General features: G+C 73.7%; 43 protein-coding genes (1 of these 43 cut by a window edge). 13 read left to right on the top strand and 30 right to left on the bottom strand.

Features of this window, described 5'->3' with window-relative positions; all coding sequences use genetic code 11:
- From EES43_RS22530 to eccD, 3 genes are all read right to left on the bottom strand, one after another.
- Window positions 1-254 carry the beginning of a polyribonucleotide nucleotidyltransferase gene (locus EES43_RS22530; protein ID WP_124272115.1) on the bottom strand. The gene continues 1,960 nt to the left of window position 1, outside the view, so 254 of the gene's 2,214 nt are visible here — the first part of the coding sequence; the start codon lies at window positions 252-254; the stop codon falls past the left edge of the window.
- A 281-nt stretch (window positions 255-535) separates the two neighbouring features.
- Window positions 536-826 carry a 30S ribosomal protein S15 gene (gene rpsO, locus EES43_RS22525; RefSeq protein WP_003965855.1) on the bottom strand — a complete coding sequence of 97 codons (291 nt, stop codon included), beginning with the start codon at window positions 824-826 and terminating at the stop codon, window positions 536-538.
- Window positions 827-1,035: 209 nt separating this feature from the next.
- A complete protein-coding gene (gene eccD / locus EES43_RS22520; protein ID WP_206430104.1) occupies window positions 1,036-2,544 on the bottom strand; it encodes a type VII secretion integral membrane protein EccD in 1,509 nt (502 codons plus the stop codon).
- A 229-nt stretch (window positions 2,545-2,773) separates the two neighbouring features.
- Between eccD and eccCa the strand changes: the two genes are divergently transcribed.
- Window positions 2,774-6,751: a type VII secretion protein EccCa gene (gene eccCa / locus EES43_RS22510; RefSeq protein ID WP_124270386.1), complete on the top strand. Its 3,978-nt coding sequence runs from the start codon at window positions 2,774-2,776 to the stop codon at window positions 6,749-6,751.
- A 192-nt stretch (window positions 6,752-6,943) separates the two neighbouring features.
- Here the strand turns inward: eccCa and EES43_RS22505 are convergent, their stop codons facing one another.
- The 7 genes from EES43_RS22505 to eccB form a co-directional block, all read right to left on the bottom strand.
- Window positions 6,944-7,240 carry a WXG100 family type VII secretion target gene (locus EES43_RS22505; protein WP_124270385.1) on the bottom strand — a complete coding sequence of 99 codons (297 nt, stop codon included), beginning with the start codon at window positions 7,238-7,240 and terminating at the stop codon, window positions 6,944-6,946.
- Between the two features lie 34 nt (window positions 7,241-7,274).
- Complete coding sequence (locus EES43_RS22500) at window positions 7,275-7,634, bottom strand: WXG100 family type VII secretion target (protein WP_124270384.1); 360 nt, start codon at window positions 7,632-7,634, stop codon at window positions 7,275-7,277.
- 116 nt (window positions 7,635-7,750) lie between these two features.
- Entirely contained in the window at window positions 7,751-8,998 is a 1,248-nt protein-coding gene (locus tag EES43_RS22495; protein WP_124270383.1) for a S8 family serine peptidase, read from the bottom strand.
- A 28-nt stretch (window positions 8,999-9,026) separates the two neighbouring features.
- Window positions 9,027-10,766, bottom strand: coding sequence for a WXG100 family type VII secretion target (locus tag EES43_RS22490; protein ID WP_124270382.1), 1,740 nt, complete (start codon window positions 10,764-10,766; stop codon window positions 9,027-9,029).
- A complete protein-coding gene (locus EES43_RS22485) occupies window positions 10,763-11,218 on the bottom strand; it encodes a hypothetical protein (protein WP_241192499.1) in 456 nt (151 codons plus the stop codon). Before EES43_RS22485 ends, EES43_RS22490 begins: the two co-directional genes overlap by 4 nt.
- Before the next feature lie 155 nt (window positions 11,219-11,373).
- Window positions 11,374-12,627, bottom strand: coding sequence for a type VII secretion-associated serine protease mycosin (gene mycP, locus EES43_RS22480; protein ID WP_124270381.1), 1,254 nt, complete (start codon window positions 12,625-12,627; stop codon window positions 11,374-11,376).
- 14 nt (window positions 12,628-12,641) lie between these two features.
- Window positions 12,642-14,168 carry a type VII secretion protein EccB gene (eccB, locus tag EES43_RS22475; protein ID WP_124270380.1) on the bottom strand — a complete coding sequence of 509 codons (1,527 nt, stop codon included), beginning with the start codon at window positions 14,166-14,168 and terminating at the stop codon, window positions 12,642-12,644.
- Between the two features lie 183 nt (window positions 14,169-14,351).
- Here eccB and eccE point away from each other — a divergent pair, with 183 nt between their 5' ends.
- The 9 genes from eccE to EES43_RS22430 all read left to right on the top strand — a co-directional run bounded on the left by eccE (window position 14,352) and on the right by EES43_RS22430 (window position 26,590).
- On the top strand, window positions 14,352-15,692 hold the full coding sequence (eccE, locus tag EES43_RS22470) for a type VII secretion protein EccE (RefSeq protein ID WP_124270379.1): 1,341 nt from the start codon (window positions 14,352-14,354) through the stop codon (window positions 15,690-15,692).
- 8 nt (window positions 15,693-15,700) lie between these two features.
- A complete protein-coding gene (locus EES43_RS22465; protein ID WP_124270378.1) occupies window positions 15,701-16,423 on the top strand; it encodes a hypothetical protein in 723 nt (240 codons plus the stop codon).
- 86 nt (window positions 16,424-16,509) lie between these two features.
- Window positions 16,510-16,743, top strand: a complete 234-nt coding sequence (locus EES43_RS22460; RefSeq protein WP_124270377.1) for a DUF397 domain-containing protein — start codon at window positions 16,510-16,512, stop codon at window positions 16,741-16,743.
- 362 nt (window positions 16,744-17,105) lie between these two features.
- Window positions 17,106-20,300, top strand: a complete 3,195-nt coding sequence (locus tag EES43_RS22455; protein WP_124270376.1) for an SCO5717 family growth-regulating ATPase — start codon at window positions 17,106-17,108, stop codon at window positions 20,298-20,300.
- 197 nt (window positions 20,301-20,497) lie between these two features.
- The gene (locus EES43_RS22450) at window positions 20,498-22,375 is read left to right on the top strand and encodes an ABC transporter substrate-binding protein (RefSeq protein ID WP_124270375.1); all 1,878 of its coding nucleotides are present in this window, start codon (window positions 20,498-20,500) and stop codon (window positions 22,373-22,375) included.
- Window positions 22,376-22,378: 3 nt separating this feature from the next.
- A complete protein-coding gene (locus tag EES43_RS22445) occupies window positions 22,379-23,467 on the top strand; it encodes an ABC transporter permease (protein ID WP_124270374.1) in 1,089 nt (362 codons plus the stop codon).
- Entirely contained in the window at window positions 23,464-24,474 is a 1,011-nt protein-coding gene (locus EES43_RS22440) for an ABC transporter permease (RefSeq protein WP_241192498.1), read from the top strand. Before EES43_RS22445 ends, EES43_RS22440 begins: the two co-directional genes overlap by 4 nt.
- Entirely contained in the window at window positions 24,471-25,586 is a 1,116-nt protein-coding gene (locus EES43_RS22435) for an ABC transporter ATP-binding protein (protein WP_164493224.1), read from the top strand. The genes EES43_RS22440 and EES43_RS22435 overlap by 4 nt, the downstream gene beginning before the upstream one ends.
- Complete coding sequence (locus tag EES43_RS22430; protein WP_124270373.1) at window positions 25,583-26,590, top strand: oligopeptide/dipeptide ABC transporter ATP-binding protein; 1,008 nt, start codon at window positions 25,583-25,585, stop codon at window positions 26,588-26,590. Before EES43_RS22435 ends, EES43_RS22430 begins: the two co-directional genes overlap by 4 nt.
- A 12-nt stretch (window positions 26,591-26,602) precedes the next feature.
- Here EES43_RS22430 and EES43_RS22425 read toward each other — a convergent pair whose 3' ends face one another.
- From EES43_RS22425 to rimP, 10 genes are all read right to left on the bottom strand, one after another.
- Window positions 26,603-27,799 carry an XdhC family protein gene (locus tag EES43_RS22425; RefSeq protein ID WP_124270372.1) on the bottom strand — a complete coding sequence of 399 codons (1,197 nt, stop codon included), beginning with the start codon at window positions 27,797-27,799 and terminating at the stop codon, window positions 26,603-26,605.
- A gap of 61 nt (window positions 27,800-27,860) precedes the next feature.
- Complete coding sequence (locus tag EES43_RS22420; protein WP_124270371.1) at window positions 27,861-28,817, bottom strand: bifunctional riboflavin kinase/FAD synthetase; 957 nt, start codon at window positions 28,815-28,817, stop codon at window positions 27,861-27,863.
- Between the two features lie 44 nt (window positions 28,818-28,861).
- Window positions 28,862-32,404, bottom strand: a complete 3,543-nt coding sequence (locus EES43_RS22415) for a trypsin-like peptidase domain-containing protein (protein ID WP_124270370.1) — start codon at window positions 32,402-32,404, stop codon at window positions 28,862-28,864.
- A 190-nt stretch (window positions 32,405-32,594) separates the two neighbouring features.
- Complete coding sequence (gene truB / locus EES43_RS22410; protein ID WP_124270369.1) at window positions 32,595-33,494, bottom strand: tRNA pseudouridine(55) synthase TruB; 900 nt, start codon at window positions 33,492-33,494, stop codon at window positions 32,595-32,597.
- Window positions 33,491-33,967, bottom strand: a complete 477-nt coding sequence (gene rbfA / locus EES43_RS22405; protein ID WP_124270368.1) for a 30S ribosome-binding factor RbfA — start codon at window positions 33,965-33,967, stop codon at window positions 33,491-33,493. Before rbfA ends, truB begins: the two co-directional genes overlap by 4 nt.
- Window positions 33,968-34,004: 37 nt before the next feature.
- Window positions 34,005-34,298, bottom strand: coding sequence for a DUF503 domain-containing protein (locus EES43_RS22400; protein ID WP_124270367.1), 294 nt, complete (start codon window positions 34,296-34,298; stop codon window positions 34,005-34,007).
- A gap of 162 nt (window positions 34,299-34,460) precedes the next feature.
- On the bottom strand, window positions 34,461-37,583 hold the full coding sequence (gene infB, locus EES43_RS22395; RefSeq protein ID WP_124270366.1) for a translation initiation factor IF-2: 3,123 nt from the start codon (window positions 37,581-37,583) through the stop codon (window positions 34,461-34,463).
- Window positions 37,584-37,749: 166 nt separating this feature from the next.
- A complete protein-coding gene (locus EES43_RS22390) occupies window positions 37,750-38,028 on the bottom strand; it encodes a YlxR family protein (RefSeq protein WP_124270365.1) in 279 nt (92 codons plus the stop codon).
- A 113-nt stretch (window positions 38,029-38,141) separates the two neighbouring features.
- Entirely contained in the window at window positions 38,142-39,182 is a 1,041-nt protein-coding gene (nusA, locus tag EES43_RS22385) for a transcription termination factor NusA (protein WP_124270364.1), read from the bottom strand.
- Between the two features lie 2 nt (window positions 39,183-39,184).
- Entirely contained in the window at window positions 39,185-39,688 is a 504-nt protein-coding gene (gene rimP, locus EES43_RS22380) for a ribosome maturation factor RimP (RefSeq protein WP_124270363.1), read from the bottom strand.
- Between the two features lie 177 nt (window positions 39,689-39,865).
- Between rimP and EES43_RS22375 the strand changes: the two genes are divergently transcribed.
- From EES43_RS22375 to EES43_RS22365, 3 genes are read left to right on the top strand one after another with little or no spacing between them, the layout of a single operon-like run.
- The gene (locus tag EES43_RS22375) at window positions 39,866-40,387 is read left to right on the top strand and encodes a hypothetical protein (protein ID WP_124270362.1); all 522 of its coding nucleotides are present in this window, start codon (window positions 39,866-39,868) and stop codon (window positions 40,385-40,387) included.
- A complete protein-coding gene (locus EES43_RS22370) occupies window positions 40,384-40,902 on the top strand; it encodes a ferritin-like domain-containing protein (RefSeq protein WP_124270361.1) in 519 nt (172 codons plus the stop codon). The genes EES43_RS22375 and EES43_RS22370 overlap by 4 nt, the downstream gene beginning before the upstream one ends.
- Window positions 40,903-40,933: 31 nt before the next feature.
- Entirely contained in the window at window positions 40,934-41,857 is a 924-nt protein-coding gene (locus tag EES43_RS22365) for an aminoglycoside phosphotransferase family protein (protein WP_124270360.1), read from the top strand.
- A gap of 125 nt (window positions 41,858-41,982) precedes the next feature.
- Here EES43_RS22365 and EES43_RS22360 read toward each other — a convergent pair whose 3' ends face one another.
- From EES43_RS22360 to EES43_RS22315, 10 genes are all read right to left on the bottom strand, one after another.
- A complete protein-coding gene (locus tag EES43_RS22360; protein ID WP_124270359.1) occupies window positions 41,983-43,686 on the bottom strand; it encodes a proline--tRNA ligase in 1,704 nt (567 codons plus the stop codon).
- Window positions 43,687-43,755: 69 nt separating this feature from the next.
- Window positions 43,756-44,325, bottom strand: a complete 570-nt coding sequence (locus EES43_RS22355; RefSeq protein ID WP_124270358.1) for a GNAT family N-acetyltransferase — start codon at window positions 44,323-44,325, stop codon at window positions 43,756-43,758.
- A gap of 200 nt (window positions 44,326-44,525) precedes the next feature.
- Entirely contained in the window at window positions 44,526-45,368 is an 843-nt protein-coding gene (locus EES43_RS22350) for a GNAT family N-acetyltransferase (RefSeq protein WP_124272110.1), read from the bottom strand.
- A gap of 240 nt (window positions 45,369-45,608) precedes the next feature.
- The gene (gene ispG / locus EES43_RS22345; protein ID WP_124270357.1) at window positions 45,609-46,763 is read right to left on the bottom strand and encodes a flavodoxin-dependent (E)-4-hydroxy-3-methylbut-2-enyl-diphosphate synthase; all 1,155 of its coding nucleotides are present in this window, start codon (window positions 46,761-46,763) and stop codon (window positions 45,609-45,611) included.
- A gap of 171 nt (window positions 46,764-46,934) precedes the next feature.
- On the bottom strand, window positions 46,935-48,245 hold the full coding sequence (locus EES43_RS22340) for a M50 family metallopeptidase (RefSeq protein ID WP_124270356.1): 1,311 nt from the start codon (window positions 48,243-48,245) through the stop codon (window positions 46,935-46,937).
- Window positions 48,242-49,495, bottom strand: coding sequence for a 1-deoxy-D-xylulose-5-phosphate reductoisomerase (dxr, locus tag EES43_RS22335; RefSeq protein ID WP_124270355.1), 1,254 nt, complete (start codon window positions 49,493-49,495; stop codon window positions 48,242-48,244). The genes EES43_RS22340 and dxr overlap by 4 nt, the downstream gene beginning before the upstream one ends.
- Window positions 49,496-49,639: 144 nt before the next feature.
- On the bottom strand, window positions 49,640-51,586 hold the full coding sequence (locus tag EES43_RS22330) for an acyl-CoA dehydrogenase family protein (RefSeq protein ID WP_124270354.1): 1,947 nt from the start codon (window positions 51,584-51,586) through the stop codon (window positions 49,640-49,642).
- Between the two features lie 233 nt (window positions 51,587-51,819).
- Entirely contained in the window at window positions 51,820-53,265 is a 1,446-nt protein-coding gene (locus tag EES43_RS22325; RefSeq protein WP_124270353.1) for an aldehyde dehydrogenase family protein, read from the bottom strand.
- 233 nt (window positions 53,266-53,498) lie between these two features.
- The gene (locus EES43_RS22320; protein ID WP_124270352.1) at window positions 53,499-55,076 is read right to left on the bottom strand and encodes a PucR family transcriptional regulator; all 1,578 of its coding nucleotides are present in this window, start codon (window positions 55,074-55,076) and stop codon (window positions 53,499-53,501) included.
- A 231-nt stretch (window positions 55,077-55,307) separates the two neighbouring features.
- A partial coding sequence (locus tag EES43_RS22315) for an ATP/GTP-binding protein (RefSeq protein ID WP_241192497.1) occupies window positions 55,308-57,671 on the bottom strand: 2,364 nt, incomplete at its 5' end.

The following is a 57,671-nucleotide window of genomic DNA, read 5'->3' as shown; positions in this document are numbered from 1 at the left end:
AAGAAGGAGCCGGGGATCTTGCCGGCCGCGTACTGCCGCTCCTCGACGTCCACCGTGAGCGGGAAGAAGTCGAGGTTGTCCTTGGGCCGCTTGGAGGCGGTGGTGGCCGACAGCACCATGGTGTCGTCGTCCAGGTACGCGACGGCGGAGCCGGCGGCCTGCTTGGCCAGGCGGCCCGTCTCGAAGCGGATGGTGCGGGTGCCGAAGGTTCCGTTGTCGATAACGGCCTCGGCGTAGTGGGTCTCGTTCTCCACTAGTGATTTCTCCATACTCGTCGTCTTTCGTCTTCCTGCCCGTATGGCGGAGGACGTACGGAGAAACGCGGGCTGGATGCGGGCCGGTCTTCGATCGAAGCTCCCGGGCGTTGTCCCGGGGGCCACTACCGAGGACCGGCGGGGGCGTCGCCGCGCCTCTCCGGGTGTTCGGTGTTCGGTTGTCCTACGCCCAGGTTACTGAGCTTGGCACCGGTCGTGCACGTACGGCAAAGGGAGCGGTCCCCTGAAACGCGGGAACCGCTCCCTTTTCCACAGCGTCCTTACTTGGCGCCGCCGGCCGCACCGCGGCGGATGCCGAGGCGGTCGACCAGCGCACGGAAGCGCTGGATGTCCTTCTTGGCCAGGTACTGCAGGAGGCGGCGACGCTGGCCGACCAGGATCAGCAGACCACGACGGGAGTGGTGGTCGTGCTTGTGCGTCTTGAGGTGCTCCGTCAGGTCCGAGATCCGGCGGGAGAGCATGGCGACCTGGACCTCGGGGGATCCGGTGTCACCCTCCTTCTGGGCGAACTCGGACATGATCTGCTTCTTCGTAGCGGCGTCGAGCGGCACGCGTACTCCTCTTGGTGTTCGAAGCGCCCACGAGTGCCCCTGGTCTTGATCTCAGGAGAGCTTCCGTGACTCGGAGGCGAAGGTCCGATGAGCGCAGTCCCCAGGATGATCCGGAGAGGCGTACACAAACGGCCACCAGTCAGAGTACCAGCCGTTCGGGTCGCCCCCGTACGGGCGGCGGCCCCGCCGGGGAGGGGGCGCGGTCCTCCTCAGCTCGTCAGGGCGCGGATCGCACGGTAGACGTCGAAGACGGCCAGGCAGAGGGGCAGCAGGGTGAGCAGGACGGCGGCCTCGGCGATCTCCAGGAAGCGCCCCCAGAAGGGGGTGACGCCCTTGCGCGGGACGATCAGGCCGATGGCCGTGATCAGGGCCGCGACGCCCGCGACGGCGGCGGTGAGCCATACCGTACGGATGTCCAGCGCGGCGGTGTCGCCCCGCAGCGCGTCGCGCACCAGGTCGAGCGGCTGGTTGAGGGACAGGCCGAGGCCCAGCAGCACGAGGGCGCCGAGCCCGGCGGCCAGGGTGCAGCCGACCTGCGCGGTGTAGCGGAAGAGGTGGGCGCGCATCAGCATGGCGACGCCGGTGGCGAGCGCGAGGAGCCGGCCCCAGACGCCGTCGGAGAAGCCGAGGACCGCGGCGGCGCCCACGGCCACGAGCGCGCAGCCGCCGACCAGGCCGAGGAGCAGTTCGTGGCCGCGGCGGGCCTGGGCGGCGAGGCGTACGGCGTCGACGGGGCCCTGCGGCGCGGATTCGGAGACGCCGTAGTCGCCGACGGTGGTGCGCGGCGGTTCGAAGCCGATGGGGAGGCGGGCGAAGCGGGTGGAGAGTCCGGGCAGGAAGGCCAGGACGCCGACGGCGAAGGGCGCGCAGACGGCGGCGGTCTCGGTCGGCTCCATCCCGGCCAGGATCGCGATGAAGGTGACCAGGAGGCCGGTGGCGCTCGCGAAGACGAACGCGACGAAGGGTCCGTCGCCGCCGGGCGAGGCGATCATCAGGATGACGGCCACCACGAGGACGGCGGCGCAGGCGAGCAGGAACTGGAGCCGTCCGACGCCCTGGCCGGCGCCGAGGGAGAGCAGTCCGGAGCCGGCGACGGCGGCGTTGGCCATCGCTCCGGCTCCCAGGGCGATCGCGGAGCCCCGGTCGTCGTAGACCCGGGCGCGTACGCAGGCGACGGCGAGCAGGAGGAGGGCGGCGACCGCCGCGAGGACGCCGGGCAGGCCGTGCATGTCGCGGCGGGGGTCGGCGGTCCAGAGCACGAAGCCGAGCAGGACCAGCAGGACGGAACCGCCGAAGAGGCCGGCGCCGCGCATGAGGGCGTCGCCCCACAGGGTGCGGTCCTTGGCGACCGCGGAGGCGACCGCGTCGGAGACGTCGTCGAAGACGGCCGGAGGCAGCGATTCGGCGAACGGGCGCAGGGAGAGGAGTTCGCCGTCGAGGATGCGGTGGCCGGCCAGGGTGCGGGCGCTGTCCAGGACGGTGCCGTCGCGGCGCACCAGGTGGTAGCCGACCGGGGCGCCCCGGTCGGGGCTCTGTCCGGACAGGCGGAGGATCTCGGGATAGAGATCGGCGACCGGGATGTCCTCGGGCAGCGCCACGTCGACGCGGCCGTCGGGCGCGACGACGGTGACCCGGCAGAATCCGGTGCCGTTGCCGGACGCCGTTCCGTGACTCGGCCTGCCCGCTCCGGTGGCCGCCGTTCGGGCCGTCGTTGTCACCTGATGCTCCCCCTCTTGACTGTCCTGGAATCGCACCCCGGGGCCGCGGATTTCGCCTCGCGTCCCGAATGACCGTCTTCTTGCGGTAGTTAGCGGATGCGTACACGCGTCGCGACACCCTACCGCCATGGGGTCGCCGTCACGCCAGTAGGATCCTCCCGCGGATGGAGCCCGTCGCCACGGGGGCGCCGATAGGAACACTTCCGTCCGGCAAGGGAATTGGTGAGCTGTGAGCCAGATCGTCGTCAAGCGCCCACCGCGGGTTCTCCCCTCCGAAGTGCCGGTCGAGCAGGTGCAGTTGCAACCTCCGCCGGAGCTGCCCCGCGGTCAGCAGGAGGGCGCGCTGATGCAGCTCCTGCCGATGCTGGGGATGGGCGGTTCGGTCGTCTTCTTCTTCATGACGCCGAACCCGATCATGCGGATCATGGGCATGATCATGATCGCGTCCACGGTGGCGATGGCGATCGCGATGCTGGTGCGCTACCGGCGGGGCACGCAGGGCCAGCTGGCGGACATGCGCCGCGACTACCTCAAGTACCTGACGCAGACCCGGCGGACCGTCCTGAAGACGGCCCGCGCGCAGCGCGACGCGCAGTTCTATCTGCATCCGTCCCCGGAGCAGCTGTGGGCACTGGTCGCCGAGGGGAGCCGGGTGTGGGAGCGGCGGGTCGGTGACGCGGACTTCGCGCAGGTGCGCATCGGCCTGGGCAGCCAGGAGCTGGCCACCTCGCTGGTCGCCCCCGAGACGGCTCCGGTCGACGAGCTGGAGCCGCTGACCGCCGGGGCGATGCAGCAGTTCCTGACGACGCACTCGACGCTGGACGGACTGCCCATGGCGGTGTCGCTGCGGGCGTTCTACCACCTGACGGTCAGCGGCCACGCGGATTCCGCGCGCGCCGCGACGCGGGCGATGGTCGCGGGGCTGGCGTCGCTGCACTCCCCCGAGGACCTGGTGATCGCGGTGGCGGCCGGGCCCGCCGCGGCCCCGCAGTGGGAGTGGGCGAAGTGGCTGCCGCACGCGCAGTCCGCCGACTCCGTCGACGGCGCGGGCAGCCGCCGCCTGATCACGACGGGCTCGGCTGCGCTGGAGGAGCTGCTGGCGGACCGGCTGGAGGGCCGCCCGCGCTTCCAGCCGGGCGGCGCGCCCCTGCTGGAGCAGCCGCACGTCGTCGTCGTGCTGGACGGCGAGTCGGTGCCGCCGATGTCGGTGCTGGCCTCGGCCGAGGGCCTTCAGGGCGTGACGGTCATCGAGGTCGTGCCGGGCGAGGTCCGCGGGGCGCGCGGCGGCCTGTCCGTCGTGGTGCAGCCGACGGCCCTCCAGCTGGAGTCGGGGCAGGGCCTGGTCTACGACGGGGTGCCCGACCTGCTGAGTCACGAGGCGGCGGAGGCGCTGGCCCGGCAGTTGGCGCCGCTGAGCGTGGCCACGGGCGGGGACGACGACGAACCGCTGCTGGCGAACCTGGAGTTCACCGATCTGCTCAATCTGGGCGACGCCGCCTCGGTCGAGGTGGCACGGACCTGGCGTCCCCGGTCCCAGGCCGAGCGGCTGCGGGTGCCGATCGGCGTCGGCGAGGACGGCGCGCCGGTGATGCTCGACCTGAAGGAGGCGGCGCAGGAGGGCATGGGGCCGCACGGGCTGTGCGTGGGCGCGACCGGTTCCGGGAAGTCGGAGCTGCTGCGCACGCTGGTGCTCGGTCTCGCGGTCACGCACACCTCGGAGACGCTCAACTTCGTCCTGGCGGACTTCAAGGGCGGCGCGACCTTCGCCGGTATGGCGCAGATGCCGCACGTCGCCGCGGTGATCACCAACCTGGCGGACGACCTGACGCTGGTCGACCGGATGGGCGACTCCATCCGCGGTGAGCTCAACCGCCGCCAGGAGATGCTGCGCGACGCGGGCAACTACGCCAACATCCACGACTACGAGAAGGCGCGCGCCGCGGGTGCGCCGCTTCAGCCGATCCCCTCGCTGGTCCTGGTGATCGACGAGTTCAGCGAACTCCTCACCGCCAAGCCCGACTTCATCGACATGTTCGTGCAGATCGGGCGTATCGGCCGGTCGCTGGGCGTGCATCTGCTGCTGGCCTCGCAGCGGCTGGAGGAGGGCCGGCTGCGCGGTCTGGAGACGTACCTGTCGTACCGCATCGGTCTGCGGACGTTCTCCGCGGCGGAGTCCCGGGCGGCGATCGGCGTTCCGGACGCCTACCACCTGCCCAACGTGCCCGGTTCCGGCCTGCTGAAGTTCGGTACGGAGGAGATGGTGCGGTTCAAGGCCGCGTACGTCTCCGGGGTGTACCGCTCGGGCGGCCGGCAGGCGGCGGCTCCGGGTGCTCCGCTGCCGGTGGACCGCAGGCCGGTGCCGTTCACGGCGGCGCCGGTGCCGGTGCACTACGTGCAGCCCGCGCCGCAGCCCGGTGCGGGGGTGCCGGAGCAGCGCGGCGCGGACGACGACGCGCTGGCGGACACGGTGCTCGACGTGATCGTGCGACGGCTGGAGGGCCGCGGCGCGTCCGCCCACCAGGTGTGGCTGCCGCCGCTGGACAACCCGCCGTCGCTGGACGAACTGCTGCCCGGCCTCTCGCCCGTCCAGGGGCGCGGGCTGACGCAGCCCGGGTTCGAGGGCGCGGGCCGCCTCGTCGCGCCGCTCGGTGTGATCGACAAGCCGTTCGAGCAGCGGCGCGACACCCTGTACCGGGACTTCTCCGGTGCGGCCGGCCACATGCAGATCACCGGCGGGCCGCAGTCCGGCAAGTCCACCCTGCTGCGCACACTGATCGCGGGATTCGCGCTCACCCACACGCCGGCGGAGGTGCAGTTCTACGGGCTCGACTTCGGCGGCGGTGGCATGTCGTCCATCGCGGGCCTGCCGCACGTCGGCGGGATCGCGTCGCGGCTCGACCCCGAAAAGGTGCGCCGGACGGTCGCCGAGGTGCACGGCATCCTGACGCGGCGCGAGGAGTACTTCCGCAGCGCGGGCATCGACTCCATCGCCACCTTCCGCCGGATGCGGGAGCGCGGGGAGATCTCGGTGGCGGACCAGCCGTGGGGCGACGTCTTCCTGGTCATCGACGGCTGGGGCAACTTCCGCGCGGACTACGAGGGCCTGGAGACGGCCGCGGTGGACATCGCGGCGCGGGGGCTCGGCTACGGCATCCACCTGATCGTGACCGCGTCGCGGTCCATGGAGGTCAGGGCCAGTCTGAAGGACCACCTCATGAACCGTCTGGAGCTGCGGCTCGGCGACGTCATGGACTCCGAACTGGACCGCAAGGTGGCGGCGAACGTCCCCGCCGGTGTGCCGGGCCGCGGTCTGACGCCGGAGAAGCTGCACTTCATGGCCGCGGTGCCGCGCATCGACGGCATCAACTCCGACAGCGACCTGTCGGAGGCGACCGCCGCGATGAACCAGGAGGTCGCCCGCCACTGGGCGGCGGCGCCCGCGCCCAAGGTGCGCCTGCTGCCGCGTTCACTGCCCGCGGGCGAACTGCCTCCGGGCCACGCCGTCCCGGAGCGCGGCATCGCCTTCGCGATCGACGAGAACAACCTCGCGCCGGTCTTCGTCGACTTCGAGCACGACCCGTTCTTCCTGGTGTTCGGCGAGAGCGAGTCCGGCAAGTCCAATCTGCTGCGCCTGATCATCAAGCAGCTGACCGAGCGCTACGACGGCGACTCCTGCAAGCTGTTCGTCATCGACAACCGGCGTTCGCTGCTGGACGTGACCCCGCCCTCGCACCTGGCGGAGTACATCCCGATGTCCAACAACATGGACCACCACATGGTCGCGCTGCACGACCTGATGAAGCGCCGCACGCCCTCCCCGGACGTCACGGCGCAGGAGCTGCGCGACCGCAGCTGGTGGCGCGGCCCGACGGTGTACGTGATCATCGACGATTTCGACCTGGTCTCCACGTCGAGCGGCAACCCGCTGTCGTCGCTGACCGAACTGCTGCCGTTCGCCCGGGACGTGGGCGTCAGGTTCATCCTCGCCCGCAACACCGCGGGCGCGAGCCGCGCCCTGTACGAGCCGTTCCTGCAGCGGATGACGGAGCTGGGCGCGCAGGGCGTCCTGCTGTCGGGCGACCCGGTGGAGGGCGACATCCTCGGCAACGTACGGCCGCGCCCGATGCCGGCGGGACGCGGCATCTTCGTGACGCGGCGCCGGGGAAACCCGCTGGTGCAGACGGGGCTGGTGGAGGAGGGGCGGTAGGGGTGCTCCGGGGCTCGTTTCGGGGGCCCCGGGGCTCGCTCCGGGGTGCCCTCGGGCCCGCTTCGGGGCCCGCTCTGGGAGCCCTTCGGGGGCAGGGCCTGGGAACACTTCGGGGTGGACATCTCCCGCGCATGTCCACCCCGAGGTACTGCTGCTGCTCCGCGCTACGGTCTGGGCCGCGCGCCGCCGGAACTAGAAGTTCGCCGCGGCCCGCTTGTCGCCACCGCGGTAGGCGGGGGCGGCGTCGCGCACGTGGCGCGCGATGTCCGCGAGGTTCTGGCGGATGGCGGTGGCGTCCTGGTCCCACTTGGCCTGGGACTGCTGGTACGCCTGCTTGGCCTCGCCTTCCCACAGCTCCGAGACCGAGGCGACCATGGACTTGATGGCGCTGAGGTCCTCGTCGAGCTGCTTGCCCTGGCGCTCGATCGCCGCGGCGGCGAGGTCGAGGCTGGCGTATGTGACAACGGTCGTACCGTCGTTGTTCGGCATGTGATCCTCCGCTTGTTCCGTTACGGGATGTGAATCAGAAGTTGTTGAGGTTCGAGGTCTTCGCGGTCGCCGCCGCGTCGCCCGAGTAACCCTCGACGACGTCCACGCCCTGGAGCGCCTGGCGGACCTCGTCCTCCGTGTTGCCGGTGATGGTGCGCGCGGCCTTGATGGCTTCCTGGAACCGCAGGAGCTGGTTGCCGAGGCTGATCATCCGGTTGTTGATCGCCTCCTGCTTGCTGTTGTAGGCGCCGGCGCCGATGCCCTTCCAGGCGCCCTCCAGGCTGTCGATGGTCGCCTGCAACTGCTTGAGCTGGCCCTTCACCGAGTCGAACCTGTTGGTCAGGTCACCCTCAAGCTTGATGAGAGTGGCATCTGAGACCTTCTGATCTGCCATGGATCTTTCCTTCCCGTTGCTTGTGCGGTCACCGGCGCGGCCCGCCGGTCGGTACTGGTGTGGCGGTGGGTACTGGTGTGGCGATCGGGTACTGGTGTAGCGGTCGGCCGTGGCGCTCAGGCGGCCCGGCGGCGCCGGAGCACGACGAAGGCCGTTCCGCCGAGGATGGCCACGACGGCGACTCCGCCGAGGATCAGCCCCGACTGGCCACCTCCGCCGCCGGACTCGGCCTCCCCCGCCGCGACGGCCTCGCCCTCGGCCTTCGACCCGTTCGCGGCGGGCTGCGGCGGCGCGGACCCCGCCGGGGAGGACGACTCGGCGCCGGAGGCCGTCTTCTCGTCGGTGAGCGGGCTGACGTCCGGTGCTCCGGGGTCGCCCTTGCCCTTGAGGATGTTCATCGAGGGGCGGATCAGGCCGTGGCCGAGGTACTTGCTGAGCGTGCCCGTCTCCCAGTCACGGCCGGCCGTGTCGAAGAGGACGTTGAGCACCTGGTTGGCGGTCCAGTCGGGGTGCGCGGACCATACGAGGGCGGCCGACGCCGAGGCGATGGCGGTGGCGGCGCTGGTGCCGCCGTCACCGTCGCAGTAGCGCTGGAACGAGTTGTCGCACCAGCGGGGGATGTCGTTCCCGGGGGACGCGATGTCGACGGTGGTCCCGTTCTGGGAGTACTCGGCCACCTTTCCCTGGCGGTCGGCCGAGGCGATTCCCACGACCTGCGGATACGCGGCTGGATACTCCTTCCTGTTGCGCCCCTTGCCATCGTTGCCCACGGCTGCGAAGAACAACTTCCCCTTGCTCTCCGCGTACTCGACGGCTTTGCGCTCACGCTCCATGGCGAAGGGGCTGCCGAAGGACATACTGATGATCTTGGCATCGCTGTCTGCGGCTGCTCGGATGGCGTCAGCCCAGTCATAGGCGTTGGAGGAGTTCCTCTTCTGGAACTCCACGTCACCGATGCGCATCGGGATGATCTTGGTCCCGGGCGCAAGCCCCTGGAGCCCTCCGCCCTCGCCCGTACCGGCGATCAGCTCAGCCATGGTCGTACCGTGACCGTCGTAATCGTCGGTCTCCTCGCCCGAAGCTTCAGTGGCGTCGAACCCCTTGAGGACCTGGCCCTTCAGCGAGGGGGTGGACGAGTTCACACCGGTGTCGATAACGGCGACTTTGACACCTTCACCTCTTGTGACCTTCCACATTTCCTCAGCCTGCATCGCGCCGAGATACCACTGCTTGGACTGCACGTCCGCAGCTGCGGCGGGCTGCGCGGTGCCCACGAGCGTCGCACTGCACGAGACGGCCAGAGCTAGCACTCCGAGCACACGCCGCCACGCCCGCTTCCGGTCCAGGACCATTCCTGCTGTCATCCCGACTTCCGAACCTTCCCTGGAACTGCTACTCGATCACCGGCGGCACGGCTCCCGGCCGACGGACCGCCCATGTCTCTTCGTCTTCTGTCAGGTAGTCCGGACGAGTCGATCCGGTCTCTTCCTCGTCGTCCCGATCGGAGTTCCGTCGCCCGGCCGGACCACGGACGAGCCCGGCTCCGCCCGACGTGAACCCCTGAGGGCCAGGGCCCTTGCCCGAGGCTCCCCGGGCCGCTCCGACCACGCCATGGGCTCCGGCGGCGGGAGCGGCACCACGTCCACCGGGACGAGCAGCCCCTGTGGTGCCTCCCGTACCCCCGATCACTCCCCGACCGGTCGCGCCGGAGACGCCCCTGGCCGGGGCCCCTCCCTGCCCGCCGATGACGGTTCCGCGCGCCACTCCACGCGCTCCCCCCGTACCGGAAGCCGCACGCTGAGGTGTTCCGCCCACGATGCCGTTGCCGCCGGCCGCCCGTGAGGTGCCCCCTGCGGGCGAGCCTCCAGGGGCCGCCGTCGGACGGCCGCCGGTCACACCGGACGCGCCCGCGGCAGGACCATGCACGCCTCCGCCGGAGCGCCCGGTCGCCGACGCTCCGCCGCCGGTCGTTCCCGGACGGCCCACGGCGCTTCCGGCGTTTCCGTGGGCCGTTGCAGGGCCGCCTGCGGACGGAGACGCCTTCCCCGGCCCTCCGCTGAACTGGCTGACGGGTCGGGACGAACCTGCGGGACCCGAGCCCCGCCCGGAACTCCCCTGGACGGGGTTGACGAAGCCGGGTGCCAACGGCGGCGTCGAAACTCCACTCGACCCCGTCGTACCGGTGGCCGAAGGGGCGGCCACTCTGTCCGGAGCCGTCGGCGGGGCGGGCGGGGCGGCGACGCTGTTGATCTCGGTCGTCGTGCCCTTGTCCAGCACCGGCGCGGGGCCGAGGTCGTCGGTCGGCGCGTGCCGGCTGCCACCGGTGACGGCACCTGGTCCTCCGGTGCTCTCCCGGGGTGGGACGTCCGGGGACTCACCACCGCCAGAACCGTCGGCGTGCGGGGACGAGGAGTGCGTCGGAGGAAGTGACCTTCCCCCTCCCTCCGGCCTCGGCATGTCGACGTTCAGCTTCTTCTCGAACCGCGGCGGCTCCTGGTTCGCCAGCGCCTCCTCCGACACCGAGTAGTACGAGGCCAGCCGGTTGACCTGGTTGATGGCCTCCTGGCGGTTCTTCTCCACCTTGAGCGCGGCCTCGTACTCCGGGTTGCCCTTGATCCGGGCCGGCAGCTCGATGTCCTCCGGGGACTTGCGCACCAGGCGGCTGTCGCGCGGCGGCATCGCGCTGCGTACCGACGCCAGGCCCGTGCCCGCCACCGTGATCTGCGTGCCCGCCGCGTCCGCGAAGTCGCTGAGCTTGGTGGCGTGCGCGACGAGGCCCTTGCCCCAGTCGCGGAAGGCGTTGCCCGACTCGCCCTGCCAGTCGACCCCTTCGATGTGGTCGGCCAGTTCCTGGGCCGCGCTCCGGATCGCGTCCCTGGCCTTCCACAGCTCCTCGCCCGCGCTTTCGAGGTGTTCCGGGTTGGAGTTCTCCACCATGTCGATCATGGCGTTGAGCTCGTGTCCCTCGAACGAGGTACGCCCCGCGGTACGCGGGTTCCCGAAGCCGATGGCGCCCATGACCCGGCCGACCGTCTCGGTCACGTCGGTGACGACCAGTTGGGCCCGGACGCGGCCCTCGTCCTGCTGGTGCTGCTCGGCAGGCGTCAGTTCCTGCTGGTTCTCGTCGCTCATTCCGCTGCCCACCCGGAGTCGGACTGGTCTTCGTTGTTGCGGGGCTCGGGGCTGCCTGCCCTGGGCCCGGTGCTCTTCGTGTCAACGGGGCCGATCCGCTCCTGGATCGTGTAGAAGCGACGCCGGATGTCGTCCTCCACGTTGTCGAACCCCACCGCCGCCGCGTGCACGCCCAGGCTCAGATACTCGATCTGCTCGCCCAGCGAGCGCGAGAGGGAGACCAGCGACTCGTGGACGCGGTCGTACTGCGTGTAAAGGCCGTCGGCCTCCGCGAAGCGTGCGTTCGGGCCGCTCAGCGAGGCGCGCGAGATCTTCTGCGCCGCCACGTTCGTCCGGCCGGCCGCCGAACCCTCGAAGTCCGCGAGCAGCGCGTCGACCCGCGTCTTGAACTTCTCCAGCGCGCCCACTCCGCGCCTGATGTCGCCAGTCCCGCCACCGTCTGGATCGGTCACAGTGCCGCTCCTCCCCCGTCGTGCATCCCCGTTTGCTCAGATCGCTCCGCGTTGCCTTCGCACTGACGCGATCTGATCCGAACTCATCCCGACAACTCTAGTCACTGCCCCGCTCACGGCCAATTGACTTGCCGGCCACGTGACTTCTCTCATGGTCAGCCGCTGCCCGCCGGCCTTCCGAGACGTCGCCGGCTGTCCCGTACGGCCACGGCCGCGCCCGCGATGACGGCCACCAGCACTCCGCCGCCCACCACGACGTAGGTCGCCAGGCGGGCGTTGCGCTCGTCCGCCGTCTCGCCCAGGTGGAGTTCGGCGGGGGTGGGCGCTACGCCCTTGCTCATGCCCTCGACGGCTACGGGGCGGTCGATGGGCTTGTCGTCCTCGGTGAGCGCGCGGACCGGGTCGACGACGCCCCAGCCGACCAGGCGGTCGTGGCCCGCGATCGAGCGCTCCGCCGTCTGCTGGATCTGCGCGACGACCTGCCTCTGCGTCCAGTCGGGGTGCTTGGCCCTGATCAGCGCGGCGACTCCGGCGACGTACGGGGCGGAGAAGCTGGTGCCGTTGTCCGCGCAGTGGCCGCCGCCGGGGACCGTGGAGATCATGTCCACGCCGGGGGCCGCGACGCCGACGAACTCTCCGGCCTGCGAGAAGGGCGCCCGTTCGTTGTTGCGGTCCGACGAGGCCACCGCCAGGACGCCCCGGTACGACGCCGGGTAGGTCGCCTTGACGTTGCCGCCCAGGCCGTCGTTGCCCGCGGAGGCGACGACCACCACGTCCTTGGCCAGGGCGTCGTCGACGGCCCGGCGGAGGGCGGGGGCCGGCTCCACGGCGTCGGTGGTGTCCTGGGAGATGTTGATGACGTCCGCCTTCGCCGTGTCGACGGCGTAGCGGATGGCGTCGGCCAGCGTCTCGGCGGTGCCGTTGCCCTCGGCGTCGTTCTGCTGGAGCGGGATGATCGTCGCGTCCGGGGCGAGGCCGGTGAAGCCGGTGCCCTTCATCTCGCGCGCGGCGATGATGCCGGCGACCTTGGTGCCGTGGCCGACCGTGTCGGTGGTGCCGTTCTCCTTGCCCCGTTCGAGCTTCGTGCCGTCCTCGGCCTTGGCGTTCCGCGGCAGGAGGTTGCGGCCGGCCCGGGTGTCGACCGCGCGGGTGAGCTGGGGGTTCTTGACGTCGACTCCGGTGTCGATGACCGCCACCCGGACGCCCTCGCCCGTGGACTGCTTCCACAGTTCGTCCATCAGGACGCGCTGGAGCGCCCAGGGGCGGCCCGGGTACTTCTTCGACGGGAAGGTGCACTGGGCCGAGCCTTCCGCCGCCGCGGGAAGGGCCGGCAGGGTGACGAGGAGGACCGCGGTGGCCGCCGACGCGGTCAGCAGCCGCCTGAGGGCCGGACGAGCGTGCGATGTCATGTCCGTGCGGCCCCTCACGAGCCCTGCGGCTGGCTGGCGGCGCCGGTGGAGAGCCGGGGCCCCGTCGGCAGGAAGGAGGACCAGACCGCCGGTACGGGCGTGGGGTCGACGCCCTTGTAGCCGAGCCGGCTCTGCGCCTGCTGCGCCTCCTGCCGGCGCTGCTCCCTCTCCCGCTTCGAGCCGGACTCGCCGATGCCGGAGTCGTCCTGGCCGCTGTCGCTGTTGGACTGCATCGCGTAGCGCAGCCCGGTGTCGGTGACGAGGAAGAGGAAGCCGACGTCGGTCCGGGAGCCCTTGAACTGGCGGAAGAACTCGCCCGATCCGGGCGTGACGTAGGCGCTGCTGGAGCCGGTGGGCAGCGCCGCCGGGAAGTCCGTGGCCGCCCAGGTGCTCAGCGTGGTGGCCCCGGTGTCGGCGTCGACGCCGCGCAGGACGTTGCACACGGTGTTGCGGCTTCCCTTGGTGACGCTCGGCGAGTTGACGGCTTCGGGTGCGCCGGCCGGCCAGTCGACGCCCGCGCCGAACGCCCTGCCCGGCCGGAATGCTCCGGCGCTGACGGGCGTCTCCCGTCCCGCCTGGCCCACGGTGGTCAAGTCCCGGCTGCTGAGGAGGAGTTTGGCGGTGAAGTCGGTGACGGGGGCCACCCTGCCGGGCAGGACGACGTAGCGCTGGGTCTTGGTTCCGGAGTTCGCGGCGAGGACCATGCCGACCCGGTTCGCCTCCCGCTCCAGGGTGCCGGGGACGCCCGCCGGGGAGCCCGGGACGCCGTCCAGCGCGGGGAAGGCGATCGGGTCCCCGGTGTGCAGCGTGGCCAGCCAGGCGGCGGAGACCCGCTGGGGCCGGCGGTCCTCGCCGACCAGGGTGCGCAGCAGCAGTTCGTCGTTCCCGACGGGGTACGCCTTGCCCTGGGCGTCCACGATGTAGCGGGCGCGGCCGGGCCCCTCGACGTACATCAGCTCACCGCCGCTCAGGCGGCGGGCGTCGTCGGTCTTCCCCTTCTCGCGCTCGGCGAACACGAAGGCCGCCTTCTGGATGGCCCGGCCGCCCTCACCGGGGCGCTCGCACACGGCCCACCGCTTGGCGGCCCCGGCGTCCTTCGGGTCGGGCAGGCGGTCGGGGGCGTAGGGGATGCCGAGGGTGGCGCCGTGCGGGATCTTCCCGCTGTCCAGGACCGACTCGTCGACGTTGACGACCTGGCCCCGGTCCGGGGTCAGCAGCAGCTTGGCGGACGACATGTTCAGTACGGGGTGGAGCTGCTTCCTGCCGTCGGTCTCCAGCACCACGTACCGGGTGGTGGACTTGCTGGCGATGATGACGTTCTTCCCGGGCTCGTCCCACTGCTTCGGGGCGACCGGTTTGAACATGCCCCAGGCGCCGAACACGGCGAGGACCACGACGCCCACGATCGCGCCCGGCACCACCGCGCGCAGCGGACGCGGCGCGCCTTCCTCGGAACCGGTGGGGTTGGGTTGCAGGAACTGTGCGATCAACCTCCGCTTCGCAAAGGTGTAGGCGTTGAGTTCATCCCGCCGTGATGCCATATGTCCGCTGCCCCTTCTCCCCAGTGGTCGACCAGGGTGCCACACACGCCGCCCGCCCCCGAGGTCGCACCGGGCCCCTACTATGCCTCTTGGAGCCCTGCGCACACTGCTCAGGTAGGGTGACGACCCGATCAACACCCGTGTAAAAAACGGTGAATACGGACACGAGGGGGCAACGCGGCGATGGGTGCAGCTACGCGTGAGCGTACTGGGCGGTCCGCCCGCCGGAGCCTCGGGCCTTCCCGGCGGCAACGCAGCAACGAACCCGCCGCGACCAGCCCCTCACCCGCACCGAGCGCCCCCGCCGCGACGACGCTGCACTCCATCTCGCGGACCGGCCGGGTGCGGCCCGTCCTGCGGCAGTTGGTCATCGTCGAGGCGGCCCTGGCGCTCGCCGCGGCCGGTCTGGCGCTCGGCGGCGCGTGGCTGGCGCCCGCGCTGGTGCTGGCCTGCCTGCTCGTTCCGCTCGCGGTGGTGCGCCGCCGGGGCCGGGCCGTTCAGGACTGGCTCGCCACCGCCCTGGCGCTCAGGGCCCGCCGGCGCACGGCGACCGCCCCGGCCCCGGACGCCGAGCCGATGCTGGCCCCGGTCGCGGAGAGCGTGCCCGGGTTCGGCCCCCACATATACGTGGACCGCGACCACCGCACGGTGGGCATGGTCGGCGACGGTTCCTTCCTGACCGCGGTGGTGCGGGTCGAGGCGAGCGGTGAGGCGCTGCGGCCGGCGTTCGGCGCCCGTTCGCTTCCGTTGTCCCTGCTGGGCGACGCCCTCACCGTGGACGACATCGTGCTGGAGTCGGCGCAGTTGGTGCAGCAGGTGCGCTGCGCTCCCGCGCCGCACCTGCCGCAGCAGTCGGTGGCCCGGCTCTCGTACGCGCCGCTCCAGGACCGGACCGGTGCTCCCGCCCTGCGGATGACGTGGGTGGCGGTGAAGCTGGATCCGGAGCTGTGCCGTGAGGCGATCGAGGCGCGCGGCGGCGGGGTCGAGGGGGCGCAGCGGTGCCTGGTGCGGGTCGCCGACCATGTGGCGAGCCGGATCACCGGGGCGGGCTTCCGGGCCGTGGTGCTCGACCAGGAGGAGCTGAACTCGGCGGTCGCGACGTCGGCGTGCGCCAGCCCGATCCTGTCGGGCCGGGCCGGGCGGCCGGACGCCGCGCCGCAGCGCCGTACGACGGAGACGTCGAGGGTGTGGCGGTGCGACGACCGGTGGCACACCACGTACGCGGTGGACCGCTGGCCCGAACTGGGCCGGGGCGCGACGCCGCTGCCGCAGTTGGTGGCGCTGCTGACCTCGGTGCCGGCCCATGCGACGACCTTCAGCCTGACGGTACGTCAGGGCGGTCGGCAGGGCTCGACGCAGGTGAGCGGCCATGTCCGGGTGACCGGGGGATCGGACACCGAACTGGTCGGTGTCCGAAGGACGTTGGAGCAGGCCGCGCGCCACGCCAAGGTGGGTCTCGTACGGCTGGACCGCGAGCAGTTGCCGGGTGTGCTGGCGACGCTTCCGCTGGGAGGAGCGCAGTGAGGGGCGTCGTGACGAACCGGACGACCGAGCCGAGGCGCGGCCTGCGGGGGCTGCGCGGCCCGCGCCACGCGGGGCACACCGTGGCCGCCGACCATCTGGGCGCGCTGTCGCTGCCGGTCGGCGACGACGGCGTCATCATCGGCAACGACGCCGAGGACCGCCCGCAGTTGATCGGCTTCCACCGGCCCGCGCCGTACGACGTCACGCTGATCGGCGGCCTCTGGACGGCGCAGGTGCTGGCCCTGCGGGCGGCGGGCACCGGGGCGCGGGTGGCGGTGGAGACCGGACGGGTCCAGGCGTGGACGACGCTGGCGCAGGCGGCCGGAGCCGGACTGGAGTGCGTCTCCCTGTACGACGTGGGCCGGGTGCCGCCGACGGGTGCGACCGTGGGCAGTCCGGTGGTGGTCGTACGGGACTGCGGCATGCGACCGCCGAGAGGCCGGGTGGTCTCCTCCCCCTGGCAGTCGGTGCTGACGCTGCTGCCCTATCTGAGCCCCGTGGCACCGAGGTTGATGCGTTCGTCCGCGCTGGTGGGCGTCCAGCGGGTCTCGCCCACCGAGGCGGAGCAGATCGGCCGGATCCTCGGGCTCGCGCAGGCGGAGTGGGAGGCGCTGCCGACCCTCGCGGACGGTGTCACACTCTGGGTGGCGGGCCGCGAGCGCCACTGGGTGATGACGAGCGCGACGGACGCGGAGACGGGTCTGCTGGGCGCGGCTCGCCGGATGGACTGAATCCTGCCGCATTCCCCCGACGCGCGCCGCTTCCAGCGGGGAGCATGGGGCAGACAACGACACCGTTCGATCGAAGGGACGCCGGCATGGGCACCCAGCAGGAGAAGGACGAGCTCTACGCTCTCGACATCTCGGAGGTGACGTGGCTGAGCGCGCCCGGCACCGAGGACGTCGAGGAGCGGGTCGAGATCGCGCATCTGCCCGGAGGCGGGGTCGCGATGCGCTCGTCGCTCGACCCGGACACCGTCCTGCGGTACACGGAGGCCGAGTGGACGGCGTTCGTCCTGGGCGCGCGCGACGGGGAGTTCGACCTCACGTAGCGGTCCCCGGGTGGACGACGAGGGTGGCGGGCCGGTCGGGGCCGCCGCCCTTCGCCGCGTCCGTACGCGACGCGATGGCGTGCGTCGGCGGTCTCCTGCCTCCGGTCGTGCCGCACCCGGTTCGCCGGGGCGCGGCAGGCGATCCGCCGGGGCCGCCGCACGCGATCCTCCGGAGGCTCTTCGGCGTCCGATACGGCCTGCCTGAGTCGGCCCGATGGCGATTAGGGTGGGTGAGGGCGCGGGAGAAGACCTGCGAGCGGGTGATGCGCGTCGCCAGGGGAGAGCCGGGCGTACCGGACGAACGGGAACGGTCGCCCCCACCCACCACGGCACAAGGGTGCTCGACCACACCAGGAGGCAAAGTGAACGGCGATCGGGACGAGAACCGCGGCCGATGGGATCTGCCCGTCGACGAGTCGTCCGACGCGGATCCCGCCGAGATGACGGGTGAGTTCACCATCGACTACACCCCTCCCGCCTGGTACACGCAGAACGCGGCGGGGGACTCCTCCGGCGGAGCGGGTTCGCATCTGGCGCCGCCGCCTCCGCCACCGAACGGAGCGCCCGTCTCCGTGCCGGGTGCGCCGGCTCCGGGCGGTTTCGATCCGCACTGGACGCCCGCGCCTCCGTCGCCGCCCCTTCCGCCACAACCGGTCGCCCCCGCACCTCCAGCCGCTCCTGCCGAACCGCCGCGTGACAGCGGGACGTTCGGGGGCGGCGATGTGGAGAGCGGTGCCACGATGCGGTTCACGCCGGCCGCCCTCAAGCGGGAGATCGCGGAGCGCGAGGCCGAGGCGAAGGCCGCCGGGACGGCGTCGGACCGGGTGCCGGAGCCGGAGCGGCGTGCCGACGTGGTCGCCGGTGGCGCGTCGGCGGAGCCGGGCTCCGTCGACGAGCCGTACGACGCGCGAGCGGCGGGCAACGCAGGCGCGGGCGCGCGGGACGCCTCCGGGGTGGCCGGGGCGGCGGGCGACTCCGGGAACGGTTCCGGGGCGGAGCCGGACGGAGGCGCCCCGGCGGAGGCCGGCGGTCTCCCGGACGGCGCGAGCCCTTCGGATGACTCGTACACGGCGGACGCGTCCGCCGCGACCGGTACCGCCGCGCGGGACGCCGAGGGCGGCGACCCGCCGTCCGGCGCTGCGGCCGACGCGACGCCGCACGACGCCGTGCCCGAGGACGCCGTTCCGCAGCAGGCTCCGCAGGTGCCGGACGTGCCGCAGGCCGCCGCCGCGCCGGTCCCGTGGTCCCCGCCCGCTCAGAGCGGTGCGCTGCCGCCGCTGCCGCCCGCCTTCCAGCCGGCGGCCCCGCAGCCGTCCGCCCCCCAGCCCGCGGGGCAGTGGCCCGGCGTCGAGCCGGCCGAGGGAGCACCCGGCGGTTACGGCTTCCCGCAGGCGGCCCCGCCGGCGCAGCCGACGTACCAGCAGTCCGGGCCTCCGCAGCAGCCCCAACCTCCCCAGCAGGCACAGCAGTTCCCGGCCCAGGCCGCGCCGCTGCCCCCGCAGGCCCACCCCCAGGCCCCGCAGGGCGCGGGCGGATACGGCTTCCCGCTCCAGCAACCGCGGCAGAACGCGCCAGGCGGCTACGGCTTCCCGCCCGCCCAGCCGCCGCAGAACGCGCAGAGCGGCTACGGGTTCCCCCAGGCGCAGCCGCCCCACACACCACAGCCGCCCCAACAGCCGCAGGGCCTGCCGCCCCACCTCCCGGCCCAGGCCCTCCCGGCCCAGGCCCACCAGTCCCACCCCGGGCAGCACGCCCACCCCGGACAGCAAGGCCATCCCGGACAGCACGGCCACCCCGGACAGCCGGAGCAGCCCGCCCATCCGGGTCAGCAGCAGGCCGGCCCCGGCGCACAGCCGCAGCCCGTCGACCCGCGGGCCGGCGGCGGGTGGCCCACGCCGGTCACGCACGACCAGCGCGAGCGGTCCGTTCCCGGCGCGCCGCTCGGTTACACGGCAGCCGTCGAGCTCTCCTCCGACCGCCTGGTCCGCGGTAAGCAGAGGGCCAGGAGCAGCCGGATGCCCTCCGCCGCCTCCCGGTTCAAGCTGGGCGGGAAGAAGGAGGAGGTCGAGCGGCAGCGCAAGCTGGAGCTGATCCGCACGCCGGTGCTCTCCTGCTACCGGATCGCCGTCATCAGCCTCAAGGGCGGGGTCGGCAAGACCACGACGACGACGGCGCTCGGCTCCACGCTGGCCACCGAGCGGCAGGACAAGATCCTCGCCATCGACGCCAACCCGGACGCGGGCACGCTGGGACGCCGGGTGCGCCGCGAGACCGGGGCCACCATCCGCGACCTGGTCCAGGCGATCCCGTACCTCAACTCGTACATGGACATCCGACGGTTCACCTCGCAGGCGTCCTCCGGGCTGGAGATCATCGCCAACGACGTGGACCCGGCCGTCTCGACGACGTTCAACGACGAGGACTACCGGCGCGCGATCGACGTGCTCGGCAAGCAGTACCCGATCATCCTCACCGACTCCGGCACCGGGCTGCTCTACAGCGCGATGCGCGGGGTGCTGGACCTCGCGGACCAGCTGATCATCATCTCCACGCCTTCCGTCGACGGCGCGTCCAGCGCTTCCACCACCCTGGACTGGCTCTCGGCCCACGGGTACGCGGATCTGGTGCAGCGTTCACTCACCGTCATCTCCGGGGTCCGCGAGACCGGCAAGATGATCAAGGTGGACGACATCGTGCAGCACTTCGAGACGCGATGCCGGGGTGTCGTCGTCGTCCCGTTCGACGAGCATCTGGCCGCGGGCGCCGAGGTCGACCTCGACATGATGCGGCCCAAGACCCGCGAGGCGTACTTCAACCTCTCGGCCCTGGTCGCCGAGGACTTCGCGCGCGCCCAGCAGCAGCAGGGGCTGTGGACCTCCGACGGCCAAAGCCCGCCGCCGCAGTTCGCCCCGCCGATGCCGGGCCAGCCGGGCTACCAGGGACAGCCGATGCCCGGACAGCCGATGGTGGCCGGACAGCAGTTCGTGGCCGGACAGCCGATCCCGGGGCAGCAGGGCCCCGGTCAGCAGGGCCCCGGTCAGCCTGCCTCCGCCCCGTACGCCCCCGGTCAGCCGTACGCGCAGCAGCAGCCCGGCCCCGGCCACCAGGCTCCGGGCCACCAGCCCCCCGGCCCGTACGCCCCGGGCCGGCCGACGCCGGCTCAGCCCGCCCAGGCCCAGGCCCAGCATCCCTACGCGCCGCAGCAGCCCGCCCCCGGCCGGCCCTATCCGCCGCAGCCGGGCGCGCAGCCGTACTCCCAGCAGCCGTACCCCGCACAGCCGCCGTACGGGGGATATCCGGCCGCCGGACCGGGTGCTCCGCTGCCTCCGCAGCAGCCCTACCCGCCGCAGCCGGCGCCCGGCGGCGCGCAGGGCGGGTGGCAGCAGCCGCTGCCTCCGCAGAGCCCGCCGGGAGCGCCCGCGGCAGGTGCCGCGCAGCAGGGGCCGCCGCAGCGCGGATCGGACGATCCGGCAGGCCAGCCGGATCCGGAGGGTCCCGTGCCGCCCGCGGGACGGCAGCGGACGCCGGGTCAGGTGCCGCCGGAATCCGGTCGGTGAGACCGTAGCGTTCTCGGCCGACGAGAGCCCGTACCGCTCGCGCGGTGCGGGCTCTTTGGCGTATCGCCGCAGCCCACACGCCGTTTGAGTCACCGTTGACGCGGGTCGGCGGCGCTGGTAGACCTTCGCTTCGGCAACCGGTGTACCGGAGATCCGCCCGCCCTGCTCCGAGCGAGTGATGACGCGAGGTCCCGTCCATGGTCACACGAGTCCCCTCCCGCGAACCTCGGCAGCGCACGCGTCCGCGCCTCCTCGCCCGCTCGGGCGCGACCGCCCTGGCGCTGGTCGCCGCATCCGTCGTCCCGGGACCTCCGGACGCTCCGGGGTCCGCCGCCGCTCACGCCGCCGGGGCCCGGACGACGCTCACTGTCGCGGTCGCGCAGAGCGTCGACTCGCTCAGCCCGTTCCTCGCCCAGCGGCTGATCAGCACGAGCATCCACCGGCTGATGTACGACTACCTCACCAACTACGACGCCGGGGACCAGCGGGCGGTGCCGGGGCTCGCCACCGCGTGGCGGTCCTCGCCGGACAAGCTGACCTGGACGTACACGATCCGGTCGGACTCGACGTGGTCGGACGGGCGGCGGGCCACCGCCGAGGACGCCGCGTGGACGTTCAACACGATGATGACGGACGAGGGCGCGGCGACGTCGAACGGCAGCTTCGTCGGCAACTTCGCGAAGGTGACCGCACCGCGCGCGGACACGCTGGTCATCAGGCTCAGAAAGCCGCAGGCGACGATGGCCGCGCTGGACGTGCCCATCGTGCCCCGGCACGTCTGGGAGAAGGTGGGCGACCTCTCCCGGTTCAACAACGACGTGGACTTCCCCGTCGTCGGCAACGGGCCGTTCGTCCTGACCGACTACAAGGTCGACAGTTTCGTGCGGCTGCGGGCCAACAAGGACTTCTGGCGCGGGCCGCCGAAGTTCGACGAGATCGTCTTCCGCTACTACAAGGACCAGGACGCGGCGGTGTCCGCCCTGCGCAAGGGCGAGGTGTCGTTCGTCGCGGGCAGCCCCGGCCTCACCCCGGCCCAGGCCGCCTCGCTGGAGAAGGCCCCGGGCATCCGGGTGAACGACGCTCCGGGGCGGCGCTTCTTCGCCCTGGCGGTCAATCCGGGCGCACGGACCAAGGACGGTACGAGGTTCGGCGACGGCCATCCGGCGCTGCTGGACCGCGGGGTCCGGCGCGCGCTGTTCATGGCGGTCGACCGCAGGGCCATCGTCGACAAGGTGTTCCGGGGCCACGCCGTCGAGGGCGAGGGCTACATCCCGCCGCGCTTCGCCGACTACTTCTGGCGGCCCTCCGCCGGGCAGCGGATCGCCCACAACCCGGCCGGGGCCGCGGCCCTGCTGGACCGGGCCGGCTACCGGAGGAACGGTGAGGGCAAGCGGGTCGGCGAGGACGGCCGGCCGCTGGACCTGCGCATCCTGTGCCACGCCACCGACCCCAACGACAAGGCGGTCGGCAAGTACCTCCAGGAGTGGTGGGGGAACCTGGGCGTCGGGCTGGAGGTCGACTGCCGCGACAACGTCTCCGACCCCTGGTACGCCGGAGAGTACGACCTCGCCTTCGACGGCTGGTCCGTCAACCCGGACCCCGACTTCGTCCTGTCGATCCACACCTGCGCGGCGCTGCCCTCCCGCCCGAAGGAGTCGGCCGCGACCGACAACTTCATCTGCGACCGGCTCTACGACCGGCTCTACGCGAGGCAACTGGCCGAGTACGACCCCGCCAAGCGGGCGGTTGTGGTCAGACAACTGGAGTCGCGGCTGTACGACACCGGGTACATGAACGTCATGGCGTACCCGAATGCCGTGGAGGCGTACCGCACCGATCACATCGCGTCCATCACGACCATGCCGTCGGCCGGGGGCAACATCTTCGGCCAGGACGGCTACTGGAGCTGGTGGTCGGCCGTCCCGGCGGCCGGGGCCTCCGCGGCCGGCCCCTCGGGTTCCGTCCGCAGCGCCGGCAGCGTGCTCGGCGGACTCGGCGTCGCCGTCGCCGTCCTCACGGGCGGTGGGCTGCTGGTCGCCCTGCGCCGCCGCGCGACCGCGGAAGACCGTGAATAGGCCATGAGCGCGGAGAGCACTCCCGTACTCGACGACGAAGGACCGGCGAGGCGTCCCGGCCCGCGCTCCGGCGACGCGCCCGGGACGCCGTCCCGCACCCCGCGGTCCGGCGGAGCCGCGGCCTACGCCCGGTACGCGGCGGGCCGGCTGGCCGGGGCCGCCGTCTCCCTCCTCGCCGTCCTGGTCACCGGCTTCTTCCTCTTCCGGCTGATCCCGGGCGACCCGGTCAAGCAGATGACCGGCGGCCGTCAGGTGTCGGCCGATCAGATCGCGGCGATGCGCCGGGAGTTCGGCCTCGACCTGCCGCTGTGGCAGCAGTTCACCCAGTACTGCGGCAAGGCACTCACCGGCGACTTCGGTACGTCGTACCAGTTCCGCGCCCCCGTCGTCGACAAGATCGCGGAAGCGCTGCCCGCGACGCTGCTGCTCACCGGGACCGCCTTCGTCCTCTACAGCGTCCTCGGCATCTGGCTGGGCGCCCGGTCGGCCTGGCGCAACGGGAGCGCCGGGGACCGCGCCGGCACCGCCCTCGCGCTGACGCTGTACTCGGTGCCCTCGTTCTGGCTCGGGCTGCTCCTCATCACCACCCTGTCGGTGGGCGTCGGCCCGGTCCCCGGGCTCTTCCCGACCGGCGGTATGGAGACCGGTTCCACCAGCGGCTTCGCCCGCGTCCTCGACATCGCGCACCACCTGGTGCTGCCCGTGGTCACGCTCGTCGCGGTGGAGTACGCCCGGACCCTGCTGGTGATGCGCTCCTCGCTGCTGGACGAGATGGGCGGCGACTATCTGACGACGGCCCGCGCCAAGGGCCTGCGCGACGACGCCGTGCGCCGCCGGCACGCCGTGCCGAACGCGATGCTGCCGACCGTCACCCTGCTCTTCGTGAACCTCGGCACGACGGTCGCGGGGGCCATCCTGGTGGAGACCGTCTTCTCCTGGCCGGGTCTCGGCGGCCTCTTCTACCAGGCGCTGAGCGTGCCCGACCTGCCGCTGGTGCAGGCGCTGTTCTTCGTCTTCGCCGCTGCGGTGATCCTGATGAACACGCTCGCCGACGTGATCTATCCGCTGCTCGATCCCCGGGTGGGCCGATGACGACCTCGACCGATGCCGCGACGGACGACGCCGGGAAGGAACCCGCCGGGAAGGACGCCGCCGGCGGGGCGGCACCGGGCGGGGAGGTCCGCCCGGGGCCGCCCGGGGCGGGGAGGAGCGGTCCGCGCGCCCTGGCGCGGGCCCGTCGGCGGCAGGCCGCGCTGCGTTTCGTACGGGAGTACCGCGCGCACCGGGCGGGGCTCGTCGGTCTCGCCGTGCTGGCGGCGATCGCGCTGCTCGCGCTGACGGCCCCGCTGCTGGTGGGGGCCGGTGCGCTGAGCGTGACCGACGCCCCGGGCGGTCCGCTGGAGGCGCCGAGCGCCGCGTTCCCGCTGGGGACCGACCAGTTCGGGCGCAGTCTGCTCGCCCTGATGCTCTGGGGCACCCGGGTCTCGCTGACCGTGGGGCTGCTCGCCGCGTTCCTGTCGGTGGCCATCGGCACGCTCGTCGGGATCACCGCGGGCCACTTCCGGGGCTGGTACGGAGGCGTCGCCATGCGGATCACGGACTGGTTCCTGGTGATGCCGACGCTGGTCCTCGCCATCGCGCTGGCCACCGTCCTGTCCCGGTCGATCTGGACGACGGTCCTCGCGATCGGCGTGACGACGTGGCCGACGACCGCCCGGCTGGTGCGGGCCCAGACGCTGTCCGTCGAGTCCCGGCCCTACATCGAGCGTTCCCGCGCGCTGGGCGGCGGGCACGGCCACATCATGTCCCGCCACGTCCTGCCGAACGTGATGCCGCTGGTGCTCGCCCAGACCACCCTGGTGATCTCGACCGCGATCCTCACCGAGGCGACGCTCGCCTTCCTCGGGCTCGGCGATCCGACGATCGTCTCCTGGGGCGGGCTGCTCCAGGACGCCCGCGAGGCCGGGGCCGTCAGCTCCGGCGACTGGTGGTACCTCGCGCCGCCCGGCCTCGCCATCGCCCTGGTCGCCCTCGCCTTCACCCTCTGCGGCCGTGCCGTCGAGTCCGTGCTCAACCCCGAGCTGGGGGTGTCCCGTTGACCGCCGCGACCACGAGCGCGCACGCTGATCCGGGCCGGCCCTCCGGCGGTCCCCCGCTGCTGGAGGTGCGGGACCTGCGCGTCGCGTACGGCGGCGGGGCCGGCTCCGTACCGGCCGTGCGCGGCGTCGACCTGCGGGTGGCGGCCGGTCAGAAGCTGGGCATCGCCGGGGAGTCCGGGTGCGGGAAGTCGACGCTGGCCCTCGCGCTGCTGCGGCTGCTGCCCCGGTCGGCGACGCTGTCCGGCCGGATCCTGCTGGACGGCGAGGACGTGCTGACCATGCGGTGGGGGCGGCTGCGGGCGGTCCGGTGGGCGGGGGCGTCGATCGTCTTCCAGGGCGCGATGCACTCGCTGAACGCCGTGCACCGGATCGGCGACCAGATCGCCGAGCCCGTGCTGCTGCACGGCCGGACCACCCGGGCGGCGGCCCGGCGGCGCGCCGGTGAGCTGCTGGAGCAGGTCGGGCTGCCCGCCACCCGTGCCCGCGCCTATCCGCACGAGCTGTCCGGCGGCCAGCGCCAGCGCGTGATGATCGCCATGGCGCTGGCCTGCGATCCGCGCCTGGTCGTCGCCGACGAGCCGACCACCGCGCTCGACGTCATGATCCAGGCGCAGATCCTGCGGCTGCTCGAAGGGCTGGTCGCCGACCAGGACCTCGGGCTCATCATGATCAGCCACGATCTGGCGGTGCTGGCCGACACGTGCGACCGGCTGGCCGTGATGTACGCGGGGCGGATCGTCGAGGAGGGCCCGGCCCGGCAGGTGTACGAGCGGGCCCGCCATCCGTACGGCCGGGCGCTGTCGGCGGCCTTCCCCACGATCGGCGACCCGTCCTCCCGGCACGCCCCGCGCGGGCTGCCGGGCGATCCGCCGGACCCTGCCGCCCTGCCGACGGGCTGCGCCTTCCACCCGCGCTGCCCGCAGGCCGCGGCCGTGTGCGCCGCCGAGGACCAGGAGCTGCGCGAGGCGGCCGACGGGCACCGGGCGGCCTGCGTGCTGGTGGCCCCGGGAGCCGCGGCGGCGTCCGGACCATCCGTGTCCGGACCATCGGCGTCCGGACCTCTCGCGCGGGACTCCGGCCCCGGGTCCGAGGAGACGAGGAGCACCACATGAGCACCCCTCCCCTGCTCAGCGCCGAGGCGCTGAAGGTCTCCTTCCCCGGCCGGCGCGGGGCCGCCGCCGCCCGTGCCGTCGACGGCGTCGACCTCGACGTCGGGCCCGGCGAGATCGTCGCGCTGGTCGGCGAGTCCGGCTGCGGCAAGACGACGCTCGCCCGGTCCCTGCTGGGGCTGGTGCCGCCCACCTCCGGGCGGGTCGCCTTCGGCGGGGTGCCGCTGGAGTACACGGGCGGTGCGCTCAAGGCGTACCGCCGACGGGTTCAGCTGGTGCTCCAGGACCCCAGCGGCTCGCTCAACCCCCGGCACACCGTGTACGACGCGGTCGCGGAGGGCCTGCGCATCCACGGGTACGCCGGCGACGAGCAGGCGGCGGTCGCGCGGGCGCTGGCGCGGGCGGGGCTGCGGCCCGCGGAGCGGTTCTTCCTGCGCTACCCGCACGAACTGTCGGGCGGTCAGCGCCAGCGTGTGGTGATCGCCGGCGCGCTGGTGCTGGAGCCGGAGCTGATCGTGGCCGACGAGCCGGTGGCGTCGCTGGACGCCTCGGTGCGGGGCGAGATCCTGGCGCTCCTGCTGCGCCTGCGGGACGAGCTGGGGCTCTCGGCGCTGGTGGTCACCCACGATCTGGGGCTGGCCTGGAACATCGCGGACCGGGTCGCGGTGATGTACCTGGGGCGGATCGTGGAGACGGGTCCGGTCGAGGAGCTGCTGACGACGCCCCGGCACCCGTACACCCAGGCCCTGCTGTCCGTGCTGCCCGAGTCGTCGGTGGAGCCGGTGGTCCTGGCCGGGGAGCCGCCGGACCCCTCCGACGTTCCGTCGGGCTGCCGTTTCCACGTCCGCTGCCAGGTCCTCGCCTCCGGCCGGGCGCAGCAGGCGGGGGTGGCGGCGGCGTGCCGGGGGCGGGATCTGCCGGTGCTGGGCGGCGGTCCGGGTTCCCGGGTGGCCTGTCACTGGGCCGCGGCCGTGGCCGGGGCGGGGCCGGCGAGCGACGCGGGGTGAGGGGCGGGCGGCTCAGTCCGCCGTCGGGTGCGGCCCGTCCGGTCCGCCGTGGCGCGTCGGCCCGTCGTGGTGCGTCGGTCCGCCGTCATGGATCGGTCCGCCGTGGTGGATCGCGCCCGTCAGCGCGCCGAGCGGCCGTCCGGTGCCGCCCCAGCGGTGCTGGATGATCTCGGCGGCGATCGAGACGGCCGTCTCCTCGGGCGTACGGGCCCCGAGGTCGAGCCCGACGGGGGAGGCCAGCCGCGCCAGGTCCTGCTCCGCCACTCCGGCCGCGCGCAGCCGGGCAACGCGGTCGCGGTGGGTGCGGCGGCTGCCCATGGCCCCGATGTACGCGGCGGGGGTGCGCAGCGCCGCCGCGAGGAGCGGCACGTCGAACTTGGGGTCGTGGGTGAGGACGCAGATGACGGTGCGGGAGTCGACCTCGGTGGTTTCCAGGTAGGCGTGCGGCCAGGCGCAGACGACGGAGTCGGCGGTCGGGAAGCGTTCGCGGGTCGCGAAGGCGGGGCGGGCGTCGCAGACGGTGACCCGGTAGCCGAGGAACGAGCCGATGCGCGCGGTGGCCGCCGCGTGGTCGATGGCGCCGAAGACGAGCATGCGGGGCGGCGGGGCGTAGGACCGGATGAAGACGGACACCTCCTGCATCCGGCGGCGGCCGTGCGCGCCGTAGCGCTGGACGCCGGTGGCCCCCTGGGCCAGCAGCCCGCGGGCGTCCTCGGTGACGGCGGCGTCGAGGCCGCTGTCCCCGAGCGTTCCGGTGGCGGGGCCTTCGGCGGCGGGGCGGACCGTGAGGCGGGCCCCGGTCCGGGCCGCGTCGCCGCCGAGGACGGTGGCCTCGGCGACCGGCCGGTCGGCCGCGATCAGGTCCAGCACCCGCGCCAGGTCCGCCAGCTCGGCGGCGGAGGCGTAGGCGCGCACGAGGACGTCGATCGTGCCGCCGCAGGTCAGACCTACGCCGAACGCCTCGTCGTCGCTGATGCCGTACGACACGACGCGCGGTTCGGCCCCGGCCAGCACCTCGCGGGCCACCTCGTACACGTCGCTCTCGACGCAGCCGCCGGAGACGCTGCCGGCCACCTGGCCGCGGGCGTCCACGGCCAGGACGGCGCCGGGGTCGCGGGGCGCGCTGCCGCGCACGGCGACGACGGTCGCCAGGGCGAAGGGCGTCCCGTCGGCGCAGCGGGCCCGGAGGTCGGGGAGGATGTCGCGCACCCTGTCAGCATCCGCCGCGGTGGTGCGGGGCGCACGGCGGAGGCTGCCGCCGGGTGGTGGGTCAGCGGTCGCGGTCGTGGGCGGCGATCAGCTCGGCGCACCGCTTCACGTCGCCGGCCATGGCGACCAGCAGGTCGTCGACCGTGTCGAACTTCAGCATGCCGCGCACGTACGCGAGGAAGTCCACGGCGACGTGCAGGCCGTACAGGTCCAGGCCGACCCGGTCGATGGCGTACGCCTCGACGGTCCGTTCGGTGCCGCCGAACTGCGGGTTCGTGCCGACCGAGATCGCGGCGGGCATCGACTCGCCGTCGGCCTCCAGCCAGCCCGCGTACACGCCGTCGGCGGGGATCGCGGTGTGCGGCAGGGTCTCCACGTTGGCCGTCGGGAAGCCGAGCGCGCGGCCTCGCTGCGCGCCGCGCACGACGATGCCCTCGACGCGGTGCGGGCGGCCGAGGATCTCGGCGGCTCCCGCGACCTCGCCCTCGGCGATCAGCCTGCGGGTGAGGGTGGAGGAGAACGGCTGCCCGCCGCCGGCGTCGCCGGTCACGTACAGGTCGATGACCTCGACGGTGTAGTCGTAGGTGCCGCCCAGCTCGGTCAGGAAGCCGACGTTCCCGGCGGCCCGGTGGCCGAAGCGGAAGTTGGGACCCTCGATCACGGCCAGCGCGTGCAGCTTGTCGACCAGGACCTTGACGATGAAGTCGGCCGGGGACAGCTGGGAGAACTCGGTGGTGAAGGGGAGGATCAGCACCGCGTCGACGCCGAGCGCGGCCATGAGCTCGGCGCGGCGGTGGTGCGGGGCGAGCAGCGGCGGATGGCTGCCGGGGCGGACGACCTCGCTGGGGTGCGGGTCGAAGGTGACGACGACGGACGGGACGCCCAGCTCGCGGGCGCGCTCGACCGCCCGGCCGATGATCAGCTGGTGTCCGCGGTGCACGCCGTCGTAGGAGCCGATGGTGACGACGCTGCGTCCCCAGTCCTGGGGGATGTCCTCCAAGCCACGCCAGCGCTGCACTGTGACCGCTCCTCGCCCGAACCTGTGTACGTGTCGTCTGTCGATTACGCAGGTCTAAGACTGCCATGCTCACGCCCTGCGGCCTGCATCGGCATCGGCATCCGCGGACGTGATGTCTCCAACGCCGCCACGGTGTGCCGGGCGCTGGGTCCCACGACGGCCGCCCACTCCTGGGGCGCGTCGGCGAGCCAGCGGATCACGAGGGCGGCGAATCCGGGCACGTCACGGGCGAGTTCGAGCAGGAGCCGGTCGAAGCGGGCGGCGCCCTCCGGGGTGCGGACGAGCAGCACTCCGGTGCGGTGCACGAGCGCTCTCGTACGGATCTCCGGACGGCTCCCGGCCCCGTCGGCGGCGGCTCTGAGCAGGGCCTCCAGCACGTCCGGATCGCGCCCGGTCACCTGCTCGAACTCCAGCAGGACCTCCAGCAGCTCCGCCCGCAGCGGCCGGGATTCGGGGCTCCCGGCCCCGGCGAGCACCCGGGCCAGCGCGGCGCGCACCGGCGGCGGCGCGGGCCGGTCCCGCAGCAGGCCGGTCACCAGCGGCAGCAGCAGGGCACGGGCGGCCGGGCCGTGCTCCAGGCGGAGGTCCACGTACTCGGCGGCCCGGGCGCCGTCCCGCGGGTGGCCGTCGACGTACTCGCGCACCAGGCCCGCGACGTGCAGGGCGAGGGCGGGCGTGTCGAGCCCGGCGAGCGCGCGCAGCACCGCTCCCCCGCTGTCGCCGGGCCGGGCGAGGCGGGCGCGCAGGGCGGCCAGGACCGGTTCGGGGTGGGCCGGGAAGGCGTCGGCGAGGAGTCCGACGGAGATGCCGGGGTCGCCCGCCGCGAACGCCCGCAGCGTCTGCGGGAGGTGGCGGGTGCGGGTGCGGGGGTCCCGGATCAGGAGGGTGAGCGCCGCCGCGTGCAGGGAGGCGTCCTCGGGCCGGGCGAGCAGGGCTTCGGCCGCCGAGCGCAGCAGGGCCCGGTCGCCGTCGGCGGTGACGCGGTCGCGCAGGAGGCCGGCGTAGCGGGCGGCGGCGGACCGGCGGGCGGGGCGGTCCTCGTCGCGGGCCCAGCGGTCGACGGCCCGGCACAGCGCGGTGGGCTCCTCCTCCGCGAGGGCGGCCAGCAGCTCGCCGGCGCGCTGGTGCGGCGTGGCGATCAGCGCGTCCGCCAGGTCGTCCACGGCCAGGTCGCGGCGGGCGTACAGCAGGGCCTGCGCGGCGGCGGCGACGGTGGGGCGCTCCGGCACGTCGGGAGCGTCGGGGCCGGTCAGCAGCGGGCGTTCGTCGGTGAACCACCGGCACAGCAGCGGGAGCACGGCGGGCGGGTCGAGGGCGAGGCAGTCGGCCACCACGTCCAGGTAGCGTTCGTCGCCGTCGGCGCGCGGGACGCCGTCGGCGGGCACGAGGCGGCGGAGCAGGTCGATCCGGTCCTCCTCGGGCAGCCGCAGCCGCCGCCAGAACCACGGCCCGAACTCTCCGTACGCCCCCGGGTCGGCGGGGCCGGCGGCGGAGCGGCGGGTGATGCGCCCGGCGAGCACCCGCAGCACGCCGAGGTAGGGGCGGGCGTCCGGGACGCGGAGCAGGCTGCCGGCCAGCAGGTGGGCCGCCCACCAGGCGGCGTCCTCGTCGCGCGGCCCCTCGTCCGTCCAGAGCCGGTCCAGGGCCTCGATGAGGTCCGCCATCCGGTGCGCCGGGGCGGCGGTGCCCTGGCGGCGGCCGAGCAGCAGCATCGCCTGGACGACCGGGCCGATGCGGTGGCGGGGCACGGGCAGGCTGCGGGCGTCGTCGGCCGGGCGGGGGCGCGGCGACGGGTCCGGGCCGCCGCTTCCCGTGTGCCACCGGTGCACCAGCGACCGCAGCGCCGCGTCCAGGTCCAGATGGGCGCCCTGCACCCAGTCGCCCAGCTCCTCGTGGGCGAAGCGGTAGCCCGCGCCGGCCGGGACGAGCAGCCTCTCGGTGAGTACGGCGGAGGCCCAGCCGGTGCGCCAGGGGAAGATCTCCTCGAACGCCTCGCGGTCCAGCTCGCCCTGTCCCGGGCCCAGGCAGCGCCGGGCCGCCTCGTGGGCCTGCCCCGCCACCCGGGCGGCCAGCCGGCGCACGGCGGCCCCGCGCGGCTGCTCGTCCGCCGCCGCCGCGATCCGTACCGCGACGCGCAGGCACACCAGGTCGAGGTGGGCGGCGAAGACGTCCTCGGTGTCGGGCCGGCCCGGTACGTCGGGCGGCAGGGCGTCGCGCACCTCGGCGAGCAGGCGCAGGGTGAGGGGGTGCCGGTCGTGGCCGGGGGCGAGGGCGGCGGGCGGGATGCCGTAGCGCTCCTTGGCGGTCACGGCCTGGGCCGCCGTCAGGTCGCCGAGGAGCAGGGCGGGGGGCAGCCGGCGGGCGGGGCGCTCGGGGCGGTGCAGGTCGCGGGGCGGGTAGAGGGCGCCGGCCGTCTCCCAGTGCTCGGGGCGGCAGGCGACGACGAGCCGGACCTCGTGGTCCCGCAGCCAGGAGGCCGTGCCGGCCGTCCACTCGGCGAGGCGGCGGGCCGGCAGCGGCGGCATCTCCTCGGGGCCGTCCAGGACGACGAGCAGCGGGTGGCCGGCCTCGGCGGCGAGCCGGGCGACGCGTTCCGGCGTGGCCGTGGTCATGTCGCCGCGGGCCCCGGCGGCGGTGACGATCCGGGCGGACCGGGCGAGGGCGCGGTCGGCCGCGTCGGCGATCGAGGTGTCGTCGGGCAGCAGGTCGGCGCCGCGCAGCCAGAGTGTGGGGGCGGGCGCCTCGCCGTCGGCGCGGCGGGCGGCGAGGGCGGCCAGCTCGGTGGTGCGGCCGGTGCCGGGGGCGCCGACGAGGGCCAGGACCGTGCCGGGCCCGGCTTCGAAGGCGGCGAACTCCGCGCGGGCCTCACCGCGCTCGACGGGTGCCACGCGGGCTCCCGGGCCTTCGGCCGAGCCGACCGAGGTGGCGGTGAGCTGGAGCGCTCCGGCCAGGTTGAGGTCCGCGCCGTAGCCGGGGACGGTCGTGGCGTTGCGGCGGAGCAGGTCGTCCAGGGCGGCGTCGGCGCCGCGGGTGAGCGGCAGGGCTAGGCCCGCCGACTCGTACGGGACGGTGAGGGCGGTGCTCAGGACGCCGAGGACGGAACCGGTGGCCGGGTCCGTGACGGGCCCGCCGATCGCCGTGCCGCCGGAGCGCAGGGCGTCGCGTCCGTCGGTGCCGAGGGCGAGTTCCAGGGCGGCGGGGATGCGGTGTTCGGCGTCCGGAGCGGTGTAGGTGGCGGACGCGGTGCCGAGCACGCGGGCCTCGCGCAGTCCGTGGGCGGCGATCCCGACGTAGCTGCCGGGGCGGACGCGCTCGCGCGCGGAGACGGCCTTGGGCTCCGTGTCGAGGGCGTCCGGGCCGCCGGTGCGCAGGAGGGCGAGTCCGAGGGCGGGCAGCGCGGTGACGTCCTCCGGGCCGACGCGGCAGGTGCGGCCTCCGGTGCCGTGGAGCACGAGCGCGGTCCCGGAGGCGACGGCCTGGTGGGCGGTCACGACCGTGCCGCGGTCGTCGGCGACGAATCCCGTTCCCCGCGGCCGGCCGACCGGATCACAGATTCTCACCAGATTCGACCGGTCCCCGCTGCCCATGGTCAGACGGTAGGGCGGCGGTGATCGCCAGGAGAAACGCTGAGCGGGAAAGCGCCCCCCGCGCACCCCGCGTTCACTCCGAGCGCCCGTCCATTGGGGTGAACAGCCGTGTCCGACGGGACAGAGATGATCCCGGGGAGGGGACCGTGGAGCGGGCGCCGGACCGGGGGTGGGCGCCCGCTCCACGCGGTCAGGCGAAGACGGCGAGGCTCTTGGCCTTGCCCCTCTCCTCCTCCACGAGCACGAGGAACGCGCCGTCGGGTCCGAAGACCGCGACCGGGCCCCGCGGATGGGCGGGCATGTCCAGCCGTACGCCGTTCAGGAGCAGCTTCGCGCGCTTCTCGTCGACGTCCCAGCGGGCGAAGGCGGAGGCGGCGGCCTCGGCGACCGGCATCACGGTCAGCTCCGCCTGGTGCTGGTCCAGCGTCCGGGCGGCGTCGAGTCCGTACGGGCCGACCCGGGTGCGGCGCAGCGCGGTGAGGTGGCCGCCGACGCCGAGCCCGGCGCCGAGGTCGCGGGCGAGGGCCCGGATGTACGTCCCCGAGGAGCAGACGACGGAGACGACGAGGTCGAGCACCGGGGTGCCGTCCTCGGCGACGGCCTCGCGGACGTCGTAGACGCGGAAGGAGGAGACGGTCACCGGGCGGGCCGGGATCTCGAATTCCTCGCCGCCGCGCACCCGCGCGTAGGACCGCTTGCCGTCGATCTTGATGGCGCTGACCTTGGACGGCACCTGCATGATCGGACCGGTCAGGGCGGCGACCTGGGCGTCAATGCCCTCACGGGTCACCGCGGAGGCGTCGGCGGACGAGGTGATCTCGCCCTCGGCGTCGTCGGTGACGGTGTTCTGCCCGAGCCGGACGGTGCCGAGGTACTCCTTCTCGGTCAGCGCGAGGTGGCCCAGCAGCTTGGTGGCCCGCTGGACGCCGAGCACGAGGACTCCGGTGGCCATCGGGTCCAGGGTGCCGGCGTGGCCGACGCGCCGGGTGCGGGCGATGCCCCGCATCTTGGCGACGACGTCGTGCGAGGTGAAGCCGGACGGCTTGTCGACGATGACAAGGCCGTCCGGCGTGGTCTGCTGGTCGGTCATGCGGAGGTCGGGCCCTCGTTCGTGTCGGAGGGACCGTCGGTCTCGTCGTCCTCGTCCTCCGGCTTGCGGTACGGGTCGGCGTCCCCGGCGTACTGCGCGCCGGTGGACACCTGGCGCACCTCCGCGTCCTTGGCCCGCGCCTTGTCGAGCAGGTCCTCGATGGTGCGGGCGTTGTCCGGGAGGGCGTCCGGGACGAAGGCCAGGGTCGGCGTGAAGCGGACCCCGGTCTGCCGGCCGACCTCGGAGCGGAGCACGCCCTTGGCGCTCTCCAGCGCCGCGGCGGAGGCCGCCCGCTCCTCGTCGTCGCCGTAGACCGTGTAGAAGACCGTGGCCTCCCGCAGGTCGCCGGTGACCCGGGCGTCCGTGATCGTCACGAATCCCAGCCGCGGATCCTTGATTCGCCGGTCCAGGGTCTCCGCGACCACGACCTGGATGCGATCGGCCAGCTTGCGGGCCCGCGCGTTGTCGGTCACCGGTCCGTCACTCTTCCTTCTGCTTATTGCTTACGGTTCAGTCTTCGTCGCTGTGCAGCCGCCGTCTCACCGACAGCAGTTCCACCTCGGGGCGGGCGGCGACCAGCCGCTCGCACCGGTCCAGCACGTCCGTGAGGTGCCCGGTGTCCCCGGAGACCGCGGCGAGGCCGATCTCGGCCCTGCGATGGAGGTCCTGCCCGCCGGTCTCCGCCGCACTCACCGCGTGCTTGCGCTGGAGTTCGGCGACGATCGGGCGGACGACTGAGCGTTTCTCCTTCAGCGACCGTACGTCGCCGAGGAGCAGGTCGAAGGACAGGGTCCCCACGTACATGTGTGTCCGGATGTCCCGCCGGTTCGGGTTCGGTGTCCCGCCAGAGCTTGGCGGGACACCAGAACCGTACCGGAACGGCCGGAGCCGATCGACGGAGAATTCGACCCGTCGACCGGCCCCGACCGTGGAGGGACCCGGGGTCTCCCCCGGGTCCCCCGCGGATCAGCCTCGCGGCTTCTCGCGCATCTCGTACGTCGCGATGACGTCGTCGATCTTGATGTCGTTGAAGTTCCCGAGGTTGATACCGCCCTCGAAGCCTTCGCGGATCTCGGTGACGTCGTCCTTGAAGCGGCGCAGACCGGAGATGTTGAGGTTCTCCGCGATGACCTTGCCATCGCGCAGCAGGCGCGCCTTGGTGTTGCGCTTGACCTCGCCGGAGCGGACCAGCACACCGGCGATGTTGCCCAGCTTGGACGAGCGGAAGATCTCGCGGATCTCCGCCGTGCCGAGCTCGACCTCTTCGTACTCCGGCTTGAGCATGCCCTTGAGGGCCGCCTCGATCTCTTCGATCGCCTGGTAGATGACCGAGTAGTACCGGACGTCCACGCCTTCGCGCTCGGCCATCTGCTCGGCACGCCCCGCGGCGCGCACGTTGAAGCCGATCACGATGGCGTCGGAACCCGTCGCCAGGTTGATGTCCGACTCGGTGACCGCACCCACACCGCGGTGCAGGACCCGGATGTCGACCTCTTCACCGACGTCGAGCTGGAGCAGCGAGGACTCGAGAGCCTCCACCGAACCGGACGCGTCGCCCTTGATGATGAGGTTGAGCTCCTGGACCAGACCGGCCTTGAGCGCCTCGTCCAGGTTCTCCAGGGAGAACCGGACGCCCTTGCGGGCGAAGTTGGCGTTGCGCTCGCGGGCGGCGCGCTTCTCGGCGATCTGACGGGCCGTACGGTCCTCGTCGACGACCAGGAAGTTGTCGCCGGCGCCCGGGACGTTGGTGAGACCGAGCACCAGGACGGGGGCCGAGGGACCCGCTTCCTGCACGTTCTGACCGTTGTCGTCGAGCATGGCGCGCACGCGGCCGTAGGCGTCGCCCACGACCATCGTGTCGCCGATGCGCAGCGTTCCGCGCTGGACCAGGACGGTCGAGACGGCACCGCGACCGCGGTCGAGGTGGGACTCGATCGCGATGCCCTGCGCGTCCTGCTCCGGGTTGGCCCGCAGGTCGAGCGAGGCGTCGGCGGTGAGGACGACGGCCTCCAGGAGCGCCTCGATGTTGAGGCCCTGCTTGGCGGAGATGTCGACGAACATCGTGTCGCCGCCGTACTCCTCGGCCACCAGACCGAACTCGGTGAGCTGGCCGCGCACCTTGGTCGGGTCCGCGCCCTCGACGTCGATCTTGTTGACCGCGACCACGATCGGCACCTCGGCCGCCTTGGCGTGGTTCAGCGCCTCGATCGTCTGGGGCATCACACCGTCGTTGGCCGCCACCACGAGGATCGCGATGTCGGTCGACTTCGCACCGCGGGCACGCATGGCGGTGAACGCCTCGTGACCCGGGGTGTCGATGAAGGTGATCTTCCGGTCCTCGCCGTTGACCTCGGAGGAGACCTGGTAGGCGCCGATGTGCTGCGTGATGCCGCCGGCCTCGCCCGCGACGACGTTCGTCTTGCGGATCGCGTCCAGCAGTCGGGTCTTTCCGTGGTCGACGTGACCCATGACGGTCACGACCGGCGGACGGGAGACCAGGGCCTCTTCGCCGCCCTCGTCCTCGCCGAACTCGATGTCGAAGGACTCGAGCAGCTCGCGGTCCTCCTCCTCCGGGCTGACGATCTCCAGGACGTAGTTCATCTCGTCGGCGAGCAGCCGCAGCGTCTCGTCGGAGACGGACTGCGTGGCCGTCACCATCTCACCGAGGTTCATCATCACGGCGACGAGCGACGCCGGGTTGGCGTTGATCTTCTCCGCGAAGTCGGTGAGGGAGGCGCCGCGCGACAGGCGGACGGCCTGCCCGTTGCCGCGGGGCAGCATGACGCCGCCGACCGACGGGGCCTGCATGGCCTCGTACTCCTGGCGCCTCTGCCGCTTCGACTTGCGACCACGACGCGCCGGACCGCCGGGACGGCCGAACGCACCCTGTGTGCCACCGCGGCCGCCGGGGCCGCCGGGACGGCCGCCGAAGCCGGGACGGCCGCCGAAGCCGCCGCCACCGCCACCGGGACGACCCGCGCCGCCGCCGCCACCACCGGGACCGGCCGGACGGCCGGCGAACCCGCCGCCACCGCCGCCGCCGGGACGGCCGGCGAACCCGCCGCCGCCACCGGGACGACCCGCGCCGCCGCCGCCACCGGGGCGACCGCCGCCGGCACCGGGACCACGGCCGCCGCCGGGACCACCGCCGGGACGCGGGCCCGCAGCGGGACGCTGCGGCATCATGCCCGGGTTCGGACGGTTACCGGCGGGACCGCCGCCGGGACGCGGAGCCTGCGGGCGGGGCATGCCGCCCGGAGACGGACGGGCGCCGCCCTGGCCCTGGGGACGCGGGGCGCCGCCGGGGCCGCTGCCCTGCGGACGCGGGGCGCCGGGGCGCTCCGAACCGCCGCCGGGGCGCGGGGCGCCGCCGGGACGGGGCGCCTGGGGGCGCGCCATACCGGTGGAACCGCCGGAGGTGAAGGGGTTGTTGCCCGGTCGGGGACCGGCCGGACGGGCACCGCCCGGACGCGGTGCGCCCTGGCCGGCGGGACGTGCGGGGCGGTCGCCGCCGCGCTCGCCGCCACGGCCGCCGTCACGCTGGCCGCCGTCGCGCTGACCGCCGGCCGGAGCCGGGCGGGCGGGACGGGGTCCCGGCGTGGCGCCCGCGGGACGCGGGGCCTGGGGCTGCTGCTGGGGGGCGGCCGGCTGGGCCGGGGCCGGAGCCGAGAACTCGGCGGCGGGGACCGGAGTCACCGGGGCCGGCTTCGGCGCGGGCTTCGGGCCCGGACGGGGACCGGCCGACGGCGCGGCGGGCGCCGCCGGGGTGCTGCTCGCCGGTGCTTCGGCCGCGGCCGGCTTGGGAGCCGGTGCGCCGGGCTTGGGAGCGGCGGGACGTGCCGCGGCGGCCGGTGAGGGCGCCGCGGGCTTGGCCGGCGTCGCCTTGCGGGGCGCGCCGGGCTTGGCAGCGGACTTGCCGGCGTTGCCGCCGGGCCCCTGCAGTGCGTCAGTCAACTTGCGTACAACCGGCGCCTCGATCGTCGAGGACGCCGAACGGACGAATTCACCGAGTTCTTGGAGCTTGGCCATGACGACCTTGCTCTCGACGCCGAACTCCTTGGCGAGTTCGTATACCCGGACCTTAGCCACTTCGCTCCTTTTAGGTCCGGGTTACCGCCGGACCGTCGCTACTTCATGGGCGTACTCATCGCGTACTCATCGAGTGCTCATCGCAATCTCGACCTACTTCCAACTCGCGAGGTACCTGACCGCACGGGGTCCCGTGCCGTTCACTTTCCTACGGTGTCACCCGTTCTCACGGTGTCATCCTCTCGACGAACCGCGTCAGTGCCGCGGTGTCGAACGGCCCCTTGGCCTTGAAGGCCCGGGGGAACGCCCGGCGGCGGACCGCCAGGTCGAGACAGACAGAGGCGGGGTGCACGTAAGCACCCCGGCCGGGCAGCGTACCGCGTTGATCAGGGACGCAAGCGCCCTCGTCCACCACGATGCGCAGCAGCTCGCTCTTGGCCGCTCGCTCCCGGCATCCCACACAGGTTCGCTCGGGGCATGCGCGGGGTTGCGTCCGGCCAGACACGGTTAAGTCTACCTCCCCGTATCGACCTCACTCCTGTGGGGCAAGAATCGAACGGATGTTGTCGTGATCTCAGCGGCGTACCCCTCAGATCTATTCCCTGGAGCGGGTGCGGGTCAACGCCTTTCCGAGCGCTCCCGGGCCCGTTCGGCCCGCTCGCGGTCGGCGGTCTCGCGCTCGGCGTCCGTCTCGGTGTCGGGCCGGATGTCGATCCGCCAGCCGGTGAGGCGGGCGGCCAGGCGGGCGTTCTGGCCCTCCTTGCCGATCGCCAGCGAGAGCTGGTAGTCGGGCACGGTGACTCGGGCGGAGCGGGCGGCGAGGTCCACGACCTCGACCTTGCTCACCCGGGCGGGCGACAGCGCGTTGGCGACCATCTCGGCCGGGTCGTCCGACCAGTCCACGATGTCGATCTTCTCGCCGTGCAGCTCGGCCATGACATTGCGCACACGGCCGCCCATCGGGCCGATGCAGGCGCCCTTGGCGTTGAGGCCGGAGCGCGTCGAGCGGACCGCGATCTTGGTGCGGTGGCCGGCCTCGCGGGCGATGGCCGAGATCTCGACGGAACCGTCGGCGATCTCCGGCACCTCCAGCGCGAAGAGCTTCTTCACCAGGTTGGGGTGGGTGCGCGAGAGCGTCACGGACGGCCCGCGCACGCCCTTGGCGACCCGTACGACGTACGTGCGAAGGCGCAGGCCGTGCGTGTACTCCTCGCCCGGCACCTGCTCCTGCACCGGCAGGATGGCCTCCAGCTTGCCGATGTCGACCAGGACGTTCTTCGGGTCCTTGCCCTGCTGGACGACGCCGGTGACGACGTCGCCCTCGTGGCCCGCGTACTCCCCGAAGGTCCGGTCGTCCTCGGCGTCGCGCAGCCGCTGCAGGATGACCTGCTTGGCGGTGGTCGCGGCGATCCGGCCGAAACCGGAGGGGGTGTCGTCGAACTCCTTGGGCTCCTGGCCCTCTTCGAGGTCGGCCGGGTCCTCCTTGGCCCACACGGTGACGTGGCCGTTCTCGTCGAGCTTCACGCGCGCCCGGCGGTAGCTGCCGTCGGTGCGGTGGTACGCGATGAGGAGGGCCGACTCGATCGCCCCGACGAGCACGTCGAAGGGGATCTCCTTGTCCTGCGCCAAGCCCTTCAGAAGCTTCACATCGATGTCCACGGCTACGCCTCCTCTTCCTTCTTGTCCTTGCGGTTGAATTCGATCTCCACGCGCGCCCTGGCGATCTCGTCGAAGGCGAGGCGGCGGGCGGTGGGCTTGCGGCCCTTGACGCCGGGGACTTCGAGGTCGAGCCCGTCCTCGTCGACGGCGAGGATGCGGGCGACCAGGTCGCCCGACCCGTCGGCGGCGAGCCGGAACGCGGCCAGGCGGCCGACGGCGCGCACGTAGTGGCGGTGCTCGGTGAGCGGGCGGTCCGCGCCCGGCGAGCTGACTTCGAGGACGTACTCGTCCTCGCCCATCGCGTCGCTCTCGTCCAGCTTCTCGGAGATCGCGCGGCTCAGCTCCGCACAGGCGTCCAACTCCACGCCCTCGTCGGAGTCCACGATGATCCGCAGCACTCTGCGTCGGCCGGCCCGGGACACCTCGATCTCCTCGAGGTCCAGCTGCTGCGCGCTGACGAGCGGTTTCAGCAGCCCGCGCAGCCTCTCGCTCTGGGTGGTGCTCATCCGGGTGACTCCTCGGCCGCGTGTGCTGTTGTGGGGATCGTGGTGCGTCAGGTCAAAGGGTATCCGGTCGTCAGGGGTGTTGCCGTCCGCCTGCCCCGCCGCCGCGGGTACGCTCGCTCTGCGGTGATCACTTCAGGACAGATCCTGTCAGGACCGGTCCAGGCCCGAAGGAGAAAAGTGCGGCGCACGGGGACGACGCGCAGGGGGGCGCTCACCGCGACCGGGGCTCTGGCCCTGGGCGCGGTGCTGACCGGATGCGGGGACGACGACGAGGAGACGGGGCGCGGGGCCGCGCGCTCCGGATCGCGAGCCGGGGCGGTCCGCGCCGAGAAGGCGCTGCGGACGACGGCGGCGCGCACCAGCGCCGCGATGGCGGCCCGCTACGAGCTGGTCGCCCGGACCCATCCGGCGACGGCCGCCGGGCTGGCGCCGCTGCGCGCGGCCGTACGGGAGCACGCGAAGGCGCTCGCGCCGGGCGCGGGCAGGGCCGCCCCGCCCGCCGCTCCCGGCCGGGTCTCCGCCGACGCGCGGACCGCCCTGCGGGAGCTGGCCGCCGCGGAGCGCCGTACCGCCGACGCCCACGCCGAGGCGCTGCTGACCGCGGAACCGGAGCTGGCCCGGCTGCTCGCCTCGGTGGCGGGGGCCGCGGCGGCGCACGCCTACCTGCTGACCGAGCTGGCCGAGGAGATCCCGTCATGAGCACCCGGACCGCGCGGCCCGTCACGGACGAGAAGCCCTCGGCCGCCCTGACGGCCGCGCAGGCGGCGCTGGCCGCCGAGCACGCGGCGGTCTACGGGTACGGGGTGCTCGGCGGCCGGGTCGGCGGCGGGCGGCGGGCCGAGGCGAGGTCGGCGCACGACGGGCACCGCTCGCGCCGGGACACGCTGGCCAGGACCGTGCGCGACCTGGGCGGCACTCCGGTCGCCGCGGCGGCGGCGTACGCCCTGCCGTTCCCCGTCGCGGACTCCGCCTCCGCGGTGCGGCTCGCCGCCGTGCTGGAGGACCGGGTCGCGGGCGTCTACGCCGATCTCGTACGGGCCGCCGAGGGCGGGCTGCGGCGGGAGGCGGCGGGCGCGCTGCGGGAGGCGGCGGTGCGCTCGGCCCGCTGGCGGGGCGGCGGCGTAGCCTTTCCGGGGCTCGCGGAGCGGGCCGCCGGCGCCGATCCGGCCGCGACGGGGCCGGTGGAGGCCGCGGGAGCGGACGGGACGCGCTGAGCCGGAGGACGGGAAAGGGAACAGCGGACGCATGGGTTTCGAACCGCCGCAGCGCCTGGTGCGCGCGCTCGGCGAGATGTACGGGGACGCGGCGGCGGGCGCATGGCTCGACCGGCTCCCCGCACTGGCCGGGGAAGCGCTCGCCGCGGCCGGTGGCGACCTCGCCGTGGAGCGGGTGGCCGCTCCGGGCGGGCGCAGCGCACTGGTGGTCCTGGTACGCCGGGGCGACGGGACGCCGGCCGCGTTGAAGATCGCCCCGCCGGACGCCGAGCCGGAGCGGGAGCGCGCGGCGCTGGCGCACTGGAACGGCTGGGGCGCGGTGCGGCTGCTGGAGGCCCCGGGCGCGGAGCCGGCGGTCCCCGGCGCACTGCTGCTGGAGCGGCTGCACCACGAGGTGTCGCTGCGCTCGCTGCCGGAGGCCAAGGCGCTGCTGGAGGCGGCGGGAACCGTGCGGCGGCTGTGGGTGGAACCGCCCGCCGGGCACTCCTTCGCGACCGTGGCGGAGCGCACCGGCCGGCAGACCGCGGCGATGCGCACGGCCGCCGAGGCGGACCAGGAGCTCGCGCCGCTGGTGGACGCGGCGCTCGCGGCCCGCGCCGAGCTGGTGGAGTCCGCGCCCGAACTCCTGCTGCTGCACGGCAACTTCCGCCAGAGCAAGGTCCTCGCCGGTGAGCGCGCGCCGTGGCTGACGGTGGGTCCGGAGCCGCTGGTGGGCGAGCGGGCCTACGACCTGGCCCGGCTGGTGCGCGACCGCGTCGAGGACCTGATCGCGGCCAGCGGCGGCCCGGCGACGGCGCGGCGGCGGGTCAAGCGGCTGGCGGAGTCGCTGGAGGTGGACCAGGCCCGGCTGCACGGCTGGACGCTGTTCCGGGCGGTGGAGTCGGGGATCCGGGCCCTGAGCGAGGGCCGCCGGCAGATGGGCGAGGTCAACCTGGAGTTCGCGGGCTGGCTGTAGCCGCCCCGCACGACAGCGCCCCGCACACCTCGGGGCCGGACGCCCGCGGGAACAGGCCCCCGCACGCTGTGCGGGGGCCTTTCTCCGTCAGCCGTCAGCCGTCAGCCGTCAGCCGGGCGTACGGGTCAGCCGAGGTCGGCGGCCAGGCGGGCGATCGCCTCGTCGACGGTCAGCTCCTCGCGCTCGCCGGTGCGGCGGTCCTTCAGCTCCAGGACGCCGTCGGCCGAGCGGCGGCCGGCGACCAGGATCTTCGGGACGCCGATCAGCTCGGAGTCGGTGAACTTCACGCCCGGCGAGACGCCCGCCCGGTCGTCGACGATGACCCGGAGCCCGGCCGCGTTCAGCCGCTCCGCGACGTCCAGGGCCAGCTCCGTCTGGAGGGCCTTGCCCGCGGCGACGACGTGGACGTCGGCCGGCGCGATCTCGCGGGGCCAGCACAGGCCCTTGTCGTCGGCGGTCTGCTCGGTGAGGGCGGCCACCGCGCGGGAGACGCCGATGCCGTACGAGCCCATGGTGACGCGGACCGGCTTGCCCTGCTGGCCGAGGACGTCGAGCTGGAAGGTGTCGGCGTACTTGCGGCCGAGCTGGAAGATGTGGCCGATCTCGATGGCGCGGTCCAGGGTGAGGCCGGTGCCGCAGGTGGGGCAGGGGTCGCCCTCCTCGACCACGACGACGTCGAGGTACTCGTCGACCTCGAAGTCGCGGCCCGCGACGACGTTCCTCGCGTGCTTGCCGTCCTGGTTGGCGCCGGTGATCCAGGAGGTGCCGGGGGCGACGCGCGGGTCGGCGAGGTAGCGGACCTTCTCCAGGCCCTGCGGGCCGACGTAACCGCGTACGAGGTCGTCGCGGCCCGCGAAGTCCTCGGCCGTGACCAGTTCGACCACGGCGGGCGCCAGGTGTTCGCCGAGCTTGCCGAGGTCGACCTCGCGGTCGCCGGGGACGCCGACGGCGACGATCTCGCCGTCCACCTTGACCAGAAGGTTCTTCAGGGTGGCCGACGCGGGGACGCCCAGGTGCGCGGCGAGCGTCTCGATGGTCGGGGTGTCGGGGGTGTCCAGCTCCTCGACCGGGCCGTGCGCCGAACCGTCGACCGGGGTGAGCGCGAAGGTCACGGCCTCGGTGTTGGCGGCGTAGTCGCAGTTCGGGCAGTCGGCGAAGGTGTCCTCGCCCGCGGCGGCCGGCGCCAGGAACTCCTCGGAGGCCGAGCCGCCCATCGCGCCGGAGACGGCGGAGACGATGCGGTGGTCCAGGCCGAGCCGCTCGAAGATCCTGATGTACGCGGCCCGGTGCAGGGCGTACGAGTGCGCCAGGCCCTCGTCGGTGGTGTCGAACGAGTACGAGTCCTTCATCTGGAACTCGCGTCCGCGCAGCACGCCGGAACGGGGGCGGGCCTCGTCGCGGTACTTGGTCTGGATCTGGTAGAGCATCACCGGCAGGTCCTTGTAGGACGTGCACTGGTCCTTGACGGTCTGGGTGAAGACCTCTTCGTGGGTCGGGCCGAGGAGGTAGTCGCCGCCCTTGCGGTCCTTGAGGCGGAACAGCAGGTCGCCGTACTCCTCCCAGCGCCCGGACGCCTCGTAGGGCTCCTTGGGCAGCAGGGCGGGCAGCAGCACCTCCTGGGCGCCGATGGCGTCCATCTCCTCGCGGACCACGTGGGAGATGTTGTCCAGGACCTTCTTGCCGAGGGGCAGCCAGGACCAGATGCCGGCGGCGTTGCGGCGGACGTAGCCGGCGCGGACCAGCAGCTTGTGGCTGAGCGTCTCGGCGTCCGCCGGGTCGTCGCGCAGTGTCTTGATCATCAATCGGGACATGCGCTGGACCTGGGCCATGATGAACTCCTGCTCGCAAGGGTGGTGGGCCCGAGGTTAGCCGGGCGGTGCGCGCGGGCGGAAATCCATTCAGCCTGTGCGCGGCAGCGGCAGTGGAGCGCCCATGACCGCGTACGGCAGCGGAGCGCTGGGGAAGAGGACCTGGCGGGCCAGATCGCGGTAGCCGAGCGTCCGGTACAGGGCGCGGGCCGGGCTGTCCCGGTCGATCGCGGAGAGGATCGACCGGGGCAGGTCGACGGCGTCGGTGATGGTGGTGATCAGGGTGCGGCCGATGCCGCGCTGCTGGTGGTCGGGGTGGACGTGGAGCTCGGTGATGACGAAGGAGTCGTCGAGCCAGCCGTCGGTGCCGGTCGCCCGCAGGTAGGGCTCCACGACCGTGGACCACCAGTGGGCGCGGTCGTTGGGCAGCCCGTAGACGAAGCCGGCGAGCCGCCCGTCGGGCGTGAGCGCGCCCAGGGCGCGGGCGCCGGGGTGCTCCAGGTGCCGCAGGACGATGTGGCGGCGTACGTCGATCTCGTCCTGGCTCAGTCCGAAGGCCGCCGCCTGGACGAGCAGGGCTTCGTCGACGCGTGCGGCGAGGTCGACGGGGCCGATCACGACGTCGGGTGCTGCGGGGTCGTTCCCGGGGGCTGCTGGCATGCGGGAACCCTACTGGCCGGATCGCGGGGCCGGGACCGCGCGGGCGGGCGGGGCCGCCGGAGCGGTCGGCGCGACGGCCCGGGGCGCGGTCGGCGGGACGGTCGGGGCGCGGTGGGCGGGAGCGTGGGCGGTGCGGTGTGCGGCCCGGGATGGCCGGCGCGGTGTTCGGCCCGGGGGGTGGCCGAGCGGTCGGCCGGGTGTCAGAACAGGACGCTCATGAAGGCCCCGACCTCGCGGAAGCCGACGCGCCGGTACGCCCTGCGGGCCGGGGTGTTGTAGTCGTTCACGTACAGGCTGACGACGGGGGCGACGTCGGCCAGGGCGTAGCGCAGGACGGCGGCCATGCCGGCCTCGGAGAGGCCCCGGCCCCGGTACTCGGGCGCGACCCAGACGCCCTGGATCTGGCAGGCCCGCGAGGTCGCGGCGCCGATCTCGGCCTTGAAGACGACCTTGCCGTCGTCGATGCGGGCGAAGGAGCGGCCGGCGCCGACCAGTTCGGCGACGCGGGCCTGGTAGAGGAGTCCGCCGTCGCCGGCCAGCGGGGAGATGCCGACCTCCTCGGTGAACATGGCCACGCAGGCCGGCATCAGCGTCTCCGTCTCGTCCTTGCGGATGCGGCGGACGAGCGGGTCGGGGGCGACGTCGGCGGACGGGCTCTCGGTGACCATGAGGGGCTGGTTGGCCCGCACCTCGCGGGCGGGGCCCCAGCCCGGTTCGAGCAGCCGCCACAGCAGCGCGGTGGGCTCGGCGGGGCCGACGATGGAGGAGCAGCGGCGGCCGGCCCGGCGGGCCCGGTCGGCGAAGGCGCGGACGGCCTCGGGACCGGCGCAGATGGGGACGAGGTTCGCGCCGGAGTAGCACAGGGAGCGGAGCGTGCCGTCCGCGTACCAGCCCCACATCTCGCCGCCGAGGCGCCAGGGGTCGAGCCCGGCGACCTGGACGCGGGAGGTCACGAAGGCGTTGTCCACGGGCTCGCTCTCCAGGATGGCGAGCGCTGCGCCGAGGTCGCTGGGTTCGAGGACCCGGGTGGTGGTCTGCGTCAACACGAGGGGGCCTCACCATGCGGTCTGCTGATTTCCGCACTGTACCGAACAAGGCTGTCGAAAGCTGCCCGGGACCGGAAGCCGGTGGCCGGGACGCCGCCGCCCCGCCGGGCAGGGGCCGGGCGGGGCGGTCGGGTCGGCCTGTCCGGGCCCGGCGGCCTTCGGGCCGGGGCGGCCTTCGGGCCGGGGCGGCCTTCGGGCCGGGGCGGCCTTCGGGCCGGGGCCGGTGGGGACGCCGGGTCAGCTGATGGAGACCTGGGGCTCGCCGGAGGCGATGCCGTCCTTCTCCATCTGCTCGGCGATCTTCATCGCTTCCTCGATCAGGGTCTCGACGATCTTCGACTCGGGCACGGTCTTGATCACCTCGCCCTTCACGAAGATCTGGCCCTTGCCGTTGCCGGAGGCCACGCCGAGGTCGGCCTCGCGCGCCTCGCCGGGGCCGTTGACGACGCAGCCCATGACGGCGACCCGCAGCGGGACCTCCATGCCTTCGAGGCCGGCGCTCACCTGGTCGGCGAGCTTGTAGACGTCCACCTGGGCACGTCCGCAGGACGGGCAGGAGACGATCTCCAGGCGGCGCTGCTTCAGGTTCAGCGCCTCCAGGATCTGCAGGCCGACCTTGACCTCCTCCGCCGGAGGGGCCGAGAGCGAGACCCGGATCGTGTCGCCGATCCCCTCGGAGAGGAGCGCGCCGAAGGCGACGGCCGACTTGATCGTGCCCTGGAACGCGGGGCCCGCCTCGGTCACGCCGAGGTGCAGCGGGTAGTCGCTCTGCGCTGCGAGCTGGCGGTAGGCGTTGACCATGACGACCGGGTCGTTGTGCTTGACCGAGATCTTGATGTCGCCGAAGCCGTGCTCCTCGAAGAGGGACGCCTCCCACAGCGCCGACTCCACCAGGGCCTCCGGCGTGGCCTTGCCGTACTTCCTCAGCAGGCGCGCGTCCAGCGAACCCGCGTTGACGCCGATCCGGATCGGGGTGCCGGTCTCCCCGGCGGCCTTCGCGATCTCCTTGACCTTGTCGTCGAACTGCTTGATGTTGCCCGGGTTGACCCGGACCGCCGCGCACCCGGCGTCGATCGCCGCGAAGACGTACTTCGGCTGGAAGTGGATGTCCGCGATCACCGGGATCTGCGACTTCCGGGCGATCGTCGCGAGCGCGTCGGCGTCGTCCTGGGTGGGACACGCCACCCGCACGATCTGGCAGCCCGACGCCGTCAGCTCGGCGATCTGCTGCAGCGTCGCGCCGATGTCCGACGTACGGGTCGTCGTCATCGACTGCACGGAAACGGGCGCGTCACCGCCGACCGCGACCGAGCCGACCTGGATCTGTCGGCTGACCCTGCGGTCGGCGAGCTTGGTCGGAACGGCCGGCATTCCGAGAGAAATCGCAGTCATGCGCTGTGCATCCCCAAGGTGTGGATCAAGGTCCCGAGATCGGCGGGCTCCAGACTTCGAGGTTACGGCACGGGAGCCGCGGAGCACGCACCATGTCGACATGTCCACCCCTTGGGGGGAGGCCGGACGCCTTGCGTTCGCCCGGCCGCCGCCCGCGGGGCGCGGGGGCCGTCAGGAGATCTTGACCGGGTTCACGATGTCCGCCACCAGGACGAGCAGCGTGAAGCAGATGAAGACCCCGGCGACCACGTAGGCGACCGGCATCAGCTTGGCCACGTCGAACGGGCCCGGGTCCGGCCGCCGGAAGACCCTGGCCAGGTTGCGGCGCAGGGACTCCCACAGGGCTCCGGCGATGTGCCCGCCGTCCAGTGGGAGCAGGGGCAGCATGTTGAAGAGGAACAGTGAGAGGTTGAAGCCCGCGAGCAGGAACAGCATCATCGCGACCTGGTTCTGGGCCGGGATGTCGAGGTTCATCACCTCGCCGCCGATCCGGGCCGCTCCCACGACGCCCACCGGCGAGTCGTCGGCGCGCTCCCCGTCGCTGAAGGCGGCGTTCCACAGGTCGGGGATCTTGGAGGGCAGGGCGATGATCGAGTCGACGCCGTTCTCGATCATGCCGCCCATGCGGACGACGGAGTCGCCGAAGGAGAGCGGGACGATCTCGGTCCGGGCGGCGAAGCCCAGGTAGCCGGCCTTGATGTACTGGTCGGGGACGACCTCGCCCTTGTCGTCCTTCTTGGCCACCGCGTTCTCGCGCAGGACGGCGTTCAGGGTGACCTCGCGGCCGTCGCGCTCGACGGTGAGGGTGGCCGGGCCGATGGTCTCGCGGATGCGGTCCGAGAGCGTCGCCCAGTCGTCGACCTTCCGCCCGTCGAACGCGACGATGCGGTCGCCCTTCTGGAGTCCCGCGGCCTTGGCCGGGGAGACGGGGTCGGAGTCCTTGCAGGTGTCGCGCTCGGCGCTCTGCGAGATCACGCACTGCTGGACGCCCGCGACCTCGGTGGTCTGGGTCTGGAAGCCGAAGGTCATCGCGACGCCCATGAAGATCGCGACCGCCAGGACCAGGTTCATGAACGGCCCGGCGAACATCACGATGACGCGCTTCCACGGCTTGCGCGTGTAGAAGAGCCGCGACTCGTCGCCCGGTCGCAGCTCCTCGTACGCGGCGGATCTGGCGTCCTCGATCATGCCGCGCCACGGTGAGGTGGAGCGGGCTTCGAGGCGGCCGTCCGCGCCGGGCGGGAACATGCCGATCATGCGGATGTAGCCGCCGGCCGGAATGGCCTTGACGCCGTACTCCGTGTCGCCCCTGGTCCTCGACCAGATCGTCGGCCCGAAGCCGACCATGTACTGCGGCACCCGGATGCCGAAGAGCTTGGCCGTGGAGAGGTGGCCCAGCTCGTGCCAGGCGATGGAGAAGAGCAGCCCCACGACGAAGACGGCGATCCCCAGGACCGTCAGCAGGATCGAGGTCAGACTCATGCGCGCGCCTCCGCGGTCGCTTTGGCCGAGAGTTCCCGCGCCCGTGCGCGGGCCCAGGTCTCCGCTTCGAGGACGTCCGCGACACTGAGCGCAGTTCCCGGGGAGGGGGCGCCGTGTTCGGACACCACGGTGGTGACCGTGTCCATGATGCCGTTGAAGGGCAGCTTCCGGGCGAGGAAGGCGTCCACGCACTCCTCGTTCGCCGCGTTGAACACGGCGGGGGCCGTGCCGCCGAGCGTGCCGACGTGGCGGGCGAGGCCGACGGACGGGAAGGCGTCGGTGTCCAGCGGGAAGAACTCCCAGGTGGACGCCTTCGACCAGTCGAAGGCCGGGGCGGCGTCCGGGACGCGCTCGGGCCAGCCGAGGCCGATGGCGATCGGGCCGCGCATGTCCGGCGGGGTGGCCTGGGCGAGGGTGGAGCCGTCGGTGAACTCCACCATGGAGTGGACGTAGGACTGCGGGTGGACCACGACCTCGATCCGGTCGAACGGGATGTCGTAGAGGAGGTGCGCCTCGATGACCTCCAGGCCCTTGTTGACCAGGGTCGCGGAGTTGATCGTGATGACCGGGCCCATCGCCCAGGTGGGGTGGGCGAGCGCCTGTTCCCGGGTGACGTCGGCCAGCTCCGCGCGGGTACGTCCGCGGAAGGGGCCGCCGGAGGCGGTGACGACGAGTTTGCGGACGTCGGCGCGGGTCCCGGCGGCCAGCGCCTGGAAGAGCGCGGCGTGCTCGGAGTCGACGGGGATGATCTGGCCGGGCGCGGCGAGCGCCTTGACCAGCGGGCCGCCGACGATCAGCGACTCCTTGTTGGCGAGGGCGAGCGTGCGGCCCGCCTTCAGCGCGGCGAGCGTCGGGGCGAGCCCGATGGAGCCGGTGATCCCGTTGAGCACGGTGTGGCAGGCGCTCGCCGCGAGGGCGGACGCCGCGTCGGGTCCGGCCAGGATCTCGGGGAGCGCCTCCCCCGCTCCGTACCGCTCCCGCAGCGCCTCGCGCAGGGCGGGGACCGCGTCCTCGGCGGCCACCGCGACGGTGTTCACGCGCAGCCGCCGGGCCTGCTCGGCGAGCAGGGCGACCCGGCCGCCGGCGGCCGAGAGCGCGGTGACCCGGAAGCGGTCGGGGTGGCGCAGGACGAGGTCGATGGCCTGGGTGCCGATGGACCCGGTGGAGCCGAGGATCACGAGATCCCGGCGGCCGTCCGCTGCGTCGAAGACGAGATGCGGATCGGCGAGAGGGGCGGGGCTGTCGCTCATGCCCCCCATTGTTGCCGCTCCGGCTGTGTCCGGGGACAGCGCGTCCGGAAAGGCCCCCGGGTGCGGGGGTGATTCGCGGTCCCGGGTCCCGCGGCGGGCTGCCGGCGGGTGCGTCCGGCCCGTGGACGCACCCCGTGCGGCGGTTCAGCGCACCGGGCGGTGCCTGTTCGGCTCGGTGGAGGGGCCCGGGGTGGCGTCGGCGATCCAGGGGCCGTCGCCGCTGGGGTCGACGACGCCTTCTTCCAGCCAGGTGTAGGCGCCGGACAGGACGCCGTCGACGACCCTGCGGTCGAGGTCGTCGGTGTTGGACCACAGGCGGGTGAACAGCTCCTCGACGCGCACCCGCGACTGGTGGCAGAAGGCGTCGGCGAGCTGGTAGGCCTCGCGGCCGTGATCGCCGGCGCCGCGCAGGTGCTCGGCGCGGACGCAGGCGGCGCTCATCGCGAAGAGCTCGGCGCCGATGTCGACGACCCGGCCGAGGAAGCCCTGCTTGGTCTCCATCCGGCCCTGCCACCGCGACATGGCGTAGAAGGTGGAGCGGGCGAGCTTGCGGGAGGAGCGCTCGACGTACCGGAGGTGGCCGGAGAGGTCGGGGTGGCCGGGCGGGTGGAACTCCGGGTACGTGCGCGGGAGCTGACCCGGTCCGGCGACGAGCCTGGGCAGCCAGCGGGCGTAGAACCCGGCGGCGTTCGCACCGGCCCTCGCCTTGGCGGAGAGCGGTTTGTCGGGGTCGATGATGTCGCCGGCGACCTTGAGGTGGGCGTCGACGGCCTCGCGTGCGATCAGCAGGTGCATGATCTCGGTGGAGCCCTCGAAGATCCGGTTGATCCGCATGTCGCGGAGCATCTGCTCGGCGGGCACGGCGCGTTCGCCGCGGGCGGCCAGCGACTCGGCCGTCTCGAAGCCGCGTCCGCCGCGGATCTGGACCAGTTCGTCGGCGATCAGCCAGCCCATCTCGGAGCCGTACAGCTTCGCGAGGGCGGCCTCGATGCGGATGTCGTTGCGGTCCTCGTCGGCCATCTGCGAGGAGAGGTCGACGACGGCCTCCAGCGCGAAGGTGGTGGCCGCGATGAACGAGATCTTCGCGCCGACCGCCTCGTGCCGGGCGACGGGCCGGCCCCACTGCTCGCGCACGGCGGACCATTCGCGGGCGATCTTCAGGCACCACTTGCCGGCGCCGACGCACATCGCGGGCAGCGAGAGGCGGCCGGTGTTGAGGGTGGTGAGGGCGATCTTCAGGCCGGCGCCCTCGGCCCCGATCCGGCAGGCCCCGGGAACCCGGACGCGGTCGAAGCGGGTGACGCCGTTCTCGATGCCGCGCAGGCCCATGAAGGCGTTGCGGTGCTCCACCGTGACGCCGGGGGCGTCGGCCTCGACGACGAACGCGGTGATGCCGCCGCGGTGGCCCTCGGAGGCGGGGACCCGGGCCATGACGACCAGCAGGTCGGCGATGACGCCGTTGGTGGTCCACAGCTTCACGCCGTCCAGGATGTAGTCCGGGCCGTCGGGCACGGCTGCGGTGGCGAGCCGGGCCGGGTCGGAGCCGACGTCGGGCTCGGTGAGGAGGAAGGCGGAGATGTCGGTGCGGGCCAGCCGGGGCAGGTAGACGTCCTTCTGCTCCTGCGTGCCGAAGATCTTCAACGGCTGCGGTACGCCGATCGACTGATGGGCGGAGAGCAGCGCGCCGATCGCGGGGCTGGCCGATCCGGCCAGCGCGAGCGCCCTGTTGTAGTACACCTGGGTGAGGCCGAGGCCGCCGTACTTCGTATCGATCTTCATGCCGAGGGCGCCGAGCTGCTTGAGTCCGTCGATCACCTCGTCCGGGATCTTCGCCTCGCGCTCGATCCGGGCCCCGTCGACCCGCGTCTCGCAGAAGGTGCGCAGCCGGGCCAGGAACTCCTCGCCGCGCCGGATGTCGTCGGGCGGCGGCAGCGGATGCGGATGGATCAGGTCGAGCCGGAAGCGGCCGAGGAACAGCTCCTTGGCGAAGCTGGGCTTGTGCCACTCCTGCTCGCGGGCCGCCTCGGCGACCCGCCGCGCCTCGCGCTCGGTGACCCGGGGCGCCTGGGGGGTGTTGTGTGGTGCGGACATCGGGGACCTCACCTCGCCGCGCGCCGCCGCTCGGGCGGACGTACGGGCTGCTAGTCGTTGCTCCTGTTCCGTATGTAACCCGTCTGCCCGCCGCACGGCACCCGCACCGGCCCCCGGGCGCGCCCGGGAACGCCGAACGGCCGGAGCCCCCGCACAGCGGGCTCCGGCCGTCCTTCTCGTGCCCCGCCCGCGCTCGCTGTCCGGGCGGAAGGCGGGCGGGGTCGTCGGGGGTGCTACAGCGCGAGGCCGGTGAGGACCAGGACCCGCTCGTAGGTGTAGTCGTCCATGGCGTAGCGCACGCCCTCGCGGCCGACGCCGGACTGCTTGGCGCCGCCGTAGGGCATCTGGTCGGCGCGGTAGGAGGGCACGTCGCCGATGATCACGCCGCCCACCTCCAGGGCCCGGTGCGCGCGGAACGCGGTCTGCAGGTCGTGGGTGAAGACGCCGGCCTGGAGCCCGTACGGGGAGGAGTTGACGGCGGCGAACGCCTCGGCCTCGCCGTTCACCCTCTGGAGGGACATGACCGGCCCGAAGACCTCCTCGCAGGAGAGCTTCACGCCGTCGGGCAGGCCGGCGAGGACGGTCGGGGCGTAGGTCGCCCCGTCGCGCTTGCCGCCGGTCAGCAGCTCGGCGCCGGCCTCCACGGCCTCGTCGACCCAGGACTCCACGCGCCGGGCGGCGTCCTCGCTGACCAGCGGGCCGACGTCGGTGGCGGCGTCGGCCGGGTCACCGGTGACCAGGGCCTCGACGGCGGCGACGACCTTGGGCGCCAGCCGGTCGTAGACGGAGGCGTCCGCGATGACGCGCTGCACGGAGATGCAGGACTGGCCGCCCTGGTAGTTGGAGAAGGTCGCGATCCGCGTCGCGGCCCAGTCCAGGTCCTCCTCGGAGGCGTAGTCGGCCAGGACGACCGCCGCGCCGTTGCCGCCGAGCTCCAGGGTGCAGTGCTTGCGGGGGACGGAGTCCATGATCGCGTAGCCGACCGGTCCGGACCCGGTGAAGGAGATGACCGGCAGCCGCTCGTCCTGGACGAGGGCGGGCATCCTGTCGTTCGGGACCGTCAGGACGGACCAGGAGCCGGCCGGGAGGTCCGTCTCGGCCAGCAGCTCGCCCAGGATCAGCGCGGAGATGGGAGTGGCCGGGGCGGGCTTGAGGATGATCGGCGCGCCGACCGCGATGGCCGGGGCGACCTTGTGGGCGCTGAGGTTCAGCGGGAAGTTGAAGGGCGCGATGCCGAGGACGGCGCCGCGCGGGAAGCGGCGGGTCAGGCCGAGGCGGCCGGTGCCGCCGAGGTCGGTGTCGAGCCGCTGGGCGTCGCCGCCGTTGAAGCGGCGGGCCTCCTCGGCGGCGAACCGGAACACGGACACGGCCCGGCCGACCTCGCCGCGGGCCCACTTGATCGGCTTGCCGTTCTCCGCCGAGATCAGCTGGGCGATCTCCTCGGTGCGCTCCCCCAGCCGCCGTACGACGTGGTCGAGCGCGGCGGCCCGTACGTGCGCCGGGGTCGCGGCGAACTCCTCGCGCACCGCGTGGGCGGCGGCGACGGCCTCCTCGACCTGGGCGTCGGTCGGCACGCTGACGGTGCCGACGAGCCGTCCGTCGTACGGGTTGGTGACGTCGAAGCTGTCCGCACCGGTGGCCTGGCGGCCGGCCAGCCAGAAGGCGTGGGTGGAAGTCATGGAGGTTCCGGCCCTTCGGAGGTCGTGACGGAGGGGGCGGGCGCCCGGGAGGCCCACCGCTGTGGTCCCACGGTAGGCGGCGGGAGGCCCGGAGTGTTTGTCCGGGATGGAGCGGGGCGCGGCCCGGGTGCTCCGCTTTGTCGCAGGCGACGGCTGTGCGGGGGATGCGTTCACACGGATGTCCACATGGATACGGACACGGGCACGGACCCGCGAGGGGCCGGGCCGGGCGCTCAGTGCTCGGCGGGGGCGGGAGCGGTGGTCGCCTTGAGGGCGAGCCACAGCTCCATCCGGACGTCCGGGTCGTCCAGCGAGCGGCCCAGGATCTCCTCGACCCGGCGCATCCGGTAGCGCAGGGTGTGGCGGTGCACGCCGAGGTCCGCGGCGGCGGCGTCCCACTGGCCGTGGCGGGAGAGCCAGGCGCGCAGCGAGGCCACGAGGTCGCCGCGGCCCTTGGCGTCGTGTTCGTACAGCGCCCGGAGCATCCCGTCGGCGAAGGCGCGTACGGCGTCGTCGGCGAGGAGAGGCAGGACCGACCCGGCGGCCAGCTCCTCGTGCTCGACCAGCGCCCTGCCCCGGCGGCGGGCGACGGAGAGGGCCTGTTCGGCCTGTTTGTACGCGGCCGAGACGGCGATCGGGCCGGACGGGGCGGAGAGGCCCACCACGACCTCGGTGTCCTCGCCGCCGCCTCCCTCGCGCGGCGCGCGCCCGTCCTGCGTCTCGGCGTAGGCCGCGCAGGCGGCGACGGCGGCCCCGCCGTCGGCGGCCAGCACGACGACCCGCTCGGCCTCGGGGACCAGCAGCAGGGCCTCGCCGGACCGGGCGGCGGCGGCCTGCATCGTCTCGGTGAGCAGGTCGGGGCCGGTGGGCGCGGACGCCTCGGCGATCAGGAGCCGGAACGGGGCGTCCAGCAGACCGCCGTACAGGTCTCCGGCGACGGCCCGCGCGTGGTCGGGCTGCCCGGCGAGCAGCATCCGCAGGACGGCGGCCCCCAGGCGCTGTTCGGCGCTCTGGAGGGAGCGGGAGCGGGCGGTGGTCAGGGTGAGCAGGGCGACGGCGGAGTGCACGGCGTAGCGTTCGGCGGTGCCCAGCGCCGCTCCGGTGCCGACGGCGAGCGCGCCGCGGGAGCGGCGGCCGGTGCCGAGCGACTGGAGTTCGACCCGGTCCTCGCTGTCGCCGACGACGACGCTGGCGGGGGCGGTCCGCTCGCGCAGCCGTCCGACGTCGGGGGTGAGCCGGGCGGCGCGGCGGGCCGCCCAGTCGGGGGCGGCGGCGACGACCGCGCCGGAGGCGTCGTACAGGGCGGCCCAGCCGTCGATGTGGGCGGCGAGCCGGGTCAGCAGCCCGGTGGGGCCGTCTCCGGCGAGCGCGGCCTTCGTCAGCTCCCGCTGGGCCTCGAAGCCGGCGGTGACCGCGCGGTACTGGTCGGCGGCGATGGCGGCGGAGACGGCCTTGCTGATCGCGATGAACGGGGTGCGGCGCGGGACCTCCAGGAGGGGCAGCCCGGCCTCCTCGGCGGCGTCCACGAGGGCGGCCGGGACCTCGTCGTAGTTCACCCCGACCGCGAAGCCGACGCCCGCGACCCCGGCGCCGGCCAGCCGCCGCACGTACCGGCGCATCGACTCCGCGTTCCGCGCGTCGAGGTTGGTGGCGGTGACGAGCAGCAGTTCGCCGCCGTCCATGTACGGCACGGGGTCGGCGAGCTCGCTGGCGTGGGCCCAGCGCACCGGGGTGTCGAGCCGGTCGGCCCCCGCGCGCACCGTGAGCTTGAGCGCCGGGTGCTGGACCAGGGAGGCGAGCGTGGGGGGCATGGGACCGGCAACCCTCGGAGGTCGGGGACGGGATCGGTGACGCCGCTCCCGGCGGCGGCGCGTCGGCCGCCGGTGCCGGGTCGGGCGCCTGGATTGCGCCGTCCCGTATGAACGGCTGTCTTCGATTCTGCCAGGAAGGCAGGGTTCCCGTCACCGCTCGTGCCCGCCGGCCGTTCGACGGCGGGCCCCGGAGCGCTTCCCGTCATCCGGCCGGGGACGGCGGGAGGGCGCTCAGGAGTCGCCGAGCCGGACGAGCAGGGGGGGCGCGTGCTCGCCCTCGACCGTGGTCAGCCGGATCACCGCGTGTCCGGCCGGGACCGCGTAGGCGAGTTCGGAGGCCGACCAGCGCTCGCGCTCGACCTGCCGGACGGTGACCGCGTCGGTGGTGACCGCCTTGCCGGTGACGAGCTTGCGCAGGGCGTGCAGGGCGCGGGTGAAGGGCTGGTCGGCGAAGACGGTGTGCTGGGCGACCTCGCGGGTCTCCACCCACTCCTTGCCCCACGCCTCGGCGAAGCGCTTGCCGTCCCAGGTGGTGATGCCGGAGAAGGCCGCCGTGCAGCCGACCGCGCCGAGGAGCGGGGTGTGCAGGGCCTCGGGCACGTCGTCGACGGTGCGCAGGGCGAGTACGGCGCCGGCGTTGACCGAGCGCAGCCGCCGGATGCCCCGGACGGTCTCGGCGGTCACGGCGTGGGTGGCGTCGTCCAGGACCAGGCAGGCGAAGAGGCCGGTGTCGGTGCGGGCCGCGGTGATCGCGGTGAACTGGGCCAGCAGCAGCCGGGTCAGCAGCCGGGACGCCTCCGCGTGGCCGCGTTCGGGAAGGTCGATCCGCACCCGCAGCGGGTGCTGGCCGAGGGAGCGCAGGGCGAACGGCCGGGCGTCCGGGCCGGTGGCGAAGAATCCGGCGAACGCGGGCCGGTCGAGCAGCGCGACGCGGTCGGCGAGGACCGGCGCGGGGTCGCCGGGGCCGCCCGCCTGCCGGGCGCGGGCCTCCAGCTCACGGAGCATCGGGGCGTGGCCGGCCGCTTCGAGGGCGGAGCGCAGCCCGTCCAGCGCGAGCGGCCCGCCCTCCAGGAGTTCGCGCAGCTCGGGCACGGAGGGGAAGTGGCCGTGGGCGGCCCGGTAGGGGCCGAGGAGCTGGGCGAGGACGGTGGCGGCGCGGCGGCTGTCGAGGCTGCCGACGTCGCCGACGAGCCCTTCGGCGAGGACGGCGGCGGCCTCGTCCGGGTCGCTGGTGCCGCCGTAGAGGTCGACGTCGTGGGCGGAGGCCGGGTCGCCGACGCGGACGACGACGTCGAAGGCGTCGTCGGGGCCGAGCGGCGAGCCCGCCCCGCCGACGGCGAGCACGGCGGCCCGGCCCGCCAGCGCGCTCAGTCCGAGGGATTCGACGACCGGGCGCACCAGGTGCGCGGACTTGCCGGATCCCGGCGGTCCGACGGCGAGCAGCGAGGTGCCCAGCAGCGACGGGTCCAGGGCGAGGCCCGAGCCCCGGCGGGCGTAGGGGTTGTGCGGGTCCTCGGCGCAGCGGCCGATGCGGACCTGGCCGGTGAGCAGGTCGTGGGGCGCGGTGCGGCGGGGCAGGTCGCGCCGGCCCGAGGGGTGCAGGGCGGCGGCTCCGCCGCTGCGCAGGACGGCTTCGGCCAGCGGTGCGGCGCGGTCGGGGCGGCGCAGGGCGAGCGCCCAGGCGTGGCGCAGCCGGGCCGCGTCCACGTCGTTCATCCGGTCGGCGCCGACTTCCGCGGCGAGGGTGTCGGCGGCCTCCGTCCAGCCCGCGGCGCGCAGTTCGGGCCACTGGTCGGGGGTGGTGGCGGAGGGCTCCGGGGCGGGGTGGGCGGGCGCGCCGCCCGTACCGGACCGGCGGGCGGCGATCAGCTCGCGCCAGCGGCCGAGCCGGGCGAAGGGCCAGAGCACGGCCGCGCCGATCAGCGCGTAGAGGATGTTGACGACGGTCTGGCTCTGGTAGATCTCGCCGCCGGCGGCCCGGGCGACCAGGATGAGGACGGGCCGGACGACGGGCAGCGTCTCGTTCCAGACGAGGAGCTGGGCCAGGCCCGCCGCGACGGCCGCGGCGGCGGCGCGGAACGGCAGGCCCCGGGCGGCGACGTGACGGCTGAGGAGTTCGGACCAGTTGCCCATCCGGCCGCAGGCGTAGGCCAGCAGCCCGAAGAGGATCGCCTCGTACACGGTGAGGGCGTCGGCGCCCTCGATGGTGCGCGGGCCGCCCGCCGTCCCCGGGTTCCACCACTCGCCCGGGGTGAACAGCTTCAGCGGGACCAGCCGGTAGGGCAGGTAGCCGTTGCGCCAGAGCGACCACAGGAGCAGTGCCGACAGGAGTGAGATCAGGGCGCCCACCAGCAGGGAGCGGTCGGAGACGCCTTCGGGCCGCTCCGGCGGGCGGGGGGTGTGGCCGAACCGCCAGACGCCGGGTTCCCGCACGGGGCGGGGGGTGCGCAGCCAGGCGGCGAGGGCGCTCGCGGGAGGTCCGGCCGCCGGGGGGGCGGCCACCGGAGGAACGGCCGGGGGCCCGATCGGCGGGGGGGCGGCCGTCGGCGGGGTCGCGGGCGCGGCCGGCCGGGGCACCCGCGGCGGGGCGGCGGG

This window comes from Streptomyces sp. ADI96-02 (genome assembly GCF_003846185.1).
Lineage (GTDB): Bacteria > Actinomycetota > Actinomycetes > Streptomycetales > Streptomycetaceae > Streptomyces.
The sequence above is the reverse complement of the archived record's forward strand: the minus strand, read 5'-3'. Positions and strand labels throughout refer to the sequence as shown.

Excerpts from the sequence above, each read along its gene's own strand:
- EES43_RS22445 (WP_124270374.1), top strand. The coding sequence starts at position 22,379 with ATGAGCGCGGAGAGCACTCCCGTACTCGACGACGAAGGACCGGCGAGG.
- EES43_RS22365 (WP_124270360.1), top strand. The coding sequence starts at position 40,934 with ATGGGTTTCGAACCGCCGCAGCGCCTGGTGCGCGCGCTCGGCGAGATG.
- EES43_RS22415 (WP_124270370.1), bottom strand. The coding sequence starts at position 32,404 with ATGGGCAGCGGGGACCGGTCGAATCTGGTGAGAATCTGTGATCCGGTC.
- EES43_RS22330 (WP_124270354.1), bottom strand. The coding sequence starts at position 51,586 with ATGTCCGCACCACACAACACCCCCCAGGCGCCCCGGGTCACCGAGCGC.
- EES43_RS22430 (WP_124270373.1), top strand. The coding sequence starts at position 25,583 with ATGAGCACCCCTCCCCTGCTCAGCGCCGAGGCGCTGAAGGTCTCCTTC.
- EES43_RS22440 (WP_241192498.1), top strand. The coding sequence starts at position 23,464 with ATGACGACCTCGACCGATGCCGCGACGGACGACGCCGGGAAGGAACCC.
- EES43_RS22355 (WP_124270358.1), bottom strand. The coding sequence starts at position 44,325 with ATGCCAGCAGCCCCCGGGAACGACCCCGCAGCACCCGACGTCGTGATC.
- eccE (WP_124270379.1), top strand. The coding sequence starts at position 14,352 with ATGGGTGCAGCTACGCGTGAGCGTACTGGGCGGTCCGCCCGCCGGAGC.
- EES43_RS22360 (WP_124270359.1), bottom strand. The coding sequence starts at position 43,686 with ATGGCCCAGGTCCAGCGCATGTCCCGATTGATGATCAAGACACTGCGC.
- EES43_RS22325 (WP_124270353.1), bottom strand. The coding sequence starts at position 53,265 with ATGACTTCCACCCACGCCTTCTGGCTGGCCGGCCGCCAGGCCACCGGT.
- EES43_RS22505 (WP_124270385.1), bottom strand. The coding sequence starts at position 7,240 with ATGCCGAACAACGACGGTACGACCGTTGTCACATACGCCAGCCTCGAC.
- EES43_RS22490 (WP_124270382.1), bottom strand. The coding sequence starts at position 10,766 with ATGAGCGACGAGAACCAGCAGGAACTGACGCCTGCCGAGCAGCACCAG.
- EES43_RS22340 (WP_124270356.1), bottom strand. The coding sequence starts at position 48,245 with ATGAGTCTGACCTCGATCCTGCTGACGGTCCTGGGGATCGCCGTCTTC.
- dxr (WP_124270355.1), bottom strand. The coding sequence starts at position 49,495 with ATGAGCGACAGCCCCGCCCCTCTCGCCGATCCGCATCTCGTCTTCGAC.
- EES43_RS22400 (WP_124270367.1), bottom strand. The coding sequence starts at position 34,298 with ATGTACGTGGGGACCCTGTCCTTCGACCTGCTCCTCGGCGACGTACGG.
- EES43_RS22370 (WP_124270361.1), top strand. The coding sequence starts at position 40,384 with ATGAGCACCCGGACCGCGCGGCCCGTCACGGACGAGAAGCCCTCGGCC.
- EES43_RS22450 (WP_124270375.1), top strand. The coding sequence starts at position 20,498 with ATGGTCACACGAGTCCCCTCCCGCGAACCTCGGCAGCGCACGCGTCCG.
- ispG (WP_124270357.1), bottom strand. The coding sequence starts at position 46,763 with ATGACTGCGATTTCTCTCGGAATGCCGGCCGTTCCGACCAAGCTCGCC.
- EES43_RS22500 (WP_124270384.1), bottom strand. The coding sequence starts at position 7,634 with ATGGCAGATCAGAAGGTCTCAGATGCCACTCTCATCAAGCTTGAGGGT.
- EES43_RS22320 (WP_124270352.1), bottom strand. The coding sequence starts at position 55,076 with ATGCCCCCCACGCTCGCCTCCCTGGTCCAGCACCCGGCGCTCAAGCTC.
- mycP (WP_124270381.1), bottom strand. The coding sequence starts at position 12,627 with ATGACATCGCACGCTCGTCCGGCCCTCAGGCGGCTGCTGACCGCGTCG.
- EES43_RS22495 (WP_124270383.1), bottom strand. The coding sequence starts at position 8,998 with ATGACAGCAGGAATGGTCCTGGACCGGAAGCGGGCGTGGCGGCGTGTG.
- rimP (WP_124270363.1), bottom strand. The coding sequence starts at position 39,688 with ATGAGCACCACCCAGAGCGAGAGGCTGCGCGGGCTGCTGAAACCGCTC.
- eccB (WP_124270380.1), bottom strand. The coding sequence starts at position 14,168 with ATGGCATCACGGCGGGATGAACTCAACGCCTACACCTTTGCGAAGCGG.
- EES43_RS22460 (WP_124270377.1), top strand. The coding sequence starts at position 16,510 with ATGGGCACCCAGCAGGAGAAGGACGAGCTCTACGCTCTCGACATCTCG.
- truB (WP_124270369.1), bottom strand. The coding sequence starts at position 33,494 with ATGACCGACCAGCAGACCACGCCGGACGGCCTTGTCATCGTCGACAAG.